General features: G+C 65.1%; 57 protein-coding genes and 1 other RNA gene (2 of these 58 cut by a window edge). 35 read left to right on the top strand and 23 right to left on the bottom strand.

Annotated elements, in window-relative coordinates:
* Positions 1-1,279 carry the 3' portion of a glutamate--cysteine ligase gene (locus AKL02_RS17230; RefSeq protein WP_083078351.1) on the top strand. Its footprint begins 92 nt before the window's first position, so the window shows 1,279 of its 1,371 coding nt (coding positions 93-1,371); the start codon falls outside the window, past its left edge; its stop codon occupies positions 1,277-1,279.
* A 37-nt stretch (positions 1,280-1,316) separates the two neighbouring features.
* Here AKL02_RS17230 and AKL02_RS17225 read toward each other — a convergent pair whose 3' ends face one another.
* Positions 1,317-2,012, bottom strand: a complete 696-nt coding sequence (locus AKL02_RS17225; RefSeq protein ID WP_083078352.1) for an NAD-dependent deacylase — start codon at positions 2,010-2,012, stop codon at positions 1,317-1,319.
* A 28-nt stretch (positions 2,013-2,040) separates the two neighbouring features.
* Here AKL02_RS17225 and AKL02_RS17220 point away from each other — a divergent pair, with 28 nt between their 5' ends.
* A complete protein-coding gene (locus tag AKL02_RS17220; RefSeq protein WP_078542237.1) occupies positions 2,041-2,511 on the top strand; it encodes a low molecular weight protein-tyrosine-phosphatase in 471 nt (156 codons plus the stop codon).
* Positions 2,512-2,534: 23 nt separating this feature from the next.
* On the opposite strand, the gene AKL02_RS17215 is transcribed toward AKL02_RS17220, so the two are convergent.
* Together AKL02_RS17215 and AKL02_RS17210 are read right to left on the bottom strand one after the other, a co-directional pair.
* A complete protein-coding gene (locus tag AKL02_RS17215) occupies positions 2,535-2,843 on the bottom strand; it encodes a hypothetical protein (protein ID WP_078522492.1) in 309 nt (102 codons plus the stop codon).
* A gap of 203 nt (positions 2,844-3,046) precedes the next feature.
* Positions 3,047-3,238, bottom strand: a complete 192-nt coding sequence (locus tag AKL02_RS17210) for a heavy-metal-associated domain-containing protein (protein ID WP_075773932.1) — start codon at positions 3,236-3,238, stop codon at positions 3,047-3,049.
* 119 nt (positions 3,239-3,357) lie between these two features.
* On the opposite strand from AKL02_RS17210, the gene lepA reads away from it, so the two are divergent.
* The 3 genes from lepA to AKL02_RS17195 all read left to right on the top strand — a co-directional run bounded on the left by lepA (position 3,358) and on the right by AKL02_RS17195 (position 5,789).
* Complete coding sequence (gene lepA / locus AKL02_RS17205; RefSeq protein WP_083078353.1) at positions 3,358-5,157, top strand: translation elongation factor 4; 1,800 nt, start codon at positions 3,358-3,360, stop codon at positions 5,155-5,157.
* A gap of 152 nt (positions 5,158-5,309) precedes the next feature.
* Positions 5,310-5,501, top strand: coding sequence for a pyridoxamine 5'-phosphate oxidase family protein (locus AKL02_RS17200; RefSeq protein ID WP_198453210.1), 192 nt, complete (start codon positions 5,310-5,312; stop codon positions 5,499-5,501).
* Positions 5,502-5,510: 9 nt separating this feature from the next.
* Positions 5,511-5,789 (top strand): pyridoxamine 5'-phosphate oxidase family protein, encoded by a 279-nt coding sequence (locus AKL02_RS17195; protein ID WP_198453209.1) that lies wholly within the window; start codon positions 5,511-5,513, stop codon positions 5,787-5,789.
* A gap of 93 nt (positions 5,790-5,882) precedes the next feature.
* On the opposite strand, the gene AKL02_RS17190 is transcribed toward AKL02_RS17195, so the two are convergent.
* Positions 5,883-6,020 (bottom strand): entericidin A/B family lipoprotein, encoded by a 138-nt coding sequence (locus tag AKL02_RS17190; protein WP_108722389.1) that lies wholly within the window; start codon positions 6,018-6,020, stop codon positions 5,883-5,885.
* 115 nt (positions 6,021-6,135) lie between these two features.
* On the opposite strand from AKL02_RS17190, the gene AKL02_RS17185 reads away from it, so the two are divergent.
* The 4 genes from AKL02_RS17185 to AKL02_RS17170 all read left to right on the top strand — a co-directional run bounded on the left by AKL02_RS17185 (position 6,136) and on the right by AKL02_RS17170 (position 7,701).
* A complete protein-coding gene (locus AKL02_RS17185) occupies positions 6,136-6,348 on the top strand; it encodes a hypothetical protein (protein WP_078549035.1) in 213 nt (70 codons plus the stop codon).
* Positions 6,349-6,477: 129 nt separating this feature from the next.
* A complete protein-coding gene (locus tag AKL02_RS17180) occupies positions 6,478-6,795 on the top strand; it encodes a hypothetical protein (RefSeq protein ID WP_083078354.1) in 318 nt (105 codons plus the stop codon).
* A 112-nt stretch (positions 6,796-6,907) separates the two neighbouring features.
* On the top strand, positions 6,908-7,090 hold the full coding sequence (locus AKL02_RS17175; protein WP_078522498.1) for a hypothetical protein: 183 nt from the start codon (positions 6,908-6,910) through the stop codon (positions 7,088-7,090).
* A 119-nt stretch (positions 7,091-7,209) separates the two neighbouring features.
* Complete coding sequence (locus tag AKL02_RS17170) at positions 7,210-7,701, top strand: cytochrome b (RefSeq protein WP_083078355.1); 492 nt, start codon at positions 7,210-7,212, stop codon at positions 7,699-7,701.
* Between the two features lie 19 nt (positions 7,702-7,720).
* On the opposite strand, the gene AKL02_RS17165 is transcribed toward AKL02_RS17170, so the two are convergent.
* A complete protein-coding gene (locus AKL02_RS17165; protein WP_083078356.1) occupies positions 7,721-8,509 on the bottom strand; it encodes an alpha/beta fold hydrolase in 789 nt (262 codons plus the stop codon).
* Between the two features lie 143 nt (positions 8,510-8,652).
* Between AKL02_RS17165 and AKL02_RS17160 the strand changes: the two genes are divergently transcribed.
* The gene (locus tag AKL02_RS17160) at positions 8,653-9,024 is read left to right on the top strand and encodes a hypothetical protein (protein WP_083078357.1); all 372 of its coding nucleotides are present in this window, start codon (positions 8,653-8,655) and stop codon (positions 9,022-9,024) included.
* Positions 9,025-9,095: 71 nt separating this feature from the next.
* Here the strand turns inward: AKL02_RS17160 and glyA are convergent, their stop codons facing one another.
* The gene (gene glyA, locus AKL02_RS17155) at positions 9,096-10,388 is read right to left on the bottom strand and encodes a serine hydroxymethyltransferase (protein WP_078522502.1); all 1,293 of its coding nucleotides are present in this window, start codon (positions 10,386-10,388) and stop codon (positions 9,096-9,098) included.
* A 157-nt stretch (positions 10,389-10,545) separates the two neighbouring features.
* Here glyA and AKL02_RS17150 point away from each other — a divergent pair, with 157 nt between their 5' ends.
* Complete coding sequence (locus AKL02_RS17150; RefSeq protein WP_232621656.1) at positions 10,546-11,310, top strand: NAD kinase; 765 nt, start codon at positions 10,546-10,548, stop codon at positions 11,308-11,310.
* 3 nt (positions 11,311-11,313) lie between these two features.
* Here AKL02_RS17150 and AKL02_RS17145 read toward each other — a convergent pair whose 3' ends face one another.
* From AKL02_RS17145 to AKL02_RS17130, 4 genes are all read right to left on the bottom strand, one after another.
* Positions 11,314-12,774 (bottom strand): sigma-54-dependent transcriptional regulator, encoded by a 1,461-nt coding sequence (locus AKL02_RS17145; RefSeq protein WP_083078359.1) that lies wholly within the window; start codon positions 12,772-12,774, stop codon positions 11,314-11,316.
* Positions 12,764-14,305, bottom strand: coding sequence for a hybrid sensor histidine kinase/response regulator (locus AKL02_RS17140; protein ID WP_133051972.1), 1,542 nt, complete (start codon positions 14,303-14,305; stop codon positions 12,764-12,766). The genes AKL02_RS17145 and AKL02_RS17140 overlap by 11 nt, the downstream gene beginning before the upstream one ends.
* Before the next feature lie 175 nt (positions 14,306-14,480).
* The gene (locus AKL02_RS17135) at positions 14,481-16,373 is read right to left on the bottom strand and encodes a propionyl-CoA synthetase (RefSeq protein ID WP_083078361.1); all 1,893 of its coding nucleotides are present in this window, start codon (positions 16,371-16,373) and stop codon (positions 14,481-14,483) included.
* A gap of 206 nt (positions 16,374-16,579) precedes the next feature.
* Entirely contained in the window at positions 16,580-18,856 is a 2,277-nt protein-coding gene (locus AKL02_RS17130) for an NADP-dependent malic enzyme (RefSeq protein WP_083078362.1), read from the bottom strand.
* 242 nt (positions 18,857-19,098) lie between these two features.
* Between AKL02_RS17130 and AKL02_RS17125 the strand changes: the two genes are divergently transcribed.
* The 5 genes from AKL02_RS17125 (at position 19,099) to AKL02_RS17105 (ending at position 23,630) form a co-directional block, all read left to right on the top strand.
* Complete coding sequence (locus tag AKL02_RS17125) at positions 19,099-19,491, top strand: cytidine deaminase (RefSeq protein WP_075773944.1); 393 nt, start codon at positions 19,099-19,101, stop codon at positions 19,489-19,491.
* Complete coding sequence (locus tag AKL02_RS17120) at positions 19,491-20,813, top strand: thymidine phosphorylase (RefSeq protein ID WP_083078363.1); 1,323 nt, start codon at positions 19,491-19,493, stop codon at positions 20,811-20,813. Before AKL02_RS17125 ends, AKL02_RS17120 begins: the two co-directional genes overlap by 1 nt.
* Positions 20,810-22,027 (top strand): phosphopentomutase, encoded by a 1,218-nt coding sequence (locus AKL02_RS17115; RefSeq protein WP_083078364.1) that lies wholly within the window; start codon positions 20,810-20,812, stop codon positions 22,025-22,027. The genes AKL02_RS17120 and AKL02_RS17115 overlap by 4 nt, the downstream gene beginning before the upstream one ends.
* 11 nt (positions 22,028-22,038) lie before the next feature.
* Complete coding sequence (gene upp, locus AKL02_RS17110) at positions 22,039-22,671, top strand: uracil phosphoribosyltransferase (RefSeq protein WP_078522510.1); 633 nt, start codon at positions 22,039-22,041, stop codon at positions 22,669-22,671.
* A gap of 65 nt (positions 22,672-22,736) precedes the next feature.
* Positions 22,737-23,630 (top strand): SPOR domain-containing protein, encoded by an 894-nt coding sequence (locus AKL02_RS17105; protein WP_083078365.1) that lies wholly within the window; start codon positions 22,737-22,739, stop codon positions 23,628-23,630.
* A gap of 49 nt (positions 23,631-23,679) precedes the next feature.
* Here AKL02_RS17105 and AKL02_RS17100 read toward each other — a convergent pair whose 3' ends face one another.
* A complete protein-coding gene (locus AKL02_RS17100; protein ID WP_083078366.1) occupies positions 23,680-24,699 on the bottom strand; it encodes a hypothetical protein in 1,020 nt (339 codons plus the stop codon).
* A 175-nt stretch (positions 24,700-24,874) separates the two neighbouring features.
* Positions 24,875-25,309 (bottom strand): DsrE family protein, encoded by a 435-nt coding sequence (locus AKL02_RS17095; protein ID WP_078542219.1) that lies wholly within the window; start codon positions 25,307-25,309, stop codon positions 24,875-24,877.
* 186 nt (positions 25,310-25,495) lie between these two features.
* Here AKL02_RS17095 and rnpB point away from each other — a divergent pair.
* The 4 genes from rnpB (at position 25,496) to rpmG (ending at position 27,602) form a co-directional block, all read left to right on the top strand.
* Positions 25,496-25,909, top strand: an RNA gene (rnpB, locus tag AKL02_RS17090) — RNase P RNA component class A.
* A 191-nt stretch (positions 25,910-26,100) separates the two neighbouring features.
* Positions 26,101-26,484 carry a DUF302 domain-containing protein gene (locus AKL02_RS17085; protein WP_078522514.1) on the top strand — a complete coding sequence of 128 codons (384 nt, stop codon included), beginning with the start codon at positions 26,101-26,103 and terminating at the stop codon, positions 26,482-26,484.
* Between the two features lie 80 nt (positions 26,485-26,564).
* Complete coding sequence (locus tag AKL02_RS17080) at positions 26,565-27,275, top strand: tellurite resistance TerB family protein (protein WP_083078367.1); 711 nt, start codon at positions 26,565-26,567, stop codon at positions 27,273-27,275.
* A 159-nt stretch (positions 27,276-27,434) separates the two neighbouring features.
* Positions 27,435-27,602 (top strand): 50S ribosomal protein L33, encoded by a 168-nt coding sequence (gene rpmG, locus AKL02_RS17075; RefSeq protein WP_011750518.1) that lies wholly within the window; start codon positions 27,435-27,437, stop codon positions 27,600-27,602.
* A gap of 337 nt (positions 27,603-27,939) precedes the next feature.
* On the opposite strand, the gene AKL02_RS17070 is transcribed toward rpmG, so the two are convergent.
* Positions 27,940-28,272: a branched-chain amino acid transport AzlD family protein gene (locus AKL02_RS17070; RefSeq protein WP_078548989.1), complete on the bottom strand. Its 333-nt coding sequence runs from the start codon at positions 28,270-28,272 to the stop codon at positions 27,940-27,942.
* Entirely contained in the window at positions 28,269-29,015 is a 747-nt protein-coding gene (locus AKL02_RS17065; protein WP_408648101.1) for an AzlC family ABC transporter permease, read from the bottom strand. The genes AKL02_RS17070 and AKL02_RS17065 overlap by 4 nt, the downstream gene beginning before the upstream one ends.
* Positions 29,016-29,127: 112 nt before the next feature.
* Between AKL02_RS17065 and mobA the strand changes: the two genes are divergently transcribed.
* Together mobA and AKL02_RS17055 are read left to right on the top strand one after the other, a co-directional pair.
* The gene (gene mobA / locus AKL02_RS17060; protein ID WP_083078581.1) at positions 29,128-29,706 is read left to right on the top strand and encodes a molybdenum cofactor guanylyltransferase MobA; all 579 of its coding nucleotides are present in this window, start codon (positions 29,128-29,130) and stop codon (positions 29,704-29,706) included.
* Complete coding sequence (locus AKL02_RS17055) at positions 29,703-30,290, top strand: GNAT family N-acetyltransferase (RefSeq protein WP_232621655.1); 588 nt, start codon at positions 29,703-29,705, stop codon at positions 30,288-30,290. Before mobA ends, AKL02_RS17055 begins: the two co-directional genes overlap by 4 nt.
* Positions 30,291-30,370: 80 nt before the next feature.
* Here AKL02_RS17055 and AKL02_RS17050 read toward each other — a convergent pair whose 3' ends face one another.
* Together AKL02_RS17050 and greA are read right to left on the bottom strand one after the other, a co-directional pair.
* On the bottom strand, positions 30,371-31,417 hold the full coding sequence (locus AKL02_RS17050) for a hypothetical protein (RefSeq protein WP_232621654.1): 1,047 nt from the start codon (positions 31,415-31,417) through the stop codon (positions 30,371-30,373).
* A gap of 64 nt (positions 31,418-31,481) precedes the next feature.
* Positions 31,482-31,952, bottom strand: a complete 471-nt coding sequence (gene greA / locus AKL02_RS17045; RefSeq protein ID WP_078548983.1) for a transcription elongation factor GreA — start codon at positions 31,950-31,952, stop codon at positions 31,482-31,484.
* 237 nt (positions 31,953-32,189) lie between these two features.
* Here greA and AKL02_RS17040 point away from each other — a divergent pair, with 237 nt between their 5' ends.
* From AKL02_RS17040 to AKL02_RS17030, 3 genes are all read left to right on the top strand, one after another.
* Positions 32,190-33,836, top strand: a complete 1,647-nt coding sequence (locus AKL02_RS17040) for an electron transfer flavoprotein-ubiquinone oxidoreductase (RefSeq protein WP_083078368.1) — start codon at positions 32,190-32,192, stop codon at positions 33,834-33,836.
* A 165-nt stretch (positions 33,837-34,001) separates the two neighbouring features.
* Positions 34,002-35,876, top strand: coding sequence for a tetratricopeptide repeat protein (locus AKL02_RS17035; protein ID WP_133051973.1), 1,875 nt, complete (start codon positions 34,002-34,004; stop codon positions 35,874-35,876).
* Positions 35,863-36,744 carry a 4-(cytidine 5'-diphospho)-2-C-methyl-D-erythritol kinase gene (locus AKL02_RS17030; RefSeq protein ID WP_083078370.1) on the top strand — a complete coding sequence of 294 codons (882 nt, stop codon included), beginning with the start codon at positions 35,863-35,865 and terminating at the stop codon, positions 36,742-36,744. The genes AKL02_RS17035 and AKL02_RS17030 overlap by 14 nt, the downstream gene beginning before the upstream one ends.
* 49 nt (positions 36,745-36,793) lie before the next feature.
* Here the strand turns inward: AKL02_RS17030 and AKL02_RS17025 are convergent, their stop codons facing one another.
* Entirely contained in the window at positions 36,794-37,804 is a 1,011-nt protein-coding gene (locus AKL02_RS17025; protein ID WP_083078582.1) for a polyprenyl synthetase family protein, read from the bottom strand.
* A gap of 60 nt (positions 37,805-37,864) precedes the next feature.
* Between AKL02_RS17025 and AKL02_RS17020 the strand changes: the two genes are divergently transcribed.
* From AKL02_RS17020 to AKL02_RS17010, 3 genes are all read left to right on the top strand, one after another.
* Positions 37,865-38,077, top strand: coding sequence for a putative signal transducing protein (locus tag AKL02_RS17020; protein WP_075773958.1), 213 nt, complete (start codon positions 37,865-37,867; stop codon positions 38,075-38,077).
* Between the two features lie 5 nt (positions 38,078-38,082).
* Entirely contained in the window at positions 38,083-38,850 is a 768-nt protein-coding gene (locus tag AKL02_RS17015) for a tRNA1(Val) (adenine(37)-N6)-methyltransferase (protein WP_083078371.1), read from the top strand.
* A 118-nt stretch (positions 38,851-38,968) separates the two neighbouring features.
* The gene (locus AKL02_RS17010; protein ID WP_078522525.1) at positions 38,969-39,136 is read left to right on the top strand and encodes a YdcH family protein; all 168 of its coding nucleotides are present in this window, start codon (positions 38,969-38,971) and stop codon (positions 39,134-39,136) included.
* An 80-nt stretch (positions 39,137-39,216) separates the two neighbouring features.
* On the opposite strand, the gene yddG is transcribed toward AKL02_RS17010, so the two are convergent.
* The 4 genes from yddG to AKL02_RS16990 all read right to left on the bottom strand — a co-directional run bounded on the left by yddG (position 39,217) and on the right by AKL02_RS16990 (position 43,192).
* On the bottom strand, positions 39,217-40,137 hold the full coding sequence (yddG, locus tag AKL02_RS17005; protein WP_083078372.1) for an aromatic amino acid exporter YddG: 921 nt from the start codon (positions 40,135-40,137) through the stop codon (positions 39,217-39,219).
* Between the two features lie 68 nt (positions 40,138-40,205).
* Positions 40,206-40,928 carry a beta-ketoacyl-ACP reductase gene (gene phbB / locus AKL02_RS17000; protein WP_078522527.1) on the bottom strand — a complete coding sequence of 241 codons (723 nt, stop codon included), beginning with the start codon at positions 40,926-40,928 and terminating at the stop codon, positions 40,206-40,208.
* 105 nt (positions 40,929-41,033) lie between these two features.
* Positions 41,034-42,209: an acetyl-CoA C-acetyltransferase gene (locus tag AKL02_RS16995; protein WP_078522528.1), complete on the bottom strand. Its 1,176-nt coding sequence runs from the start codon at positions 42,207-42,209 to the stop codon at positions 41,034-41,036.
* A gap of 110 nt (positions 42,210-42,319) precedes the next feature.
* On the bottom strand, positions 42,320-43,192 hold the full coding sequence (locus AKL02_RS16990) for an EAL domain-containing protein (protein ID WP_232621652.1): 873 nt from the start codon (positions 43,190-43,192) through the stop codon (positions 42,320-42,322).
* A gap of 174 nt (positions 43,193-43,366) precedes the next feature.
* Between AKL02_RS16990 and AKL02_RS16985 the strand changes: the two genes are divergently transcribed.
* Positions 43,367-44,599: a PAS domain-containing protein gene (locus tag AKL02_RS16985; RefSeq protein WP_232621651.1), complete on the top strand. Its 1,233-nt coding sequence runs from the start codon at positions 43,367-43,369 to the stop codon at positions 44,597-44,599.
* Positions 44,600-44,823: 224 nt separating this feature from the next.
* On the opposite strand, the gene AKL02_RS16980 is transcribed toward AKL02_RS16985, so the two are convergent.
* A complete protein-coding gene (locus tag AKL02_RS16980; RefSeq protein WP_078522531.1) occupies positions 44,824-45,372 on the bottom strand; it encodes a TlpA family protein disulfide reductase in 549 nt (182 codons plus the stop codon).
* A gap of 27 nt (positions 45,373-45,399) precedes the next feature.
* On the opposite strand from AKL02_RS16980, the gene argH reads away from it, so the two are divergent.
* The 4 genes from argH (at position 45,400) to AKL02_RS16960 (ending at position 51,154) form a co-directional block, all read left to right on the top strand.
* A complete protein-coding gene (argH, locus tag AKL02_RS16975) occupies positions 45,400-46,806 on the top strand; it encodes an argininosuccinate lyase (protein ID WP_083078374.1) in 1,407 nt (468 codons plus the stop codon).
* Positions 46,803-46,961: a hypothetical protein gene (locus tag AKL02_RS16970; RefSeq protein ID WP_165756994.1), complete on the top strand. Its 159-nt coding sequence runs from the start codon at positions 46,803-46,805 to the stop codon at positions 46,959-46,961. Before argH ends, AKL02_RS16970 begins: the two co-directional genes overlap by 4 nt.
* Positions 46,962-47,080: 119 nt before the next feature.
* The gene (gene lysA, locus AKL02_RS16965) at positions 47,081-48,346 is read left to right on the top strand and encodes a diaminopimelate decarboxylase (RefSeq protein ID WP_083078376.1); all 1,266 of its coding nucleotides are present in this window, start codon (positions 47,081-47,083) and stop codon (positions 48,344-48,346) included.
* Between the two features lie 39 nt (positions 48,347-48,385).
* Positions 48,386-51,154 (top strand): DUF4175 domain-containing protein, encoded by a 2,769-nt coding sequence (locus tag AKL02_RS16960; protein WP_083078378.1) that lies wholly within the window; start codon positions 48,386-48,388, stop codon positions 51,152-51,154.
* 53 nt (positions 51,155-51,207) lie between these two features.
* Here the strand turns inward: AKL02_RS16960 and AKL02_RS16955 are convergent, their stop codons facing one another.
* On the bottom strand, positions 51,208-52,359 hold the full coding sequence (locus tag AKL02_RS16955; protein ID WP_198453208.1) for a zinc-ribbon domain-containing protein: 1,152 nt from the start codon (positions 52,357-52,359) through the stop codon (positions 51,208-51,210).
* Between the two features lie 138 nt (positions 52,360-52,497).
* Here AKL02_RS16955 and AKL02_RS16950 point away from each other — a divergent pair, with 138 nt between their 5' ends.
* Both AKL02_RS16950 and AKL02_RS16945 read left to right on the top strand, forming a co-directional pair.
* The gene (locus AKL02_RS16950) at positions 52,498-53,169 is read left to right on the top strand and encodes a cell division ATP-binding protein FtsE (protein ID WP_078569836.1); all 672 of its coding nucleotides are present in this window, start codon (positions 52,498-52,500) and stop codon (positions 53,167-53,169) included.
* Positions 53,166-53,743, top strand: the 5' portion of a protein-coding gene (locus AKL02_RS16945) for a cell division protein FtsX (RefSeq protein WP_078542196.1). The gene runs 319 nt beyond the window's last position; only the first 578 of its 897 coding nucleotides appear in the window; its start codon is at positions 53,166-53,168; its stop codon lies beyond the right edge, outside the window. Before AKL02_RS16950 ends, AKL02_RS16945 begins: the two co-directional genes overlap by 4 nt.

The raw sequence follows: 53,743 nt of genomic DNA, 5'->3' as shown, positions 1-53,743 counted from the left end.
GCGCATCGGCACCGAGCATGAAAAATTCGGCTATTGCGCGGACAAGCAATTGCCGCTGCCCTATGACGGCCCGCGGTCGATCAAGGCGATGCTGGAAGGTCTGCGCGACCGCTTCGGCTGGAAACCGGTGGAAGAGCAGGGCAAGATCATCGGGCTGGAGCTGAACGGCGCGAATGTCAGCCTCGAGCCGGGTGGTCAGCTGGAACTGTCGGGCGCGCCGCTCGAGACGATCCACCAGACCTGCGACGAGGTGAACGAACACCTGCGCGAAGTGCAGTCGGTCGCCGACGATATCGGTGTGAAGTTCATCGGGCTGGGCGCGGCCCCGATCTGGACTCAGGACCAGATGCACATGATGCCCAAGGGGCGCTATCGGCTGATGACCGATTACATGGGCCGCGTGGGCGAGCTGGGCACGCAGATGATGTATCGCACCTGCACCGTGCAGGTGAATCTCGACTTCGGTTCGGAAGCCGACATGGTGCAGAAGATGCGCGTGGCGCTGGCGCTGCAGCCGGTTGCGACCGCTCTGTTCGCCAATTCGCCCTTCCTCGATGGCAAGCCCAACGGCATGAAATCGTGGCGCAGCCATATCTGGCAGAACCTCGACGATGCGCGCACGGGCATGCTGCCCTTCATGTTCGAAGAGGGTGCGGGCTACGAGGCTTACGTGAACTACGTCCTCGATGTGCCGATGTATTTCGTCTATCGCGACGGCAAATATATCGACGCGCTGGGCCAGTCCTTCCGCGACTTCCTGAAGGGCGAGCTGCCCGCGCTGCCCGGCGAGAAGCCGACGCTGAGCGACTGGGCCGATCACCTGACCACTGTCTTCCCTGAAGCGCGCGCGAAGAAATTCATCGAGATGCGCGGTGCCGATGGCGGGCCGTGGCGGCGTCTGTGTGCGCTCCCGGCGCTCTGGGTCGGCCTGCTTTACGACCAGACCGCGCTGGATGCTGCTTGGGATCTGGTGAAGGGCTTCGATCACGAGACCCGCGAAGGTCTGCGTCGCGCGGCGGCGGTCGATGCGCTGCAGGGCGAGTTCAACGGCGTGAAGCTGCACGACCTCGCACGCGAAACGGTGGCGATCGCGAAATCCGGTCTGGCGGCGCGGGCGCGGCCCGGCGCGGGCGGGATGATCCCCGACGAGACCCATTTCCTCAACGCGCTGGAAGAGAGCGTCGAGACGGGCCGCGTGCCTGCCGACGAGCTTCTGGAGAAATACCACGGCGAGTGGAATGGCGATCTGAGCAAGATCTACGCCGAATACAGCTACTGACGAGAGGGCAGGGCGATCAGCCGCCCTGTAGCTCCTCTCACCGCGACTCCAGCCGCTCGCGCACCCATTGAGGGACCAGCACGCTCGCCGGGCCCTGGCGCGAGATGTCGAACATCTCGCTGCCTGCCGAGCGGTCGAGGTTCAGCTCCAGCGTCTTCACCCCGCACATAGCGGCGTCCTGCACGAAGCCCGCCGCCGGGTAGACATTGCCGCTGGTGCCGATCGAGACGAACAGATCCGCGGCTTCCAGCTCGCGGATGATCCGATCCATCTGATAGGGCATCTCGTTGAACCACACGATGTCGGGTCGCGTGGCTTTGCGCCCGCACTCGGGGCAGGTGTCTTGCGGCTGCATCGCCTCGGGCGCGGACCAGCGATGGTCGCACGCGTGGCACAGCGCACCGAAGAGCGAGCCGTGCATGTGGATCACGTTCTGAGACCCGGCGCGCTCGTGCAGATCATCGACATTCTGCGTCACCACCAGAACCTCGTGGCCCGGATCGGCCTCCAGCTCGGCCAGCGCGACGTGGGCCGGGTTCGGCTGGGCCGCGCGCGCTGCTGCCCGGCGCGCATTGTAGAAGCGATGCACCAGCGCGGGGTCGCGCGCGAAACCCTCGGGCGTCGCCACGTCCATGATGCGGTGTTCTTCCCACAGACCGTCGCTTGCCCGAAACGTGCGGATGCCGCTTTCGGCAGAAATTCCCGCGCCCGTCAGAATCACGACCTTGGCCATCGCTGCGCCCTCCGTTATCACTTCCCCTATGCGTATCCTCTTTCTCTGCCTTGGCAATATCTGCCGCTCGCCCGCCGCCGAAGCGGTGACCCGTCACAAGGCCGCCGCGGCCGGGCTCGATATCGAGTTCGACAGTGCAGGCACCGGCACCTGGCATCTCGGAGAGCCGCCCTACGATCCGATGATCGCGGCGGCGGAAGCGCGAGGCTACGACATGCGGAGCCTGCGCGCACGTCAGATCCAGCCCGCCGATTACGACGGGTTCGATGTGATCCTCGCGATGGATGAGAATAACCTGCGCGATGCGCTCGACGGGGCGCCGCGCGAGATGCGCGCTCAGGTGCAGATGTTCATCGACGGGCCGGAGGGGCCGCGCGATGTGCCCGATCCCTATTTCACCCGCAATTTCGATGGAGCCCTCGATCTGATCGAGGCGGGCGCGGATCAGTTGATCGCCGACCTGCTGGCCGATGAGGAAGAAAAGCGGCGCGGGCAGTAGACCGCGCGCCGCCGATCATCCGCTTATTTGCAGAAGCCTTCCGCCGTCGCGGCGAAATTCTTGTAGCGGTCCCAGAAGTCCGAATCCGACTGGCGGTCGGACATGCGCACTTCCTGCGCGCGGTCGGGATCGTGGAAGAAGCTGGCGGCGCGGCGCTGGTCGCGATGGCTCAACGTCATGTCCGCGACTTGCTGGATGCAGCCGCAGGTGCCGGGATTGCTGGCGCGGCCCGCTTTCTGACACGCGTTGTCGATCGGCCCGGCCGAAGCCATCGAAGCAAGCGCCATGGCGCCCGAGAATGCACAGAGTCCGAGTGTGGTCTTGAAAATCATCTACTGCCCCTTTGTCGTTGCGGCCGGCATGTGTTTGCCGATCCTGCCTGCTCATTTGTCCGCGATTCTAACTCAAATTCAAAAAGCGGGCAACAAAACAGGCAGGATTCCGCCGGTTCGGGGCAGGGGAGGGAACCCGTTTTCTAGCCGTCGCGTTGCGCGTGCACGGGCCCACTACATCTGGATGGCGTCAGCCCTCCGGATTACTCTTCGACCGGGGTGGCCTCGTAGCCTGCGCCTTTCAGGGCGCTGATCACGGTGGATTCGGGCAGCCCTTCCACCTCGACCTCGCGATCTTCCAGATAGACATCGGCCTTGCCGCCGACCTCTTCGATCGCGGCCTCGACCGAGGCTTTGCAGTGCCCGCAGGTCATGTTCGGAACGGAATAGATCATCTTGCGTCTCCCGTGTTTCGTGTCTCAGGGATATGTCGGACGCGACCGGGCCGAGGTCAATGGCAGATGGCGTTCAATCCCTCTTCCCGGCCCGCTTTTTCCCCTGTATACGCGCGCCCATGACTGATCTTGATCGCATCCGCAATTTCTCCATCGTGGCGCATATCGACCACGGTAAATCCACGCTCGCCGACCGGCTGATCCAGCTGACCGGTACCGTGGCCGAACGCGATATGAAGGACCAACTCCTCGACGCGATGGATATCGAGCGAGAGCGCGGCATCACGATCAAGGCCAACTCGGTGCGGATCGACTATCCCGCCAAGGATGGCAAAACCTATGTGCTGAACCTGATCGACACCCCTGGTCACGTGGACTTCGCCTATGAAGTCTCGCGCTCGATGCAGGCGGTCGAGGGCTCGCTGCTGGTCGTCGATGCCTCGCAAGGCGTCGAGGCGCAGACGCTGGCCAACGTCTATCAGGCGATCGACGCGGATCACGAGATCGTCCCGGTCCTGAACAAGATCGACCTGCCCGCGGCAGAGCCCGAGCGCGTGAAGGAGCAGATCGAGGACGTGATCGGGATTGACGCTTCGGATGCCGTCGAGATTTCCGCGAAGACCGGTCTGGGCATTCCCGACGTTCTGGAAGCAATCGTGCATCGTCTACCCGCCCCGCAGGGCGACCGCGACGCGCCGCTGAAAGCGATGCTGGTGGATTCGTGGTATGACCCCTATCTGGGCGTCGTGGTTCTGATCCGCGTCATGGATGGCGTGATCAAGAAGGGCGATCAGATCAAGATGATGAAGACGGGGGCTGCCTACAAGCTCGACCGCCTCGCCGTTCTGAAACCCGCGATGGTCAATATCGACGAGCTGGGCCCCGGCGAGATCGGGGTCTTCACCGCTTCGATCAAACAGGTGCGCGACACCAAGGTCGGCGACACGATCACCCATGAGAAGAAGCCCTGCGCCAAGGCGCTGCCGGGCTTCAAACCCTCGATCCCGGTCGTGTTCTGCGGCCTCTTCCCGGTCGATGCGAATGATTTCGAGGCGCTGCGCGACGCGATCGAGAAACTGCAGCTGAACGATGCGAGCTTCTCGGCGGAGATGGAAACCTCGGCAGCGCTCGGCTTCGGCTTCCGCTGCGGCTTCCTCGGGCTGTTGCACCTCGAAGTGGTGCGCGACCGTCTGGAGCGGGAATACGATCTGGACCTGATCACCACCGCGCCCTCGGTCGTGTTCAAGATCCACATGAAGGACGGGGAGGTGATCGAGCTTCACAACCCCGCCGACATGCCCGACCTGACCTATGTCGATCACATCGAGGAGCCGCGCATCAAGGCGACGATCCTCGTGCCAGACGAATATCTGGGCGACGTGCTCAAGCTCTGTCAGGACCGTCGCGGCATCCAGCAGGACCTGACCTATGTCGGTGGCCGCGCGATGGTCGTCTATGACCTGCCGCTCGCCGAGGTCGTGTTCGACTTCTATGACCGCCTGAAATCGGTCACCAAGGGGTACGCCAGCTTCGATTACCAGATCACCGAATATCGCGAGGATTACCTCGTGAAGATGTCGATTCTGGTGAATGACGAGCCGGTCGATGCGCTCTCGATCATGGTCCACCGCGACCGTGCCGAGGCCCGCGGCCGCGCGATGTGCGAGAAGCTGAAAGACCTGATCCCGCGCCACATGTTCAAGATCCCGATCCAGGCCGCCATCGGTGGCCGCGTGATCGCGCGCGAGACTCTGTCGGCTATGCGCAAGGACGTGACCGCGAAATGCTACGGCGGCGACGCGAGCCGGAAGAAGAAGCTGCTGGAAAAGCAGAAAGCCGGTAAGAAGAAGATGCGCCAGTTCGGGAAGGTCGAAATCCCGCAGAGCGCGTTTATCGCGGCGCTGAAGATGGATGAGTGATCTTCCGCGAAGTTGACGAATATGGCCCGGCGATTGCGCCGGGCCTTTTCGTTTTGAAGCCCGCGCCGGAAGGGCAGGGCTCCAGTCTTTCTGAGGAACATGGCGCGCCACCCCCACGTTCTCCTCCCAGACCTATTTCAGGAGGAAACGACATGACCGACCAAGCCAAGATCGAGAAAGATTTCTGGGATGCGCTCGACTCGGATCGCACCGTGATGCTGGCGCGGGCCGGCGTCGAGACGGCAGCGCCGCGCCCGATGACGGCGATCGTCGAGGAGAAGCCCGGCCCTGTGTGGTTCTTCACCGCGCGCGACACGGAATTGATGGACGGGCTGGCCCCCTGAGCAGGGGCGATGTTCACCTTCTCGGACAAGGGCCACAAGGTCTTCGCGACCGTCACGGGGCGTCTGACCGAGAATACTGACCCCACGGTCGTGGAGCGGCTATGGAACCCCTTCATCGGCGCCTGGTACGAGGGCAAGGACGACCCGAAGCTGGTGCTGCTGCGCTTCGATCCGGATCAGGCCGAGATCTGGGACAGCGGCAACGCGCTGGTCGCGGGCGCGAAGATCCTGCTCTCGTCGGACCCGGGCGAGTCGATGAAAGACCGCGTCGCTCATGTGAATTACTGAGCCAGGCGTGTCCCTGACGTCAGAGGTGAGAAAAAAAGGCCCCGGAAAACTCCGGGGCCTTTGACTTTTTCGTTTGGCTGTCAGGCTTGGAATTTAGCGCGCCTGACGCGCCTCGCCCGCGATCGTGTTGCCTGCAACGGACAGGTCCTGACCTGCGCCTTGCACGGTGTTGCAGGCCGCGAGGCCCAGAAGGATTACGGTCATTGCCGCCATTTGAACCGATTTCGTCATCTCTTTCGCTCTCCTATTAAGCCATCACCGGCCAACGTACGAAAAAATTTACGGTTCCGTGGAACTGGAGGCAAGGAGCGGCGTTTTGCCCTCGAACACATAAGGGAGAGCCCGAATGAAGAAGCCTCTGCGCTTATTCCTCGCCGCCCTCTCGGCCCTCGTCGTGACCGGGGTCGTGGTGATCGCAGCTCTGACTTTCGGCTTTGTCGGATGGCAGGAATTCGCGTTCGCCGTGATCGTCGGGATTGTCTTAGGAATTCCCGCAGGTCTCTGGACCGAGCGGCGGATAAAAAGGAATGACCCGTTCTGGCCGCCCCGCCAGGCATGATCCCTGTCAGAACGGTCTTGCGGCCCCTGCTTTGTCCCTCGCGGGGGCCGCACACTCCGCCCGAGCTGGTTAACTTCTTGTTAATTAAGCTCTGAAAGGCTCCGGGTTGTCCCTCCCCGGAGCCTTTCAATGTCTAAAGCCCCATTTTTCCTTATTCTTGGCCTTCTCGCGGGCTGCGCCTCTCCGGCGCCGCAGTTCTTCGGGGCATCACGGCATACGGTCACGCTCGACGGCATCGAGTTCGTCGTCTTCCTCAAGGGAGAACGGGCGGAGGTGGTGCGCATGGGCTTTCTGCGCCGGGCAGAGCGGGGGCGCGTGCCGCCGCTGATGATCCGCGCGGCAGAGAAGGTCTCGGGCTGTACGGTGGCGGGACCGGCGGGAGGGCTCTACCGATCGCCCTCGCTGCCCGGCGATACGGGGGAGGCGCGCTTCCAGCTCGATTGCTGATGCGACGCCCTGCCGCAGCGGCGACCGCGCGGACTTGATGCGGATCAAGGTCACATCCGCGTGATCGGAGTCAGTCTGACCACCGAAATGCGCCGCTCAATGGAGATCAGACATGCGCCTCTTCGGTATCATCTACGCCCTCGTCGGACCGACCCTCGCGGGTATCCTCATCACTGCCGCGCTGACGATGAACATGTTCACCACCAACGCGATGATCGTCTCCGCGGTAATCGGGTTCCTCGTCGCCGTGCCAGTTGCGTGGTATATCGCCAAAATGATCCGCGAAAACGCCTGACGGCGCGGCGCGGCACAGGCGTCGGGAAAATCCCAACTTCGTGAAGGGCGGAACCTCTGCGCCTTCGCCGCGCTAGTCCGGCGAGGCGCGGCGGCGTTTCGTCAATTCAAAGAGGTAATATGTCCTACGCTCCCGGTTATTCGAAAACCCAGATTTGGCTCCACTGGGCCGTCGTCCTGCTGCTCATCGTCCAGTATCTGTTCAATGACGCGATGGGGCACACCTTCCACGATCTCATGGAGAGCGGATCGGCGAGCGCCGGGGTGCTGACCTATGGTCACATCGTCCTCGGTATCGCGGTGCTCGCGCTTGCGATCTGGCGCCTGATACTGCGCGCGAGCCACGGCACGCCCGAGCCGCCGGAGAACGATCCCGCCATTTTCCGGCGCGGCGCGGCCGCAGTCCACTGGTTGCTCTACGCGCTGCTGTTCCTGATCCCGATTGCGGGCCTCGTAGCCTATTACGGGCAGCTGGGATGGGCGGCCGAGACGCACTCGATCCTGACGACCCTGTTGCTGTGGCTGGCCGGGCTGCATGTGGCAGCCGCGCTCTATCACCAGTACGTCAAGCGTGATCACCTGATCCGGCGGATGATGAAGCCGGGCGCGTGATCGCAGCGGCGCGGTTTCCTCAACTCGTCGAGTCGAGGAAACGCGCCACGTCGGCTTCGAACTCGCGGGGCTTCTCGGCGTGCAGCCAGTGCCCCGCATTGTCGATTTCCTCGAAACGCGCCTGCGGGAAGAAGCCGCGGATACGGTCGTGCATTTCCGGCCGCACGTAATGCGAGTCCGCGCCCGACAAGAACAGCGTCGGGCCGTCGTACTGCTTGCCCTCCAGCGCCTCGGGCCAGCCGAGGATGTCGTCCATATTCGCCTTCAGCGCGGCAAGGTTGAACTTCCAGCGCGGCGGGCCGTCGCGCAGCACCAGCGATTGCAGCAGGAAGGCACGGGTGCCCGGATCGAAGACCTGCTCTCCCAGCCGCTCGTCCGCGGCGGAGCGAGAGGTGAGGTCGCTGATATCCATCCCCTGCATCGCCTCGATCAGCGCGCTGTGGTTGTCGCCATGATCGTAGTTTTCGGGCGCGATATCCGCGACGATGAGATGCGCGACGAGTTGCGGCTGCGTCAGGGCGAGGGTCATCGCCGCCTTGCCGCCCATCGAATGGCCCAGCACATCCGCGACCCCGCCATTCGCCTCGATCACCTCGGCGATATCGCCTGCCATCGCCTGATAGCTGTGATCGTCGTCCCAGAAGCTGTCGCCATGATTGCGCATATCGAGCGCGATGACGGGGCGGTCCGCGCTCAGCCGCTTGGCGATCGCGTTCCAGTTCCGGGCCGATCCGAAAAGACCGGGGGCGATGATCAGCGGTCGCGCGCCGGGATTGCTGTCGGAGGTGTAGGGGGTCGTGTTCAACATGGCGCCTAAGCTAGATCGCCTCCCGGGGCGCTTCCAGAGCGGATGCGAAAAAATCTGCGGCCATGCGCGCAGTTGCGCTGATCGCGCGCGGCGGATAGCGTCCGGTGCGGTATTGCTGAACGCGGCGTAAGGGAGAGGGCCGGATGGGGCCGGAGAAGATCAATCAGATGGTGGGGCAGGTCTCGAGGCTTCTGGCGCAGCGGCTGGGGGCGAAGGGGCCGACGCTCGAGGCGCGGGTCGCCTCGCGGGCCCGGGCGCTGCCGCGCAAGGTGCGCAAGGCGGCGCTGGTGCTGGTCGATGCCGAGCGCAAAGCGCACGCGCCCAAGATCGCCCGGCAACTGGATGCCCGAAGGGTGGAGGGCGCTTTCGCGACCTGTCGCGACTATCTCGAACCGCTGGGTGCGGCGGAGCGGCTGCGCGCTGCGGTGCTTGGCCTTGCCAGTTCGATCGCCGTGATCGTGGTGATCGTGGGCGGCACCTTGCTGGCCGCGATGGTCTGGACCGGGGCAATCTGATCGGGTCACGATCCTAGACATGAAAAAGGCCCCCGGATCGCGGGGGCCTTCAATTCAATCTCGAAACCGGATCACAGTTCGGGGTAGATCGGGAAGCCGCTAAGCAGGGTCGCGACCTTGGCTTTCACGGCCTCTTCGACCTCGCCATTGCCCTCTTCGCCATTCGCGGCGAGCCCGTCGACCACTTCGACGATCAGGCGTGCGATCTCGCGGAACTCTTCCTCGCCGAAGCCACGGGTGGTGCCCGCCGGGGTGCCCAGACGGATGCCCGAGGTGACCATCGGCTTTTCCGGGTCGAACGGGATGCCGTTCTTGTTGCAGGTGATATGCGCGCGGCCCAGAGCCTTCTCGGTCGCGTTGCCCTTCACGCCTTTCGGACGCAGGTCGACCAGCATCACGTGGGTGTCCGTGCCGCCGGTGACGATATCGAGGCCACCCTTCATCAGCTCGTCGGCCAGCGCCTGAGCGTTCTTCACGACCTGAGCGGCGTAGTCCTTGAACCCGGGGCGCAGCGCCTCGCCGAAGGCCACGGCCTTGCCGGCGATGACATGCATCAGCGGACCGCCCTGGATGCCCGGGAAGATCGCCGAGTTCACCTTCTTCGCGATCTCCTCGTTGTTGGTGAGGATCATGCCGCCACGCGGACCGCGCAGGGTCTTGTGCGTCGTGGTGGTCGCGACATCGGCATAGGGGAAGGGCGAGGGGTGCTGACCGCCCGCCACGAGACCCGCGAAGTGGGCCATGTCGACCATCAGATACGCGCCGATCTCATCCGCGATCTCGCGGAACTTGGCGAAGTCGATCTGACGCGGAATGGCCGAGCCGCCCGCGATGATCAGCTTCGGCTTGTGTGCGAGCGCCAGTTCGCGGACCTGATCGTAGTCCAGCAGGCTGTCTTGCTTGCGCACGCCGTATTGCACCGCGTTGAACCACTTGCCCGACTGGTTCGGCTTGGCGCCGTGGGTCAGGTGGCCGCCCGCATCGAGGCTCATGCCGAGGATGGTGTCGCCCGGCTTCACGAGCGCGGTGAACACGCCCTGGTTCGCCTGCGAGCCCGAGTTCGGCTGGACGTTGGCGAATTCGCAGCCGAACAGCTCCTTGGCGCGATCGATCGCGAGGTTCTCCGCGACGTCGACATATTGGCAGCCGCCATAGTAGCGCTTGCCCGGGTACCCTTCGGCGTATTTGTTCGTCATCACCGAACCCTGCGCCTCCATCACCGCCTTCGAGACGATGTTTTCCGAGGCGATCAGTTCGATCTCGTCGCGCTGGCGACCGAGTTCATCGGTGATCGACTTGAAGAGTTCGGGGTCACGGCTGGAGAGGCTTTCGGTGAAGAAGCCCGCATCGCGTTGGTCTTTCATGGCCATTCCTCGCAAAGATCCGGTCGCCGACCGTTTAGCGCAGATTTCACAGGGCTGAAAGCAGACAAACGACCAAATCGGTCATTTCCGCGCCGGATTGACGCTTGTCTTTCGTCCAAGCCCTTGCAACACCTTGGACATGCAGGAGGAACGCGCCGTGGCGAACCAGTATACCCATATCCATTTCGCGGCCTCCCACGCCGAGACGGCGCAGGCGGCGCAGGCCGATCTGGTCGCGCGCTACGGGCAGGTGCCGCGCTATGCGGCCGATGTGATCGTGGCGCTTGGCGGTGACGGGTTCATGCTGCAATGCCTGCACGAGGGCACGGGGCTGCCGGTTTACGGGATGAATCGTGGCTCGGTCGGCTTCCTGATGAACGACTATGTCGCGGACGATCTGCCCGCGCGACTTGAGGCGGCGGAGCAGGCGGTGATCAATCCGCTGTCGATGAAGGCCGAGACGCAGGACGGGTTGCTGCATGAGGCGCTCGCCATCAACGAGGTCTCGCTGCTGCGCGCAGGTCCGCAGGCGGCGAAACTGAAGATCTCGATCAACGGCAAGGTGCGGATGCAGGAGCTGGTCTGCGACGGCGCGATCGTCTCCACCCCCGCCGGATCGACCGCCTATAACTTCTCCGCGCACGGGCCGATCCTGCCGATCGGCTCGGACGTGCTGGCACTGACCGGCATCGCGAGCTTCCGGCCGCGGCGGTGGCAGGGCGCGATCCTGCCATCCTCCGCGCTGGTGCGCTTCGATATTCTCGAACCCGACAAGCGCCCGGTCATGGCCGATGCGGACAGTCGCTCGGTCAAGCCGGTCAAATGGGTCGAGGTCCGCTCCGAGCCGGAGATCGAGCATTGCATCCTCTTCGACCCCGGTCACGGGCTCGAAGAGCGGTTGATGCGCGAACAGTTCGCCTGAAGCTCAGCCCTTCGACAGCCACGCGTCGCGCTTGCGATAGATCGTAGAGGGCGCGACCCCCAGTTCCAGCGCAGCGCGCGGGATCGATCCGTCATGCCGATTGATCGCGGCCTCTATCGCCGCACGTTCGATCTCGGCCAGGGTGCGGTCCACGAAAGGATCGACCGCCGGGGCGGTAGTGGGCGCGGCACGGCTCGTCGTCGGATCGAATTCCGGCAGCATATGAGTGCGCAGCACCGGCCCGTCATGCATCACGATCGCCGCGCGGATGACGTTCATCAGTTGGCGGACGTTGCCGGGCCACGGCCGGTCCTCCAGGCGGGTGATGGCCTCAGGTTCGATCTCGCTGAAGTCGCGCTGCTCCTCGGAGGCGAACCGCTCCAGCGCCATCCGCGCCAGAGGGCCGATATCCTCGCGGTGCATCCGCAGCGGCGGCATCTCGATCGTGAGCACCATCAGCCGGTAATAGAGATCCTCGCGGAGCACAGCGTTTTGCAGCATGACGCTAGGCGAGCTCTTGGCCGCGCAGACGATCCGCACATTGACGTCGACCGGTTGGCTGGCGCCGAGCGGTTTGACTTGGCCGCTCTGTAGGAACCGGAGCAGCTTGATCTGCGCGGTGGGGGCAAGTTCGCAGATATTGTCGAGCAGAAGCGTGCCACCATCGGCGGCGAGAAGTGCACCGTCCTTGTCCTCCAAAGCGCCCGGGAAGGCCCCGCGGTTATGGCCGAAGAGTTCGCTGTCGACGCGTTCGGCGGCCAGTGCGCCGCAATCGAGCGCAATGAAGGGACCATCGGCGCGGGGGCTCGTGGCGTGAACCGCCTGGGCGCAAAGCTCCTTCCCGGTGCCGCTCTCGCCCCAGATATAGACAGGCGCGGTCGAGCGGGCGGCAGCTCGGGTCCGGGCGTAGAGCGCCCGCATCTGCGGCGCGTTACCGACGAAATCCCCGACCGTCTCCTCGCTGGCGCTCGCGTCGTCGAAGTCCGAACGCAGCGACAGGCTGCGCGCGCTCTCAATGGCGCTTCTGAGGCGAGGTTCGTCGATCGGTTTGACGAGGAAGTCGATCGCGCCCTCCTGCATCGCCCGCACCGCGCGATCGATCGAGCGGTCGGCAGTGACCGCGATGATCGCCGCATAGGGGCGCAGGGCCAGCATTTCGGCGATCAGCGTGTCGCCGTCGCGATCGGGCAGCATCAGGTCCAACAGCACCATACGGATTGGGTTGTCGCGGAAGATTCGCATCCCTTCCTCGGCGCTTGCCGCGAGATGGGTGATGAAGCCGGCGTTGCGCAGATAGGCGTCATAGATCGCCCGGAGCGATCCCACATCTTCGATCAATAGAAAATGTTCGGTCTCGGTGTCGACGCTGTTCCGCCCGTTTCGACTGAGGCCGTATTGCGGACTATCCGTCTTGGAGCTGGTATCCCTGTCCGGGGTGGTCGTATCGGAGTCACTAGTTCTCATGCTGTAAATCAGTCTTCGCGTTCAAATTATTTCGGGTGGTGGCTATCAGCCGGTCGATGAAAATGAGGGCGACCCGGCCAAGGTCTTGAATGTCTTCATAAGTCCCATGTCGGGTTGCACTGTCAAGCGCGCGTGCGTGCCGCGAAAGGGGGTGATCCCCCGCCACTCCGGCCACCGCACTGAGCTTGTGGCTCAGCAATTGCAGGGCGCAGAGGTCGAAAGGGGGCAGGGCGAGCGACAGCCCGTGACGTACCGTCTCGAGATCGGCGATCAGTTCCTGCCCGAGCCCCGCTGGCAATGCCTTCTCGGCAAGACGCAGATGGGCGAGCAAACCGCGCGGCGGCGTAGTTACGCGTGGCACGGTCGTCATGCAACCAGCCTCTTCCAAGGCGCGCAGGATCGGCTGCAGGCCCAATACGGGCTTGATCAGGCAGGCATCGGCCGCGCCTTTCTCGACGTCGCGATAGCCGCTGCACTGGATGATCGGCAGGTCCGCCCAAGGCAGACCGGAGCGGCGAATGCTGGCGATCACCTCTGGGCCGCGGCAGCCGGGCATCTCGACATCCAGCACCGCGAGATCGAAGCGTTCGGCCCGCAGTTGCGCGGCCGCACTGTCGCCACGACGCAGCCCGGTCACCTGCGCGCCCATCGCGCTCAGGAATTGTTCGAGCACGGCGCGGCTCATCTCGCTGTCATCGGCAACGAGCACGTTCCACCCGCTCAGATCGGGCAGGGGGGCATCGCGCATCGTGGAGCTGATATCGACGGGGCGGGCCGGGAGCGACACGCGGATTTCGGCCCCGCCTTCGGGCGCGTTGGCGAGGTCTATCTTGCCGCCGGCCTCTGCCACCAGCGCGTGACAGATCGCGAGGCCCAGGCCTTGCCCCTCGGGGTTGCGGAATGTCGCGGGCTCGCTGCGCTGCCCTGCGCGGGCGGGCGCGCGCAGGCGATCCTCGGGGAAGCCATCGCCCTCGTCGCGCACGGTCAGCAGCAGCCCCTCGGTCGGGTCGAAGTCGAGCGACAGGTGGATCGTGCCGCGCTGGGCATAACACAGCGCGTTGCGCATCAGATTGGCGAAGATGCGGTTGAGCGGCACGCGATCGATCGCCAGAACGGGCGGCAGATCGGGGGCCATGTGGATCGCGAGTGACATGCCCCGAACATGGGCCGCGCTTGTCCAGCGGCGGCGCACCCGTTCGAGCGCGTCGGCAATGACCAAATGCGGAGGGGCGGGGCTTGCCTCGGACGCGTCGGAAAACTTGCTTGCCGCGTCATCGCTCGGCGCGGCGGGCGCAAATTCCTTCGCCCCGTCCAGATCGAGCAGCTGGGCCAGATCGCTCGCCGCTTCGCGCGCGCGCTCCAATTGTCCATGCGTGCTTTGACCGCCCGGATCGGCGAGCGCCGCATCCAGACCGCACATCACATCTGCAAGCGCGGCGCGCAGATCGTGCTGCCATAAAGGACCGAGATCGCATCGCAACGATGCGAATGGCTCCTGCGCAGCGGGATCGGGCAACTTTCGGTTCGTCAAAATAACCCCTCGATGGATGGTTCCGGGGTACGGTTCTCAAATTAACCTTCGATAACATAAACAATAGCATAAAGCCGCACCCATTGTGGATGCGGCTTCTTAACTCGGGCGTAAACTTTTGATGTGGTGCCTATCTGCGTCGCTCACAATGAGCTCTGCTTATGATAAGCTCGGCTTATTTCTTCGGATAGCCAAGCCCCTTCAGCGCCTCGGTGATTTCGTCGAGGATCGCGGGATCGTCGATCGTCGCGGGCATTTTCCAGTCCTGCCCGTCCGCGATCTTCACCATCGTGGCCCGCAGGATCTTGCCCGAGCGGGTCTTCGGCAGACGGTCCACCACGGTGGCGAGCTTGAAGGCCGCGACCGGGCCGATCTGCTCGCGCACCCGGCTCACGCATTCCTTGATCACCTCGCCATGCGGGCGGTTGCAGCCCGAATTGAGGCACAGGAAGCCCATCGGCGTCTGGCCCTTCAGGTCGTCGGCCACACCGATCACCGCGCATTCGGCGACATCGCTATGCCCGGCAAGGACCTCTTCCATCGCTCCGGTCGAGAGGCGGTGACCCGCGACGTTGATGACGTCATCGGTGCGCGCCATGATGTAGAGATAGCCGTCCTCGTCGACATAGCCCGCGTCGCCCGTCTCGTAATAGCCGGGGAATTGCTCGAGGTAGCTTTTCTTGAAACGCGCCTCGGCGTTCCACAGCGTCGGCAGCGTGCCCGGAGGCAGCGGCAGCTTGATCGCGATGGCGCCAAGCTGGCCCGTCTCGACCGGGTGGCCGCCCTCGTCGAGCACCTGAATGTCGTAGCCCGGCATCGGCACCGAGGGGCTGCCTACCTTGGTCGGCAGCTCTTCGATCCCGATCGGGTTCGCGGCGATCGCCCAGCCGGTCTCGGTCTGCCACCAGTGGTCGACCACCGGCACGCCGAGATGTTTCTGCGCCCATTCGACGGTCGCGGGATCGGCCCGCTCGCCTGCAAGGAACAGCGCCTGCAGATCGTGCAGCGCGTAGCGTTTGATCCACTCGCCGTTCGGGTCTTCGCGCTTGATCGCCCGCAGCGCCGTGGGGGCGGTGAAGAAGCTCTTGATGCGGTTGTTCTGAATGATCCGCCAGAACACGCCCGGATGCGGGGTGCCGATCGGCTTGCCCTCGAACACCACTGTGGTCGCGCCTGCGATCAGCGGGCCGTAGCAGATGTAGGAGTGGCCCACGACCCAGCCGACATCCGAGGCCGCCCAGAACCGGTCGCCCGCCTCGATATTGTAGATGTTCTTCATCGACCATTGCAGCGCGACGAGATGGCCGCCGGTATGACGCACGACGCCTTTGGGTTGGCCGGTCGTGCCGGAGGTGTAGAGGATGTAGACCGGGTGGTTGCCCTCGACCGGAACGCAGTCCGCGGGTTTCACGCCATATTGGAAGCCGTGCCACGAGAAGTCGCGCCCCTCGATCAGCTTCGCCACTTCCTGTTCGCGCTGGAAGATGACGCAGAATTCCGGCTTGTGCTCGGCCTGTTCGATCGCCTCGTCCAGAAGCGGTTTGTAATGCACGGTGCGCCCGGGCTCGAGGCCGCAGCTTGCCGCGATGATCGCCTTGGGGGTGCAGTCGTCGATCCGCACCGCGAGCTCGTGCGCCGCGAAGCCGCCGAACACGACCGAATGGACCGCGCCGATCCGGGCGCAAGCGAGCATCGCCTCCAGCGCCTCGGGGATCATCGGCATGTAGATGATGACGCGGTCGCCCTTTTCGACGCCGCGCATCTTCAGCGCGCCCGCGAGCGAGGCCACACGGGTCTGCAATTCCTTGTAGGTGATGCCCTTTGTCGAGTGGGTGATCGGGCTTTCATGCATGATCGCGATCTGATCGCCGCGCCCTTGCTCGACATGGCGGTCGACCGCGTTCCAGCAGGTGTTGACCATCCCGTCTGAGAACCATTCGTAGAGCGGCGCGTTTCCGTCAAACAGGGCCTTCGAGGGCTTCTCGTCCCAGTCGATCTTCTCGGCGGCGTCCATCCAGAATTTCTCGGGATCGGCCTGCCAGGCGGAATAGACCTCTTTGTAGCCCATGCGAACATCTCCTCCTCAGGAATTTGGAGATGTGTTACGAAGCGCAACGCGTTGGCGCAAGAATGTTACCGCGCACAATCGGGTGCGACGCCAAAAAATTTGCAGAAAGCGCGACAAATCGCCCGCAAACTTTTGCAAACTGCGGGCGAGTATTCAGCTTCTTTGCAGCCCGGGAGGGGTTTGCAAATTTCGCAGGTGCACGCGACTCAGCTGTAGTGTGCGACCGGCGTGCCCGCGATGGCCGACATGTTCAGCAACCCGCGCGAGGTGATCGAGGGCGTCACGATATGCGCCTTGTTGCCCATCCCCATCAGGATCGGCCCGACTTCGAGGCCGCCTGCTTTCATCTTGAGGATGTTGCGCACGCCCGAGGCCGCGTCGGTATTGGCGAAGACCAGCACGTTCGCCGCCCCCTCGAAGCGCGAATTCGGCATCAGCCGGGCGCGGGTCTCGGGATCTAGGGCCGCGTCGACATGCATCTCGCCCTCAAAGTCGAAATTGACCTCGCGCCGGATCAGCAGGTTCATCGCGGCGCGCATCCGCTCGCCCGAGTCGCTGTCGAGATTGCCGAACTGGCTATGCGAGCACAGCGCGATCTTCGGCTTCAGACCGAAGCGCGAGACGTGGCGCGCGGCGCCGCAGACCGTCTCCATGATCTGCTCGGGCGTGGGCGCGTGATGGACATGGGTGTCGGCCACAAAAAGCGGGCCATCCTCGAGGATCATCAGGCTCAGCGCGCCTTGGGCATGCAGCCCGTCGCGGGCGAGGATTTCGCGCACGTATTTCAGGTGCCAGAGATATTGCCCGAACGTGCCGCAGATCATCGAATCCGCTTCTTCGCGATGAACCATGACCCCGGCAATCGCGGTGGAGTTGGTGCGCATGATCGCGCGCGCCAGATCGGGGGTGACGCCGCGCCGGGCCATCAACTCGTGATAGGTGCCCCAATAGTCGCGATAGCGCGGGTCGTTTTCCGGGTTCACGATCTCGACCGCGCCTAGATCGAGCGGCAGGCCCGCCCGTTCGCAGCGCATCTCGATCACGTCGGGACGACCGATCAGGATCGGCGTGTCGGTGGTCTCCTCGATCATCGCGTTGGCGGCGCGCAGCACGCGCTCATCCTCGCCTTCGGCGAAGACGATGCGACGTCTTGCGGTCGCGGCGGCATCGAAGACCGGGCGCATCAGCAGCGCGGATTTGAACACCGAGCCGTCGAGCTGAACCTTGTAGCTGTCGAGATTTTCCAGCGGGCGGGCCGCCACGCCGGTCTCCATCGCGGCTTTCGCCACGGCAGATGCGACGATGCCGATCAGGCGTGGATCGAAGGGTTTCGGGATCAGGTAATCCGCGCCGAAGGTGAGCTTTTCGCCGCGATAGGCGGCAGCGGCCTCGGCGGAGGTCGTTTGCCGCGCGAGCTTGGCGATCCCCTCGACGCAGGCGATCTGCATCTCGTCGTTGATCGTGGTCGCGCCCACGTCCAGTGCGCCCCGGAAGATGAAGGGGAAGCACAGCACGTTGTTGACCTGGTTCGGGAAATCGCTGCGCCCGGTCGCGATGATCGCATCGGGCGCGACCTCGCGGGCCACGTCGGGCAGGATTTCCGGGTTTGGGTTCGCCAGCGCGAAAATGATCGGCTGCTTGGCCATCTTCTGCACCATCTCGGGCTTCAGTACGCCGGGGCCGGAGAGGCCGAGGAACATATCCGCGCCCTCGATCACCTCGTCGAGCGTCCGCAGATCGCTGTCCTGCGCATAGTCCGCCTTTTGCGGCGTCATGTCAGCTTCGCGGCCCTTGTAGACCAGCCCCTCGATGTCGCAGAGCCAGACATTCTCGCGCTTCACGCCCAGTTTCAGCAGCATGTTGAGGCAGGCGATGCCCGCCGCGCCGCCGCCGGTCGAGACGATCTTGATGTCCTCGAAGTTCTTCTTCGCGATGCGCAGCGCGTTGGTCGCAGCCGCGCCCACCACGATCGCGGTGCCGTGCTGGTCGTCGTGAAAGACCGGGATGTTCATCTTCTCGCGGCAGATCTTCTCCACGATGAAACAGTCGGGCGCCTTGATGTCTTCGAGGTTGATCGCGCCGAAGGAGGGCTCGAGCGCGCAGACGATCTCGGCCAGCTTCTCGGGGTCTTTCTCGGCGACTTCGATATCGAAACAGTCGATATCGGCGAATTTCTTGAACAGGACCGCCTTGCCTTCCATCACCGGCTTCGCGGCGAGCGGGCCGATATTGCCAAGGCCCAGCACGGCCGAGCCGTTGGTGACGACGGCGACCAGATTGCCTCGCGCGGTGTAGTCGCGTGCGGTGTCGGGATCTTCCTTGATGGCAAGGCTCGCCTCCGCCACGCCCGGCGAATAGGCGCGGGCCAGATCGCGCCCGTTGGCGAGCGGCTTCGTCGCGCGGATTTCCAGTTTTCCCGGTTTCGGCTTGGCGTGATAGTCCAGTGCCGACTGACGCAGGTTGTCCTGACGCAGCTCTTCCATGAGATCCTCCCGAAACTGGTTTAGCGCTAAACTAATTTTTCGCGCGCGACTCTCCCGTCGTTCTAGATAGCACGAAGGGGGTGATTGCAACCCCATGAAATTACGCTGCGGCATGAACTCCACGCGAGGCGGTGGGGTGGCGCGAGGTGAGCGCTTGCATCCGACGCAGGCGCGGCGCAGGATCGGGAGAACTCAACCGGCTGGACAAATTTTACGCTCCGGCCATGGCCCGGAGACCGCCGATGTCGTTGCTCGATTCTGCCCGTCAGGTGCGCGAAAACGCCTATGCGCCCTATTCGAAATTCAAGGTCGGTGCGGCGGTGCGCGGGGCGTCCGGCACCATCTATAGCGGCGTGAATGTCGAGAACGTGGCCTATCCCGAAGGCACCTGTGCCGAGGCTGGCGCGATCGCCGCGATGGTCGCAGCCGGCGAGACCGAGATCACCGAGGTCGCCGTGATCGCCGACAGCCCGACGCCCGTGCCGCCCTGTGGCGGCTGCCGTCAGAAGCTGGCGGAATTCGCGCGCCACGACACGCCGGTGACGCTGGCCACGACCGAGGGCGAGCGGCTCGACACGACGGTGGGCGATCTGCTGCCCGGTCGCTTCGACATGAGCCATATGGAAAACACCTGATGGACGCCCGCAGCATTATCCAATCGGTGCGCGACGGCAAAAGCCTGAGCGCAGATCAAGCCCAATGGTTCGCGTGCGGTCTTGCCGATGGCTCGGTCTCGGATGCGCAGGCGGGGGCCTTTGCGATGGCCGTTCTGCTGAAAGGCATCGGCACCGAGGGGCGCGTCGCGCTGACGCAAGCGATGCGCAATTCCGGCGAGGTTCTGCGCTGGGACATGCCCGGCCCGGTGATCGACAAGCATTCGACTGGTGGGGTGGGGGATTCCGTCTCGCTGCTGCTTGCTCCCGCGCTGGCGGCCTGTGGCTGCTACGTTCCGATGATTTCGGGGCGGGGTCTGGGCCATACCGGCGGCACGCTCGACAAGATGGAAGCGATCCCCGGCTATGACGCGACGCCCGGCATCGGCGCTTTGCGCAAGGTCGTGGGCGAGGTCGGTTGCGCCATCGTCGGCGCCACGGGCGAAATCGCCCCCGCCGACAAGCGGCTCTACGGAATCCGCGACATCTCGGGCACGGTCGAGAGCATCGACCTGATCACCGCCTCCATCCTGTCGAAAAAGCTGGCCGCCGGGCTGGAAGGCTTAATCCTCGATGTGAAGGTCGGCTCGGGCGCGTTCATGGCGCGGCCCGAGGATGCGAAGGCGCTGGCGCAGAGCCTTGTCGCCACGGCGAATGGCGCGGGCTGCAAGACCTCGGCGTTGATCACCGACATGGATCAGCCGCTGGGCCATTCGGCGGGCAATGCGCTGGAAGTGATCGAAGTGATGGAGACGCTGACCGGCACCGGCGTGAACGAGGCGCTGTGGGACGTGACCGCGGCGCTGGGCGGCGAGGCGTTGGTGCTCGCGGGGTTGGCCAAGGACGCGGTCGAGGGCACGGCGCGGATCGACGAGGTGCTCAGCAACGGACGCGCGGTCGAGGTCTTCGGCAAGATGGTCGCGGCATTGGGTGGCCCGAGCGATTTCGTCGAACGCTTCCCCGACCGTCTGCCATCGGCCCCGGTGATCCGGGCGGTGGAGGCCCCGCGTGCGGGCTTCGTCAGCCGCATCGACACCCGCGCGGTGGGCGAGGCGGTGGTGCATCTGGGCGGCGGGCGTCTCGTCGGCACCGACAAGATCAACCCCTCGGTCGGTCTGTGGGAGATCGTGGCGCTGGGCGAGGACATGGCCGCGGGCGAGCCGCTGGTGACGATCCATGCCGCGAATGACCGCGACGCCGATGCCGCCGAAGCCGCCCTTCTGGCCGCGATCGAGCTGAGCGACGAGGCCCCCGAAGAGCCGCCCCTGATCCACGAACGGATCGGCCCGGAGGATGTGCAATGAGCCGCGCCTTTCTGATCGTGATGGACAGCGTCGGGATCGGCGGTGCGCCCGATGCGGATCGCTTCTTCAACGACGGCGCGCCGGATACGGGCGCGAATACCGTCGGCCATATCGCGCAGGCCTGTGCGGAAGGGCGCGCTGAGGAAGGCCGTTCGGGTCCGCTGAATATGCCCACACTGGCAGGGCTTGGTCTGGGCGCGGGCGTGAAGCTCGCCTCGGGTGAGGACGCGCCGGGGCTGATGGCTGACCCTGCCGGGCTCTGGGGTGCGGCCACCGAAATCTCTCCCGGCAAGGACACGCCCTCGGGGCACTGGGAACTGGCCGGTGTGCCTGTGCCGTGGGAATGGCATTACTTCCCCGATCAGAAGAACAGCTTCCCGCCCAAAATCGTCGCGAAAGCCTGCGAGATCGCGGGGACCGAGGGCATTCTGGGCAATTGCCATGCCTCGGGCACCAATATCATCGAAGAACTGGGCGACGAGCACATCCGCACCGGCTGGCCGATCTGCTACACCTCCGCCGACAGCGTATTCCAGATCGCCGCCCATGAAGAGCATTTCGGCCTCGACCGCCTTTTGAAGCTCTGCGAGGGGCTCGCGCCGACGCTCCATGCGATGAAGGTGGGGCGTGTGATCGCGCGACCGTTCATCGGCGAGAACGGGCAGTTCACCCGCACGCCGAACCGCCGCGATTACGCGATCCCGGCGCCGTCTCCGACGCTTCTGGACTGGGCTTATGATGCGGGCCGCGTGACCCATGCGATCGGCAAGATCGGGGATATCTTCTCGCATCGTGGCATCACCCATCTGCACAAGGGCAAGGGCGATGCCGATCTGGCCGATCATCTGATCCGGCTGGCAAACGAGGCCGGGGAGGGCTCGCTTACCTTCGCCAATTTCGTGGAATTCGACAGCCTCTACGGCCATCGCCGCGACATCTCGGGCTATGCCCGCGCGCTGGAATGGTTCGACACGGTGGCGGCCAAATTCCTCGACCGCCTGCAACCGGGCGATCTGGCGATCTTCACCGCCGATCACGGCAACGATCCAAGCTGGCGCGGCACCGATCACACCCGCGAACGCGTGCCGGTTCTGGGCGCGGGCCCCGGTATCGGGTCGCGCAGCGTGGGCAATGTGGGGTATGTCGACTTAGCGGCCTCGCTCGCCACGCATCTGAACATTCCGGCGCAAGGGCCGGGCAAAAGCTTTCTGTGAGGGACAACCCAATGAGTGACCATCTGACCGTCGTCAAACACCCGCTGGTGCAGCACAAACTGACCCTGATGCGCGAGAAGGACACCTCGACCGCGTCCTTCCGTCGTCTGCTGCGCGAGATCAGCCTGCTGCTGGCCTATGAGATCACCTCGGAGCTGGAACTGACCTCGAAGAATATCGAGACGCCGCTTCAGGAGATGGACGCGCCGATCCTCGCAGGCAAGAAACTCGCGCTGGTCTCGATCCTTCGGGCGGGCAACGGGCTGCTGGATGGCGTGCTGGAGCTGATCCCGGCGGCGCGCGTGGGCTTCGTCGGCCTCTACCGCGACCCCGAGACGCTGAAGCCGGTCGAATACTATTGCAAGCTGCCGAGCGAGCTCGAAGATCGTCTGACCATCGTGGTCGATCCGATGCTGGCCACCGGCAATTCCTCGGTCGCGGCAATCGACCTGATCAAGGAAAAGGGCGCGAAGAACATCCGCTTCATGTGCCTGTTGGCCGCCCCCGAGGGTGTCGCGCGCATGAAAGAGGCGCATCCGGATGTGCCGATCGTGACCGCAGCGCTTGATGAGAGGCTCGACGATCACGCCTATATCGTGCCGGGTCTGGGCGATGCGGGCGACCGGATGTTCGGCACGAAGTAAGGCCAACACCCTTTACTCAAAGGCAAACCCGTCTATCCTCCCCTTGGAAACATCAGGGGGTGGATATGCGACTGAAAGCAGGGGCGGCGGCTGGTCTGGGCGCGATTCTCACGCTGGGGCTGGGAGGCTTCGCATCGGAGTCGCGGGCGCAGCAATATGCGCCTGCCGAAATGCCCCCGGCGAGCTATACCGATCCGCAATATGTCGACAGTCAGGGCTGCGTGTTCGTGCGCGCGGATTATGGCGGGGCCGTGCGCTGGGTGCCGCAGATGAATAGCGACCGCGGCATCGTCTGCGGCCATACGCCCAGCCTGGCGCCCACCGTGCCGGTTGCGTCGGTAACCGTGGCTGCGAACCCTGCGGCCCGCGCCACTGCCGCGATGCGCTCGCCCTATTCGCCGACCCCGACCTCTCCACCTGTGCCGCGCGATCCGTCGCGCTTGTCTCACAGCGTGAGCGTCGGTGGGCTTGCCCCGGTTGTGACCCGCGCGCCCAAGCCGGAGAACGGCTGGACGACTGCGTTCGACGATGGGCGGCTTAACCCCTATCGCGGCCCGCGCACCGTCCACGGCAACGCACAGATGCGCGCGCGCTGGACCGAAGAGACGCCGATGCAGCTTCGCCCCACCGCGACGCCGGATCAGGTCTATGTCGAGGGCTCTCATCCGCCGGTGCCGAAGCCCCGGGTCGTGGTGGTGCCGACCGTCACCGTGTCGAGCAAATCGGTCGCCCCGGTCGGTTCGAACGGCAAGCAATATGTGCAGGTCGGCAGCTTCGGAAATGTCGCGAATGTCGCCGCCGCGACGAAGCGTCTGCAGGCGCTGGGCCTTCCGGTCGCGACCTCCAAGACGCAGAAGCTGACGGTGGTCTATGCCGGGCCGTTCTACGATACCGCGAAGCTGAACTCGGCGTTGAGCCGCGCCCGTCGGGCGGGCTTCCCGGATGCGCTCGTGCGCTGACGCGGCGTGAAATTTCGGGAGAGATCAAACGGCCCTTCGGGGCCGTTTTTCATTGCGCCGAGCAGATGTCCTGCAGCGCCACCCATTGCGCATCTTCCAGAACCGGCTTCGGCGCAGGCTGGCCCTTGAACGGGTCGGCCTCGATCAGGCCCAGCACCGACTCTCCGGTCGGGTCGAGCGCGTAGGCATAGGGCGTCGCGCTGACCCCGGCATCGCGGAAGGCGCGCAGCAGCGTGTCGCCATCGGCCCGCGCCGGGGGGTGCTGCAGCAGGTCCTGCGCATATTCGGCAAGCCCGCTCTCGGGCAGGTCGCCCGTCGTCAGCAGCCGCAGCGCTGCCGCGGGGCCGAGGCGGTCGAGCATCCGATGCAACGGGCGCCCTCCGGCGGCGCTGTTCTGCGCGGCGATGATGTAGCCCGCGACGACCTCGGGCGTGTCGGGCCCGTCGATCGTGTCGCGGCCAACCACGGTCATCCCGCCCGGCAGCAGTCGCGCGCCTTCGAGCGCCTGCGGCAGGACCGCGATGACCGATTGTCCGGGCAGCCGTTCCGCCAGCGCGGAGAGGGCGCGATCGCCGCCGGGGCTGTGACAGGCCGAGCCGGTCATTTTCACCATCTCGGAGAGCAGCTTGCGGCCGATCTCGACGCGTTTGGCCTGGGGGGCGACGCGCGCGGCATGATCGACCAGCGCCGAGGGCAACCAGAACAGCGCCACGGCGCCGACTGCCAGCAGCACCGCCCCGATGAGCACACCGCGCAGCCGCCCCGGATGCGGGCGCTTTGCCTCGATCATCGCATGGACCTTCTCGATCGCGGCGATCATCGTCTCGTCTTCGATCTCGAGCTCTTCGCCCGGCTCCTCGGAGGGGGCGAAGATCGCGGGGCGTTTGCCGGGATTGCGGCGATGCATGGCAGGCAGCGACCAATGCGCGAGCGCCGTGCCGGAGCGCGCCTCCGACAGCACAAGCGTCGCGTCGCCCAGCGAGAGGATCACCTCGCGGCGCTGCGCGTCCGCATCGGGACGCCATATACCGATCGCCTCGAGGCGTTCATATTCGGAGAGGGCGGTCATGCGGGCCCGTTTCTGCTCTTGTTTGTCAAGAGGATAGCCGATCCTGCCGGGGGGTCAATCAAACAGCCCTGCCTGTAACGTAAGCCGCCCCGCGCGGAAAGCCGAGCGGGGCGAGATGGGTCGCAATTCAAATCGGAGCGCGCGGAAAGCGAGGGGCCACCCGCGCGGACGTTCGTCAGGGCCGCAGATAGGCGTAGCCGTCGCGTTGCAGATCGACGAGATAGGCCGCGCCGGAGGGGACGATTTCCGCCTCTTCGACCATCGGAGGCTCCTTCCCGAGCTTCTTGGTCATCGCCGCGAGCGTATTGGCGCAGGCGCGGAAGTGGATCGGCTGACCCAGCATCGCCATTTCCTCGACGCGGGCTTTCACCGGCGAGGTGTCGGCGCGCAGCATGTTGAGACCCGGCCCGTAGGTGACCATTTCGATCTGGACCTCTTCGCCTTTGTCTTTGTAATATTTGATCATGTTGAGCGCGTTGTTCAGCGCCATGTTCATCACTTGTGGATCGGCGCTGTTGACCTGAATGGCGATTTTCTCATTCGCCATAGCGGGCAATGCCCAAACCATCGCCGCGAGCGCAAGCCCGAGGCGGAGTCCTCCCTTTACCATCGTGATCTCCCTTTCACTTCATGGACGACCAGCGTCAACGTGCCGCACCTGAAAAGCAAGTGGTTGCACGGACTGCTCCCGAAATTTCACGGCCTCGTGATGCGGGGACGGCGTTTCTTGGCGACGGAACATGCGTGCGCGGGGGCGATTGACCGCGCGGGGGCGAGTGTCTATCTGCTGCCTTGCGCGGATGGCTGGATGGCCGCGAGTTCCCGTAGCCCCGTGAATGCGGGTAGCCGGGGGCCCGAGGAAAGTCCGGACTCCATGAAGCAACGGTGCCGGGTAACGCCCGGGCGGGGAAACCCGACGGAAAGCGCCACAGAAAACAGACCGCCTCGGTTTCGGCCGGGGTCAGGGTGAAACGGTGGGGTAAGAGCCCACCGCGGGACTGGTAACAGGACCGGCACGGCAAGCCCCACCGGGAGCAACGCCGAATAGGGATCGCGTGCTGCGCCGCTTGCGGTGACGGCAGGGGAGCTTCGCCCCGAGCGATCCGGGTTGGCAGCTGGACCCTGTGAGCAATCGCAGGGCGAGAGGAATGGTCATCCATGGGGGTGCAAGCCCCCGGGACAAAATCCGGCTTACAGGCCGTCCGCGCAAATTCTTCTTACGCTTCAAGAACGAGAGCAAGGAACTAGCCCCCGCCCGCACGGGTTCCCGCCACTGCGGCACAGTGAGCGCGCAGTGAAGCACAGGCCTCTCCATGATCGTGACTTGCGTTTCGCATCGAATTGGCCACGCTCGACGCAAAGGCGCGAACAGCCAAGACCAACTAGGGGAGAGAGATTGCCATGGGCTATACGATCGACAAGGTGATGACCGGGGCATTCGACGAGGTCGAGGCGAAAGTGCGCGAGGCTTTGGCCGAGGCGGGCTTCGGCGTGCTGACCGAGATCAACGTGTCCGCCACGATGAAGGCCAAGCTCGACAAGGACATGCCGCGCTACAAGATCCTCGGCGCCTGCAACCCCAAGCTTGCCTATGAGGCGATCGGCGTCGCGCCGCGGATCGGGGCGATGCTGCCCTGTAACGTGGTGCTGCGCGAGGTGGAGGACGGGATCGAGGTCAGCGCCGTCGATCCCGTGGCCTCGATGCTCGCGGTCGAGAATGACGACCTCACCGAAGTCGCGAGCCAGGTGCGCCAGATGCTCGCCGACGTGGTTGCCAAGCTGTAAATCGCGTGAGTTTTTTCTAGCCAAGCGCGCCCCTGCGCGCGAAGCTGTCTCAACAGGAATCCGCATTTCGGGGGAATGATATGAGCTTCGTGAAGACATTGGCCACGCTCGCGGTGGGCTTCGCCGCCGCCAAGGGCGTGGAGCGTTTCAACAAGATGGGCGGTCTCGACGGTATGAAGGACGCGCTCGGCAAGGCCGGCGAGCCCGGCGGTATGGGCGACCAGATGGGTGAATGGGCCGAGAAGATGGGCATGCCCGGCGGCAAGGAGACTGTGCGCGGTCTCTTCGGCCAGTTCGGCTCTCAGGCAGCCTCCGCGACGGCGGCGACCGAGGCAGGGCTTGGCGCGCTGATCGGAGCCATGACTGGCGCTGCGAAAACGGGCGCGGGCAATATCTCGGAGATGCTTGGCGCTGTGACTTCCGGCACGCCGGTCAACGCGATGATGGAAGATCAGGCCAAGCTGATGATCCGCGCGATGATCCAGGCCTCGAAGGCCGATGGCGAGATCGACGAGACCGAGCGCCAGACCATCCTCGATCACCTGTCCGACGCCTCCGACGAAGAGATCGCCTTCGTGAAATCCGAGCTCGACCGCCCGATCGACATCACCGCTCTGGCCAACGCCACCTCGGACCACATGAAGTCGCAGGTCTATTCGTCTGCGCTTCTGCCGATCACCGTCGATACCGAGGCAGAGAAGCAATATCTGGCGAATCTCGCCGCGGCGCTGGGCCTCGAGACGGAGAAAGTCGCCCAGATTCACGAGACGATGGGCAAGCCGCTGATCTGAGCGGAAAAGGGCGTCACCGCTTTATGAGCCGTGGGCGAAGAATTTTCAGCCTGCGGCCCGGTTTGCCGGTTGACTCCGCATCGCGCATCGCTAAAAGGCGGGCTTCAAGGATTCCGCGGGTGCGTAGTTTTTTCGATGCCCGGAGCTAGGAGATAAACAATGGCGAAGCCGACGACGATCAAGATCCGTCTGAACTCGACGGCGGGCACCGGGCACTTCTATGTGACCAAGAAGAACGCCCGCACCATGACCGAAAAAATGACCGTGAACAAATACGATCCGGTCGTGCGCAAGCACGTCGAATACAAGGAAGGCAAGATCAAGTAAGATCGCCTGACCTTGACGGTTAGAATGCCGTGCCTCCGGGCACGGCCTTTTTCTTTTTGTATTGGAAACTCGCTGCCCGGATCAGCCGCGAAGCGGCCCGGGCCGCACCCGACCTCCCTCCGGGGAGGGCGCATTGGCGGTGTCAGTGCAGGCACGTGCGTCTTTCGGGCTTGCGAGATAAAGCACCCAGCCACCGAGCGCTGCAAAGCGCCCACCCGAGGTCGGGCGCCGCCCTCTGGAGGCTCAAGACGGAGTTAGCGGGTTTCCCCGGCGCATTGCTTGCGCAATCCGCGTTCGCCGCTTCGGTGGCTCCACTGGAAGCCCTCCGAGACGCGGCTCACCCCACCAGCCACAGCGACAGGTAAAGCGCGGCGAGCCCGCTGAGAATCGCCCACAGCGTGTTGCGCGTCGCGATCCCCACCCCCAGCGTTGCGAAGGCTGCGATCATCCGTGCAGGGTCGGTCTCACCGCCCGTGGCCGCAGGCCACAGCACCAGCGGCGCCACCAGCCCCGGCAGAACCGCGACCGGCGTATAGCGCAGGTAGCGCAAGGCCCATTCCGGCAATTGCCGGTCGCCGAGAAAGCCCATGAAAGAGAAGCGCAGGAAGAACGTGCCGATCCCCAGCGCAATGATGATTCCCCAGATCAGGGCGTCCGAATAGCCGTTCATTCCCGCACCGCCTTTCTACGCGCGACCCAAAGCTCGACCTGCGCGCCCGTCACCATCGCGGCGACCGCGGCGATCATCAGCCCCACACCCGAGGGCAGGAAGCTCAGCGCCAGCGCGCCGACGACCGAGACCGCCGCCGCCGCGACATGGGCGAGCGTGCGCAGCGCCGGCCCGATCATCGCGAGGAAGGTGATCGGTACCGCGAAATCGAGCGCGAATTCCGGCGGGATTTTCGCGCCCACCAGCGCGCCGAGCAGCGTCGCCACATACCAGTTCGGGCAGATCGGCGTGCAGACGCCCGCGTAATAGGCCAGCTTCTCGGCGCGGCTCATTTCCGGCTCGGCCTCGTATTCGTTCGCCGCCATCGCATAGGACTGATCGACCATGAAATAGGCCACCAGCGCCTTCTGCCATGTCTTCGCCTTGCCGAAATGCGGCGTCAGCGCCGCCGAATACATGGCCATGCGCAGGTTGACAGCAAGCGAGGCCGCGAGGATCAGCAGGACCGGCGCGTGATCGCCCATCAGCTGCAGCGCTGTGAATTGCGCAGCGCCCGCGATGACCATCACCGAGAAGCCCATGACCTGCGCCAGATCGAGCCCCGCACTGGTCGCCGCCACCCCGAACAACAGCCCGAAGGGCATGATTACCAGAAGGAACGGCAGGCCATGCCGAAATCCGCGCCAATAGGCGGCTCGGATCGCGCCTTTCGGGGTCGTCCCGTTCGCGGTCATGTCCGACATGATGCTTGTCTCCCGTTCTCAGTTGCGGGACAGATAGGGAAGGATGCGGGCAAAGGCAAAGCGCGCGATTGTATTGGAGGCAATCATCTTGACCGCTGGCGAAGATGTCGGGCTGCGTGTGGTCGCGGTGATCCTTGCGGGCGGGCAGGGGCGGCGCATGGGCGGCGTCGACAAGGCGACGGTGATGCTCGCCGGACGTCCGCTGTTTGCCCATGTCGCGGCGCGGATCGGCCCGCAGGTGGCCAGGCTCGCGATCTCGGCCAATGGCGCCGCGCTGCGATTCGCCCCGATCCCTGTGCTGCCCGATCCGCCCCAGCGGCGCGGCGAGGGGCCTCTGGCGGGGCTCCTGAGCGCGCTCGACTGGGCGGCGGAGCAGGGCGCGGAGCGGCTGCTATGCGTGCCTGTCGATACGCCCTTCCTGCCCCATGATCTGGTCGCGCGGCTAAGCGGCGCTGGCGCTGCGGCCTATGCTGCTTCGGGTGGCCGTGACCATCCGAGCGTGGCGCTATGCCCGGTCGACGACCGCGCGCGCATCGCAGAGCTGTTCGCCTCGGGCGAGCGGCGCTTGCGCGCGGCTTTCCCGGACGCGGCGCCGGTGGAATTCGAGGGCAGCCCCGACCCGTTCACCAATCTCAACACGCCGGAAGATCTCGCAGCGGCGGCCGCGCATCTGGCGGAGGCGACACGGTGACTCAGGTGTCGATCCGGCACGGGCTCGCACGCGAGCATCGCACGGCTGCGGCGGGGCTCTACTGGCAGGCCTTCGGCGGCAAGCTCGGGCGGGTGATGGGGCCAGAGCCGCGCGCCCTGGGCTTCATCGCCGACGTGATCGACCCCAGCCACGCGCTCTCGGCGCTCGACGGCAACGGCACGCTCGTCGGGGTGGTCGGGTTTCGCACCCATCGCGGCTCCTTCGTCGGCGGAAGCTGGTCCGATCTGCGCAGCCATTACGGGCGCAGCGGCGGGCTCTGGCGTGGCGCCTGCCTGCATCTTCTGGCGCATGATCTGCCCGCGGGCGGGATGATGGTCGACGGGATCGCGGTGCGGCCCGAGCTGCGCGGGGCGGGCATCGGGCGCGCGCTGATCGAGGCGCTGTCCCATGAGGCGCGCAGGCGCGGCTATCAAGCGCTCTGCCTCGACGTGATCGACGAGAACCTGCGCGCACGCGCCCTGTATCAGCGGCTGGGCTTCGAGGTCACGGGGCGGCGCACGTCACGGCTGACGCGGCTCGTCTTCGATTTCCGTTCGGTGCAACTGATGCGCCGCGCGCTGTGAAGGCTCTGCCTCCGCCGCGCCCATTCGTATTGGCAAAAATATCCCGGGGGTGAGGGCGAAGCCCGAGGGGGCTGGCCCTCTTAGTCAAAACTGCCGGTGACGCGCCCCAGCAGCATGAAGGCGCGCGCGGTGCGGGTCTCGGCCATCTCGGCGATGTCCTGATCCGACGCATTCTTCTCGAATTCTGCGAAGGTGCGGTCGAACTGGCGCAGGAAATGATGCGCCACGTCGCGGAAGATCGTGTCGCCGCGCATCCGGCCCGCGCTGAGCGCCAGAGACGAGCGGTCGCGGATGCCGCCGAGGCTGGTGATCTCGCGCCCACGCTCGCCTTGTGCGAAGCGACGCCACAGCTCGGGCCGGGCGCGGTCGGGCTTGAGGTCGTCCATATAGATGCCGTCCTGCGCGAGCAGGTTCAGCACATCCTGCGCCGAGCGCAGCAGCTTCGCCGTCGAACGGTCTTCGAGCGCACGGCGCAGCGCGCGGAAGCCTTCGGTATCGTCGGGCGAATCCGGGAAGTTCAGCGCGCGGACGAAATCGGCGACCGAGAGCGGCGCGCGCAATTCCTCGGCAGGGGTGCCGAGCGCCAGCATCGGTTCGCTGTCATCGGGCCGTGGCGGGGGCGGGGCCACCAGCGCCGCCTTACGATCGGCCGAGGGTTGGCTCGCCTGCACATCGCGGCGCGACGCAAAGGTCGCGATGGTGGTCTCGGCCTGCCGGGCGACGGCGGCGATCTCGTCGAGCTTCTTCTCGACATTCTGATCGGTGCGCAGCGCCTGCTGATTGAGCCAGGCCGTGCGCATCGCCTCGATGGATTGCTTGAGAGCGGCGGTCTCGGCGCGCATCTCGCGAGTTGCGCGGGCCGTTACGGCGGCGACCCAGATCATCACGATCGGCACTGCCATCCCGACGACGAGGCTGACGGTGGCGAACAGCGATGCGGCGCGCGCGATCCCCGGGGCGAAGAACCAGAAGGCCACGACCATGAAGACCCACAGGAGGCTCAGCCCCAGCGCGATCCATTCCGGCGCGCCGGGATATCGCGTCTTGAGGCGTGGACGACCGGCAGGCGATTGCGGTCCGCCGGGCATGGCGAACCGGTCCTTGTCCTGCTCTGCGGGTCCTTCCATTCAGGCTCTCCGTCAGTGGCGCGCGGTCAAATGCTCAGGGGCAACCGCGCAGGGGACGACCGCGTCAGGCGAAAACGATCTTGAGGATTTCGTACGCCTTGTCGCCGCCCGGGGTGCGAACCTCGACCGAGTCGCCCTCGTCCTTGCCGATCAGCGCGCGCGCCAACGGCGATTTCATGTTGAGCTTGCCCTTCTCCAGATCGGCCTCGGGCTCGCCGACGATCTGGTAGGTCTTCTCTTCGTCGGTGTCCTCGTCGACGATGGTGACGGTCGCGCCGAATTTCACGGCGCCCGTCATCTTCGACGGGTCAATCACCTCGGCCCGGCCCAGAAGCCCTTCGAGCTCCTTGATCCGGCCTTCGATAAAGCCCTGCTTCTCGCGTGCCGAATGGTATTCGGCATTCTCCGAGAGGTCGCCCAATTCCCGCGCTTCCGCGATCGCAGCAATGATCGCGGGCCGCTCTTCGGACTTGAGCTTTTTCAATTCTGTATTGAGCGCGTCGAAACCCGCGCGCGTCATCGGTTGTTTGTCCATGGAAGGCTCCCGAATTCGGAACTGTCCCCAATTCAGGGCATCTAAATCTGCTCTCACCCCCGGAAGTCAAGTGGACAGCGCGATTTTCGCGGCGAATTGCCGATCTCCTCAGTCTGGGAAGGGATCGTAATTTGGCGCAAGATTGTTGCGCGGCATCGCAGCGTAACAATTGCCTCGTTACGCGAGGTAGGCTAGGCAGGACGCCAGCTAGGACGACCAGCAAGGGGTTCGACAGACATGACCGAAGTGACGCGCGAGTCGATGGAATATGATGTGGTGATCGTGGGCGCGGGGCCTGCGGGGCTTTCGGCGGCGATCCGTCTCAAGCAGATCGACCCGGAGCTCGAGGTCGTCGTGCTCGAGAAGGGCTCGGAAGTGGGCGCGCATATCCTGTCGGGCGCGGTGCTCGACACCAGCGGTCTGGATCAACTGATCCCCGACTGGAAGGACAAGGGCGCGCCGATCACCGTGCCTGTCAAGAAAGACAATTTCTACATGCTGGGCGAGGCCGGGGCGATGCGCATCCCGAACTGGCCGATGCCGCCCTTGATGTCGAACCACGGCAAATACATCGTCTCGATGGGCAATGTCTGCCGCTGGATGGCCGAGCAGGCCGAAGGTCTGGGCGTCGAGATCTTCCCCGGTATGGCCGCCTCGGAAATCGTTTGGGACGGTGACCGCGTCGCCGGTGTCGTTGCGGGCGAATTCGGCAAGAACCCCGATGGCACCGAGGGTCCGGGCTACGAGCCGGGCATGGAGCTGCGCGGCAAATACGTGATGATCGCCGAAGGCGTGCGCGGCTCGCTCGCCAAGGTGATGATGGAGAAGCACAACCTCTCCGACGGTCACTGCCCGCAGAAATTCGGCCTCGGTATGAAGGAAATCTGGGAGATCGACCCGGAGAAGCACCGCGAAGGCACCGTGACCCACACGATGGGCTGGCCGCTGGGCGGCAATGCGGGCGGCGGGTCGTTCATCTACCACCTTGAGAACAATCAGGTCTATGTCGGCTTCGTGGTGCACCTGAACTACGAGAATCCGCACCTCTACCCCTACATGGAGTTCCAGCGCTTCAAGCATCACCCGATGGTCGCGGAACTGCTCGAAGGCGGCAAGCGCGTGGCCTACGGCGCGCGGGCGATTTCGGAAGGCGGCTGGCAGTCGATCCCGAAACTGACCGTGCCGGGCGCGGTTCTGCTGGGCTGTTCGGCGGGGCTCGTGAACGTGCCGCGCATCAAGGGCAACCACAACGCGATGCTGTCGGGCATCGCGGCGGCGGAAGCTGCGGCGGAGGCCATCAAGGGCGGGCGTTCGGGCGATGAGCTGACTGAATACGAAGCCGATCTGCGCTCGGGTCCGATCGCGAACGACCTCAAGAAGGTCCGCAACGTGAAGCCGATGTGGTCGAAATGGGGGATGATCCCCTCGCTGATCTTCGGCGGGCTCGACATGTGGACCAACGACCTCTTCGGCTTCTCGCTGTTCGGCACGCTCAAGCATGGCAAATCGGATGCGAAAGCGACCGGCGAGGCGAGCAAGTTCAAGCCGATCGATTATCCCAAACCCGATGGCAAGCTGAGCTTCGACCGCCTGACCAATGTCAGCTTCTCCTTCACCAACCATGAAGAGAGCCAGCCCTGCCACCTGCAGCTGAAGGATCCGTCGGTCCCGATCTCGGTGAACCTGCCGAAATATGACGAGCCCGCGCAGCGCTACTGCCCGGCCGGCGTCTACGAGGTGGTCGGCGAGGGCGACGACGCGAAGTTCCAGATCAACTTCCAGAACTGCGTCCACTGCAAGACCTGCGACATCAAGGACCCGAGCCAGAACATCAACTGGACCACCCCGCAGGGCGGCGACGGGCCAAACTACCCGAACATGTGATCGCGAAAGGGGCCTGCGGGCCCCTTTTCCTTATCCAGCCCTCTTCCGCGCCCATCACAACGCCGTGTCTGCGCAGGCGGCTTCCCGCGTGCGGTGGTACGGCTCATTGTAATGCCCGCAGCGCGCCGTTACGCTCGATTTCAACCCGAATGAGAGGACCGTTTCGTGTCGAGTTTGAAGACCCCGCTGCGCCTTGCGCTCTTCGCCCTCTTGATGGGCTCCACCGCGCCGATGCCGCTGCTGGCTCAGGATGCGCCGAAGGCTGGCAGCGCCGAAGATGCGGCGCAGGCTGCCGATGCTGCCGAGGCCAAAGGCGATGCTGCCGACACCGCGAATGACCCGAGCCCCGCAGAGGCGGGGGCTTATCTCGCCGCGCGCATCGCGTCGCAGCAATTCGATTTCGCCGAGGCCGCGCATTACTACCGTCAGCTGATGGCAAGCGGCGATACCAGCGGCGCGACCGCGGAAGCGACGCTCGTGTCCGAGATCGCGATCGCCGATTTCGACCGCGCCACGCCGCTTGCGCAGCAGATGGTGGAGGCTGGAACCGGCAGCCAGATCGCGGCGCTCACGGCGCTGGCGGCCGATGCGCATGAAAAGAACTGGACCGGGGCGCTCGCGCTTCTCGACAGCGGTGCCGATCCCGGGCCGCTCGTGGGCGGTCTGACCAAGGCCTGGGCGCTGGCGGGCGACGGCAAGATGTCCGACGCCTCCGCCGCTTTCGACGAGGTCGGCAAGCAGCAGGGCCTTGCGGCCTTCGCGGGCTTCCACAAGGCACTCGCGCTGGCGCTGGTCGGTGATTACGAAGGTGCCGATGCGATCCTGAGCGGCGAGCATGGCGAGAAGATCACCTCGACCCGGCGCGGTGTGCTCGCCCATGTCGAAGTGCTCTCGCAGCTCGAGAAGAACAAAGAGGCGCTGAAACTGATCGAGGATCGCTTCGGCAAGGATCTCGACCCGCAGCTGAAGGACATTCGCACCAAGCTGGAGGCGGGCGACACGCTGCCCTTCGACGTCGTGCGCAACGCGTCCGACGGCGTGGCGGAGGTCTATTACTCGGTCGCTCAGGCGCTGATCGGGGATGCGCCCGACACGTTCACGTTGGTGCATTCGCGGCTGGCGAACATGATCCGGCCCGACATGGATGACGCGACGCTGCTGACCGCGTCGATGCTCGACCAGCAGGGCCAATACGATCTGGCCATCGAAGCCTATGCCGACATCAAGCCCGACAGCCCGATCTACCACGCCGCCGAGATCGGACGCGCGGAATCGATGGTGCGCGCGGGCCGCAACGATGCGGCGATCGAAGTGCTCGAGAACCTGTCGCGCAGCCGTCCCAAGCTCGTGGGCGTCTGGACTGCGCTCGGCGATACGCTGCGCCGCGAGAGCCGCTTTGCCGAGGCCGCAAAGGCCTATGACAAGGCGATCGACCTGCTTGGCCAGCCCGAGCCGAAGGACTGGTTCGTCTGGTATTCGCGCGCCATTGCGCAGGAACGCTCGGGCAATTGGGACGAGGCCGAGAAAGGCTTCCGCGAGGCGCTGCGCCTCTCGCCCGATCAGCCTTCGGTGCTGAACTATCTGGGCTATTCCTACGTGGACAAGGGCGAGAATCTCGACGAGGCGCTCGACATGATCCGCAAGGCCGCCGCCGAGCGTCCGGATGCGGGATTCATCATCGACAGCCTCGGCTGGGCGCTGTTCAAGCTTGGCCATTATCAGGAGGCGGCCGAGAAGATGGAGCGCGCCGTGGAGCTCGAGCCGCGCGATCCGCTGCTCAACGACCACCTCGGCGATGTGCTCTGGGCCGTGGGCCGCCAGCGCGAGGCGAAGTTCCAGTGGCGCCGCGCGTTGTCCTTCGCGACCGACGATGCGGAGACCACCGAGGAGCTCGATCCCGACGCGATCCGCCGCAAGATCAAGGTGGGTTTGGACCAGCTGCGCAAGGAGCAGGGTCTGCCGCCGCTCGAGGATAAGGGCCCGAGCAAGGATACCGCTCAGGCTGCCCCCGAAACTCCCGCGAGCGATGCGAATAATTGACGCCTTCGCGCCGGCGAAGATCAACCTGACGCTGCATGTCATCGGCCAGCGGGCCGATGGCTATCACCTGCTCGACAGCCTCGTGGCCTTCGGGCCGATGGGCGACCGGCTGGTGCTGCGCGAGAGCGACGCGCTGTCGCTCAGCGTCGCGGGGCCGGAGGCGGCAGGCGTACCCGCCGACCCATCGAACCTCGTGCTGAAGGCCGCGTCCCTCCTGTCGCGCCCGGCGGGGCAGGGGGCCGAGATCCATCTCGACAAATATCTGCCGCCCGCCTCGGGCATCGGCGGTGGATCGTCAGACGCGGCGGCTGCGCTGCGCGGGCTGGCTGCGCTTTGGGACCAGCTGCTCCCGTCAGAGACCGCGCAACTTGGGGCAGACGTGCCGATGTGCCTGACGCCGCAGCCCCAGCGCGTGCGCGGCATCGGCGAGACGCTGGACCCCGTGACCCTGCCGCCGCTGCCCGCGCTTCTGGTCAATCCGCGCGTGGAAGTGCCGACGCCTGCGATCTTCAAAGGGCTCGATTCGAAGGACAATCCCCCGATGCCGGAAGCGCTTCCGACCTTCAGCGGCGCGCCCGATTGCATCGACTGGCTCGCGACCCAGCGCAACGACCTGCAGGCCCCCGCCATCGCCTCCGCCCCGGTGATCGGGGAGGTTCTGGACGGGCTTATGACGCTGCCCGGCTGCCGCCTCGCGCGGATGTCGGGCTCGGGCGCCACCTGTTTCGCGCTGTTCGAGACGCTGGACGGAGCGCAGGCCGCCGAGGCGATGCTGGCCCAACGTCGCCCCGACTGGTGGCGCGCGTCTGGCATGCTCGGCGATCAGACGCAAAAGGCGCAGCCCCAAAGCCGCGCCTCTTCCTCTTGACCCAAATATCCCCGGGGGAGCCCGCAGGGCGGGGGGGCAGAGCCCCCCCTCAGCGCAACCGCGCCACCACGTAATCCGCCAGATCGTCCAGCATCTGCCGCAGATCGCTCTCGGGCAGCACCTTGAGCCGCTCGCGCCCGCGATCGGCCCATTCGAGGGCCGCCGCGCGGGTCTCTTCCAGCGCGCCGGTCGCGTGCAGCAGCTCCATCGCATGCTCCAGATCGCCGTCGCGCTGGTCGCCCTTGTCGATGGTGCGGGTCCAGAAAGCGCGTGCCTCGCCGTCGGCTTTCGCCAGCGCCTTGATCAGCGGCAGGGTCAGCTTGCGCTCGCGGAAATCGTCGCCCACGTTCTTGCCCATCGTCTCGGCATCGCTGAGATAGTCCAGCAGATCGTCGACCACTTGGAACGCGATCCCGAGGCTTTCGCCGTAATCGTGCAGAGCCGCGATCTGATCCTCCGGTGCACCGGCCAGAACCGCGCCCGCCTCGGTCGCCGCCGAGAACAGCGCCGCGGTCTTGCCACGCACCACCTTGTAATAGGTGTCCTCGGTCGTGTTCAGGTCTTCCGCGGCCGACAGCTGCAGCACCTCGCCCTCGGTGATGACGGCGGAGGCGTTCGACAGGATCGACAGAACCCGCAGGTTGTCGGTGTCGGTCATCAGCTGGAAGGACCGCGCAAACAGGTAATCACCAACGAGCACGCTCGACTTGTTGTCCCAGAGCAGGTTCGCGGTCGGGCGGCCCCGGCGCTGCTTGCTCTCGTCGACCACATCGTCATGCAGCAGCGTCGCGGTATGGATGAACTCGACCGCTGCCGCGAGGTTGTGATGCAGGCTGCCCTCGTAGCCGCACAGCCGCGCCGCCGCGACGGTCAGCATCGGCCGCAGCCGTTTGCCGCCCGCGCCGACCAGATGCGCGGTCACTTCGGGGATGCGCGGCGCGTTTTCCGAGGCCATGCGCTCGGCGATCAGCGCATCCACCGCCGCCATGTCGTTGGCCAAGGCTTCCGCGAGCCGGTCATGCGGTTTTGCCGTGTTGTCGGGCTTGTCGTCGAGGCTCATGTTCATCCCTTCGATCTGCCTCATCTCGACAGCCCTCGCAAGGGGCCGTAAGTGAGGGATATGAAAGAGCTACTGCGCAGCACGGACCCGGTGAAACTGGCCATGGCGACCGCCCTTCTCGAGGGCGAGGGTATAAGCACGTTTCAACTCGACGTCCATACGAGCGTGCTGGAAGGCTCGCTCGGAATCCTTCCGCGCCGCCTGATGGTGCGCGACAGCGACATGTTCATGGCGCAGGCGGTTCTGCGCGATAACGAGATAAAATCGGATTGACGCCCATGGATCGGTTCGGGCCCGAGGATCTGACAGTCGATGGCTTTCTCGGCGGGCGGTTGCGCATCGCCCAGCCGCGCGCGGGCTACCGCGCGGCGATGGACCCGGTCCTGCTCGCGGCGGCCTGTCCGGCGCAGACGGGCCAGTCGGTTCTGGAGCTCGGCTGCGGGGCCGGGGTGGCGAGCCTGTGCCTTGGCTGGCGGGTGCCGGGACTTGCGCAAAGCGGGGTGGAGTTGCAGCCCGCCTATGCCGATTTGGCCCGGCGCAACGCGGCGGATAACGGGATCGCGCTCGAGGTGATCGAGGGCGATCTGGCGCAGATGCCCGCCGATCTGCGGGCGCTCAGCTTCGATCACGTCATCGCCAACCCGCCCTATTTCGGGCCCGAGGATGGCACGCCGGCCGCCGATCCCGGCCGCGAGCGTGCGCAGCGCGAGGCGACGCCGATCAGCGCATGGCTCGACGCGGGGCTGCGGCGGCTCAAGCCCGAGGGGCGGATCACGCTGATCCAGCAGGCCGACCGTCTGGCGGATCTGCTGGTGGGGCTGCACGGGCGGACCGGCGCGATCTCCGTTCTGCCGATCGCGCCCCGAGTCGGTCGCCCGGCGCGGCGGGTGATCGTCACCGCCCGCAAAGGTGCGCGGACCCCGCTGCAGCTTCTGGCGCCGCTGATCCTGCATTCGGCGCCGATGCACTCACGCGATGCAGAGGATTTGACGGAAATTGCGCGCGAAATCCTGCGCGAAGGTCAAAAATTGCCGATTCCGCGTTAACGCTTTCGCAAGATTTCGCGAAAATGCTGGGGATAACCCGTCGCTATACGACATTTCCGTGACACGACTCAAAACCTGTGCTGCAATCGACGGGCTGACAACTGGAGAGGAGACTGCCATGTCGCTTGGTTCGCATATCACCGAACTTCGCAAAAAACATGAGGCTCTGTCGATGGAGGTCGAGCGCGCTTCGCGCAGACCCGGCATCGACGATCTCGAAATCGCTCAGATGAAAAGGCAAAAACTTAGGCTGAAAGAGGAAATCCACCGCCTCGAAACGGCCTGAGGGCCCTCCCACGAGTTTAATCGGGCCGTCCTTCGGGGCGGCCCGTGTCGTTTGAAAGGGGCCTGTTAGCGCGCGGCGACTCAGGCCGAACCCTTCCGCGGTATCTCCTGCCCAGTCACGTCGGGTGGAGGTGGCGCGCTGCGCCGTCGCCGACCGCCAAGCGCCGCCAGCCCGGCCCCTCCGGCGATCATCGCCGCCGCTATCAGCAGGGTAGGCCGCGCGTCCGCAATCCCGACTGCGACCAGCACCAGCGTCGAGACCAGAGGGGCTGCGTAGGAGGCCGTGCCCAGCAGCTGGATATCGCCGCGCTTCACGCCAAGATCCCATGTGTAGAAGGCAAGCCCGACAGGCCCCAACCCCAAGCCGATCACCGAGGCCCAGCCGATCGCGCCCGCAGGCCAGATCGTCGGCTCCAGTGCCAGATGGGCGACGGCCGACAGGGCCGCGCTCGCGAGGCAATAGACCGCGACCGCCGCCGTCGGCACCGCGCCGAAGCGCCGCGACAGCAGCGAATAGCTCGACCATGTCAGCGCGCAGATCAGCGCCAGCCCATAGCCGGGCAGCGCCGCCGGATCGGCGGAAATCCCGCCCCCGAAGATCAGCGCGGCTCCGCCAAACGCAAGCACCGCCCCCGCGACATGCCAAAGCGTCAGCCGCTCGCCGGGCAGCAACCCGGAAAACAGCACGATCAGCAGCGGCCAGAGATAGGCGATCAGCCCGGCCTCGGCCGGGGGCGCGAGGCGCAGCGCCGAGAAATAAAGGAAATGATAACCAAACAGCCCCGCGGTCCCGGCGAGATAGACCTTCCACGACACGTGCCGCAGCTGCCCCAGCGCACCGGTCGCCACCAGCCAGATCACGCCCACCGCGCCGCCCAAAGCGAAACACAGCGCATTCAGCATCAGAGGCGGCACCGGGGCCGACCCCACGGTGAACAGCGCCAGAAGCGCCCACAGCAGAACCGCTGTGAACCCGATCGAAGTGGCCTTGCCGCGTGTCATGCTGTCCCCGCCAAAACTAAAGAGGCCCGCAAAATGCGGGCCTCCGTCGAGAATGCCAAGAGGCGAAATCAGATGAAGTACTGACCGCCATTCGCGGTGATGGTCGAGCCGGTGATGAAGCCCGCATCGTCGGAGGCGAGGAACACCACGCAGCGCGCGATTTCTTCGGGCTCGCCCAGACGACCGACCGGGATCTGGCCGATGATCGACTCGCGCACCTTCTCCGGCACCGCCATGACCATCTCGGTCGCGATATAGCCGGGGCAGATCGCGTTGACCGTGATGCCTGCGCGCGCGCCTTCCTGCGCCAGCGCCTTGGTGAAGCCCAGATCGCCCGCCTTTGCCGCCGAGTAGTTCGCCTGAGCGAACTGACCCTTCTGGCCGTTGATCGAGGAGATGTTCACGACCCGGCCGAACTTGCGCTCGCGCATCTTCGTCCAGAGCGGGTGGGTCATGTTGAAAATGCCGCTGAGATTGGTGTCGATCACCTGGTTCCACTGCTCGCGGGTCATCTTGTGGAAGGGCGCGTCGCGGGTAATGCCCGCGTTGTTCACCAGAACGTCGATCGGGCCGACCTCGGATTCGATCTGCTCGATCCCCGCCGCGCAGGCGTCGTAATCGGCGACCGACCATTTGTAGGTCTTGATCCCCGTCTCCTCGGTGAACTTGGCCGCAGCCTCCTCATTGCCGGCATAGTTCGCGACGACCGTGTAGCCCGCCGCCTGCAGCGCCTTCGAGATCGCCGCGCCAATGCCGCGCGATCCGCCGGTGACCAATGCAACTCTCGCCATGATTCCTCCTCCAAATGGAATGCCCTTGAAATGCTGTTACCGAAAATGACAAGAGCGCGCAACAAAGTTGCGCGCTCTTTTTGCAGATGCAGCATTTTTTTGCCGCTAGAGGCCTTCAATACACATCGCGACGCCCATGCCGCCACCGATGCAGAGCGTGGCGAGGCCTTTTTTCGCGCCCTGACGCTTCATCTCGAACAGAAGGGTGTTGAGGATTCGCGCGCCGCTGGCGCCGATCGGGTGGCCGATGGCGATGGCGCCGCCATTGACGTTCACCTTGCTGACGTCCCAACCCATGTCCTTGTTCACCGCGCAGGCCTGCGCCGCGAAGGCTTCGTTGGCTTCGATCAGGTCGAGATCGGAGGCTTTCCAGCCCGCCTTCTCCAGCGCCTTGCGCGAGGACGGGATCGGGCCGCAGCCCATGATCGACGGGTCGAGCCCGGCGGTCGCATAGGAGGCAATGCGGGCCAGCGGCGTGAGCCCGCGCTTCTCGGCTTCTTCCTCCGACATCAGCAGCACCGCGGCCGCACCGTCATTGATGCCGCTGGCGTTGCCCGCGGTCACCGAGCCATCCTTGGCGAAGGCCGGGCGCAGCTTCTGCATGTTCTCGATCGTCGCGCCGTGGCGGATATATTCGTCCTGATCCACGACCGTGTCGCCCTTGCGCGTCTTCACGGTGAAGGCGGCGATCTCGTCGGCGAATTTGCCAGCCTTCTGCGCGGCCTCGGCCTTGTTCTGCGAAGCCAGCGCGAATTCGTCCTGCATCTCGCGCGAAATCTGCCACTGGGTCGCGACATTCTCGGCGGTCTGGCCCATGTGATAACCGTTGAATGCGTCCCACAGACCGTCCTTGATCATCGAGTCGATCATCTTCATGTCGCCCATCTTCTGACCCGCGCGCAGATGCGCGACATGGGGGCTGAGCGACATGCTTTCCTGACCGCCCGCGACGACGATATCGGCATCGCCGCACATGATGTGCTGGGCGCCGAGCGCGACCGTGCGCAGGCCCGAACCGCAGACCTGGTTGATCGACCAGGCGGCGCTTTCGATCGGCAGGCCTGCGTTGATATGGGCTTGGCGGGCGGGGTTCTGGCCTTGGCCCGCGGTCAGTACCTGACCGAGGATCGTCTCGGACACATCGGACTTCTCGATCCCCGCGCGGGCGACGACGGCCTCGATCACGGCGGCGCCGAGGTCATGTGCGGGCGTATTGGCAAACGCGCCCAAAAACGAGCCGACGGGCGTGCGCGCGGCCGAGACGATGACGACATTGGTCATGGGATCCTCCTCATCACTTAAGCGGGCGCGACAGCGCGTCCGTTCTGCTGCTGCGCAGCATGGCGGAAGGGAACGAGAGGTCAAGCTTAATCCCGTCGCTCTGGAAATTGTTAACGCAAGTTTATTGCGCTCTGGCTGGGGTCATGCACGCCTCCGCTGCGGTTCGGAAGACTGGCTCCCGGGGGGTGGATCGTCGGTGCGCCGAAGTAATAACCCTGCATGCAATCGACGCCGAGGCTTGCCACATATTCGGCATCCTCCAGCGACTCGACCGCTTCGGCGATTGTGAACATCTCGAAATGGCGCGCCACGTCGAGCAGCGATTTCGTCAGCGCCTGATTGTCCGGATCGTGCGAGATGCCGCGGATGAACTGCCCATCGACCTTGATGATGTCGAAGTAGAAATCTCGCAGATAGCGGAAAGACGTGTAACCCGCCCCGAAATCGTCGAGCGCGAAACTGACGCCGCGCGCCTGCAAATCCTCCATGAAGACGCTGACCAGTTCGGGAATTTCCATCGCCGAGCTTTCGGTAATCTCCAGGATGAGACGCTCGCCGACGGTTTCATCGACCGCGAGGCCGCGATTGAGAACCTTGGTCCAGGGCGCGTAGCCGATCGAGCGCGCCGACATATTGATCGCCAGGCGCAGATCCGGCTGGCCAAGGAGCGCTTTCAGACCCAGTTCGAGCGAGAGGCAATCGAGTTTCCGCCCGACCTCCGTCCGTTCGATCGCGTTGATGAACTCCTTCGCGGGGATGATGCGCCCGCGATCGTCGAGAACCCGGATCAGACCCTCGTAAAACGCGGGTCGGTCGGGGCGGCAGGTCTGGATCACGGGCTGATAGGCCAGCATGACGTCGTGCCGGTCGATCGCCGCGCGCACCATGGCCAAGGCCTGCCGGCTTTGCTCGGCAGCCGCAAAGCTCAGCGGGCTATCTTCGTCACGATGCACCGGCATGGCCCTCGCGTCTCGATTCTTCATCTGCCCCTCCTTCGCCTTCGAGCCAAGCATCCGCGCAAGCGCCTAAGAAGGGGTAAAGACCGGGAAATAGGCCGGACTCGTGGTTAACGGGAAATTCGCATCCGGCGTTAAGTCGATGGTAACCGGCAGGTGCCTAGGGTGGACCTCAATGGAACAGAATGGGCGATGACGAAAATGGGGCAGCCGGCACTGCGCGGTACCAACGAGGTGCCTTTCGCGCTGGAAGAATTGTTCTACTCGCGCACCGATACGCGTGGGGTGATCCAATCGGGCAACGAGATTTTTCGGCGCACCGCGGGGTTCGAGTGGTCCGAGATGATCGGGGCGCCGCATAAGATCGTTCGCCACCCCGATACGCCGCGAGCGGTGTTCAGGGTGCTTTGGGATGCGCTGAAAAAAGGCTATCCCATGGGCGCCTATGTGAAGAACAAGGCGAAAGGCGGCGGGTGGTATTGGGTCTTCGCGGTCGTCATGCCGATCGAGGGGGGCTACCTCTCGGTCCGGCTGAAACCGACGAGCGAGCTGTCCGATGAAATCCACCAGCTCTACCGTGATCTCTCTGCGCGCGAGCGGGCGGAGTCGCTCGACCCGGAGGAGAGCGCGACGCTGCTGCGTGATTTCGCGGAGCGTGGCGGCTATTCCAGCTACACCGCCTTCATGGCCTATGCGCTGGCGCTTGAGCTTACCGAACGGGATCGCCGCCTCAATCGAAATGCCGATGAGAATACGCGGATGCTGGCCGAATTGAACACCGCGATGGGGCGCCTCACGAAGGAGCAATTCGGACTTCTACGCAGTTTCGAAGCATTGCAATCCGTGCCTAACAACATGCGGATCGTTGCCTCGCGGCTAGAGCCGTCCGGAGGGCCGGTGTCCGCGATCTCGGAAAATTACAAAGCCTCGTCTGCTGTCATCTCGGAGCGGCTGCGCAAATTCGTTGCCGGTCGCGGCAATCTCTGCGGTCAGATGGCCTTTCAGGTCGCGCGCGCCGTGTTCCAACTGGGCTGCGCGCGCGTCCTAAACGAAATGAGCACCAATTTTATGGGCGAAGAGGTGCAGAATGATCAGCCCCGAGAGGAAGAACGCGCATTGCTTCAGTCGCTCGTCACCAAAGGCACCGCCGATGCAAATGCCGCGATGCGTCAAGCGGCCGAACTCGCCGACGATATGATGAACCAAAGCCGAGACATTCGTCGCCAGTTGCTCGGGCTCGACACGATCCGCGTTCTCGGGCGCGTCGAGTGTGGGCGCATGCGGGATGCGAATGGCGGCCTCGCGGCTACGATCGACCAGCTCGACAGTTTCCATGACGATATCAAAGGGCGGCTGGAGGCCATCCTGGCCCTGTCGGAAGAGATCGAACATTGGCTAGGGCGCTATCTGCGCGCAGGGAGAAGCGCGGCGTGAGTCTCGGCGGACCGAAGCGCCAAAGGAAACATTCAGCGTAGAACTGCGAAGAACAAGTTCGCGCGGGCAGAGGCGTGGCTGGCAGTTCAGATGCAGCCCAGACGCCGGACTCTGCAAAATGTTGCGACACGCGGACCGGGTTGCTCGGGATGCGATCGAAAATCGGGCCGCAACGGAAGACCGGTCCGGCGGCAAAGTGCCTGCTGCCGCCACACTACCCTCCCTTACTTCTCGTCGATCAGCGCCTCGATGACCTTCTTCGCGTCGGGCGAATCCCATTCCGCGCCGCCGATCATCCGGCCAACCTCGTGGCCGTTCTTGTCGACCAGCACGGAGACCGGCAGTCCGAGAACGCCCATTGCGCGGGCGGCGAAATTGGCATCGTCGTGGAACCGGGGCAGGGCGTCGATGCCCTCCTTGTCGAAGAAGGCGGCGACTTTCTCGGGCGAGTTCGAACCGCCCGTGGCAATCGTCATCACCTGAAACCCATTCTCGCCGTAGGCTTTTTGCAGCGCATTCAGCGAGGGCATTTCCTCGCGGCAGGGCGGGCACCACGTCGCCCAGAAATTGATCAGCACCACTTTGCCTTCGAAGTCTTTCATCGAATGCTCGTCGCCGCTTTCGTCGGTCACCGTGAAAGGCGGCAGCGGCAGCGGTTCGTCATAGGTGACGAGGGATTCCATCTGTCCCGATTTCACCGCATCTAGATCCGCGGCCTGCGCAACATTTGCACCCAGCGCCAGCGCCGTATAAAGGACGAGAAACCGTAACATATAGCCTCCTAGCAAGGGCCTCAGACCATGACCGATCAGACCGACGAGAACAAGTCCTCCAACGCGATGTGGGGCGGGCGTTTCGCCGCGGGACCTGACGCGATCATGGAGGCGATCAACGCCTCGATCGGGTATGATCAGCGGCTCTACGCGCAGGATATCCGCGGCAGCCGGGCCCACGCCGCGATGCTCGCCGCGCAAGGCATCATTAGTGATAAGGACGCCGAGGCGATCGGAGAAGGTTTGCTCACGGTTTTGTCAGAAATCGAAGCGGGCGGTTTTCCCTTCTCGACCGCGCTCGAGGACATCCACATGAATGTCGAGGCGCGGCTGAAGGAGGTCATCGGCGAACCGGCGGGGCGGCTGCACACGGCGCGGTCGCGCAACGATCAGGTCGCGACCGATTTTCGCCTCTGGGTGCGCGAGCAATGCGACGCCGCGATCTCGGGTCTCGACACGCTGATCCGCGCCGCGCTGACCCGGGCCGAGGACGGCGCGGATTGGGTCATGCCCGGCTTTACCCATCTGCAGACCGCGCAGCCGGTGACCTTCGGCCATCACATGATGGCATATGTCGAGATGTTCGCGCGCGACAAATCCCGATTCATTGATGCGCGCAAACGGATGAACGAATGCCCGCTGGGGGCGGCGGCGCTTGCCGGCACCGGCTTCCCGATCGACCGCCATGCGACGGCCGAGGCGCTGGGCTTCGACCGGCCGATGGCGAACTCGCTCGATGCGGTGTCGGATCGCGATTTCGCGCTGGAATTCCTGTCGGCCTCGTCGATCTGCGCGGTCCACATGTCGCGCCTCGCCGAAGAGCTGGTGATCTGGTCCTCGGCGCAGTTCCGCTTCGTCGCGATGTCGGACAAGTGGTCGACGGGCTCTTCGATCATGCCGCAGAAGCGCAACCCGGACGCGGCAGAGCTGATCCGCGCCAAGATCGGGCGCATCCTCGGGGCCTCGGTCGCGCTGTTCACGGTTATGAAGGGGCTGCCGCTCGCCTATTCCAAGGACATGCAGGAGGACAAGGAACAGGTCTTCGACGCCGCCGATAACCTGATGCTCGCGCTTGCCGCGATGGCGGGGATGATCGGCGATATGACGGTGAACGCGGACAAGCTGGAGGCCGCGGCCTCGGGCGGGTTCTCGACCGCGACCGATCTGGCCGACTGGCTGGTGCGCGAGGCGGAGCTGCCCTTCCGCGACGCCCACCACGTCACCGGCTCGCTGGTGGCCATGGCCGAGGAAAAAGGCTGCGATCTGCCCGATCTGAGCCTCGAACAGATGCAGTCGATCAATCCGGCGATCACGGAGAGCGTCTTCGACGTGCTCGGGGTTCACAACTCGGTCGCCTCGCGCCAGTCTTACGGCGGAACCGCGCCCGATCAGGTGCGCGCGCAGATCGCTCGCTGGAAGGAACGGCTTGGATGAAATTCGCGGCACCGTTCCTGCTGATCGGTCTGCTTGGCGCCTGTGCCGCCGATCCGGAGCTGCACACACATGTCGGCATCAACCGTGACGGCATCAAAGTTTATCCCGCCGCCACGGCGCGCGTTGGCATCATGACCCTTTCGGTGACCCCATGACCAAGACCCTGACCCTCGCCCTGACGCTTCTTCTCTCGCTCGCCGCCTGCGGTGTCGACGGCCCGCCCGTCCCGCCGTCCGAGGCGGATGGTAGCCAGTCCCAGTAATCGAGACCTCTCATGGATCATTTCCTCTATCGCGACGGCGTCCTTCATGCAGAGGATGTGCCGATCCCCGAGATCGCGGCCGCTGTTGGCACGCCGTTCTACGTCTATTCGACCGCCACGCTGGAGCGCCATTTCAAGCTGTTCGAAGAGGCGCTCGGCTGGACGGATCACCTGATCTGCTTCGCGATCAAGTCGAACTCGAACCTCGCGGTGCTGAAGGTTCTGGGCGATATGGGCGCGGGCATGGATGTGGTCTCGGGTGGCGAATATCGCCGGGCGCGGGCGGCTGGTGTGCCGGGCGACCGGGTGGTGTTCTCGGGCGTGGGCAAGACCCGCGAGGAGATCGCTTACGTCCTCGAGAACGGCATCCGCCAGTTCAATGTCGAGTCCGAGCCGGAACTGCTCGCGATCTCGGAAATCGCTGCGTCGATGGGCGTCACCGCGCCGATCGCGCTGCGGGTGAACCCGGATGTGGACGCGAAGACCCATGAGAAAATCGCGACCGGCAAATCCGAGAACAAGTTCGGCATTCCGATCGCCAAGTCCCGCGCGGTCTATGCCGAGGCCGCCCAGCTGCCCGGCATCGATGTCGTGGGCATCGACGTGCATATCGGCTCGCAGCTGACCGATCTGGAGCCGTTCGAGGCCGCCTTCCTCAAGGTCCGCGAACTGACCGAGGCGCTGCGCGCAGATGGCCACGATATCCGCCGTCTCGACCTCGGCGGCGGTCTGGGCATTCCCTATGAGCGGTCGAATTCCGCGCCGCCGCTGCCCATTGAATACGGGCAGGTGATCCAGCGCACCGTGGGCGATCTGGGCTGCGAGATCGAGATCGAACCGGGTCGCCTGATTTCGGGTAATGCCGGGCTGCTGGTCACCTCGGTGATCTGGCTGAAAGAGGGCGAGGGGCGCGATTTCCTCATTCTCGACGCGGCGATGAACGACCTCGTGCGGCCCTCGATGTATGGCGCCTATCACGACATCGTCCCGGTGATCGAAGCCGCGCCGGGCACCGAATCCGCGCCTTTCGACATCGTGGGCCCGGTTTGCGAGACCGGCGACACCTTCGCCAAGGCGCGCAATCTGACGCCGCTCGGCCCGGGCGATCTGGTCGCCTTCCGTTCGGCGGGGGCTTACGGCGCGGTCATGTCGTCGGAATACAATTCGCGCCCGCTGATCCCCGAGGTTCTGGTGCGCGGCGGCGAATTCGCTCTCATTCGGGCAAGACCGAGCTTTGAGGAAATGCTCTCCCGCGATACGATCCCGGAGTGGCTCTGATCCGTAGGAAGGGAATCGGGGCCGACGGATAGGGAGAGTATGCCGGTCAGGAACTGGTTCAGCAAAGCTTCGCGCGATACCGCGACGAAGGAGGACGGGCAGGCCGCTCTGGCCCCGCTCGCCCGGCCTATTTTGCTGACTCATGCCGGGATGATCGTCGAGCGGGGGCTGCGCGCGTTCTGGCCGCTTCTGTCCGTCTTTGCGTTGATCGCCACCGCTATCGCCTTCGCGCTGCCCGCCTATTTGGGGCCGGGCGGGCGTTGGTTCTGGCTGGTCGCGCTGATCGCGTCGCTCGTCGCACTGGCATGGGGCGCATGGCGGATGCGCTGGCCGCGCCGCACGGATGCGATTGCGCGGCTCGATGCGACGCTGCCGGGCCGCCCGCTTTCCGCGCTGACCGACGAGATGGCGCTGGGGCAGGACGATCCCGCCGCCCGCGCGCTTTGGATGGCGCATCTGCGGCGCATGGCCAAGGCCGCGCAGGCCGCCCGCGCGCCGCGCCCGAAACCTGATCTTGCTCGCCGCGATCCCTATGCGCTGCGTCTGACCGCGCTGACGGCCTTGGTCGTCGCGGTGATCTTCGGCGTGCCGCAGCGGTTTTTGCACCCGACCGAGGGGCTGCCGACGCCTGCGGGCTCTGCCGAGGCCGCGATGGGGCCAAGCTGGGAAGGCTGGGCCGCGCCGCCGCGCTATACCGGCAAGCCGGGGCTCTATCTGAACAAGGTCGAGGGCGACGAGCTGATCGTGCCCGAAGGCACCCGCTTCTCGATCCGGCTGTATGGCGCGTCCGGCGCGATCGGTTTTTCCGAGAGCGTCTCGAACCCCGCTGCGCTGCCCGAACAGGGGGCGGCGCAGACCGCCAGCGGCATCGAGACTCACGAATTCGAAGCCGTCCGCGACGGGCTTCTGGAGTTCAAGGGCCCCGCCGCGCGCCGCTTCAACGTGGTGGTGCGCCCCGACGAGGCGCCCTCTGTCGCGCTGGCCGGAACGCCGGATCGCCGCGCCGATGGTAAGCTGAGTCTGCCCTTCACCGCGCAGGACGATTACGCGGTGACCAAGGGCCACGCGGTGATCTCGCTCGATCTGGCGAAGGTCGATCGCCGTTACGGTCTGCAGATCCCGCCCGAACCGCGCGACGATCTGATCTATGATCTGCCGCTGCCGATTTCCGGCTCGCGGGCCGATTTCACCGAGAGCCTCGTCGAGGATGCCGCGAAGCATCCTTGGGCGAACCTGCCGGTGAAACTGACGCTCGATGTTGAGGACGGGCGCGGCCAGACCGGCACTTCCGGTACGCAGGAGATCATCCTGCCCGGCAAGCGCTTCTTCGACCCGCTCGCCTCCGCCCTGATCGAAGTGCGCCGCGATCTGCTGTGGTCGCGCGACAACCGCGGCTATGCCGATCAGCTGCTGCGCGCGATCTCGAACCGGCACGAGGGCTTCATCAAGCGCGAGGAGGTGTATCTGATGATCCGCCTCGTGGTCGGGCGGCTCGACGATCCCGACCTGTCCCCCGAAGCCCGCGATGAGATCGCAGAGGCGCTGTGGAAGATGGCGGAGCTGGTCGAGGATGGCGGGCTCGCCGATGCGCTGGCTGCGATGCAGAAGGCGCAGGAAAAGCTCTCCGAGGCGATCCGCAACGGGGCGTCCAAGGACGAGATCGCCAAGCTCATGCAGGAGCTGAAAGAGGCGACCGACAATTACATCCGCATGCTTGCCGAGCGCTCGCAGCAGCAGGAACAGGGGCCGCAATTCGGTCAGCAGCCGCAGCAGGGTCAACAGATCACCGGCGACCAGATCCAGCAGATGATGGACCAGATCCAGAAGCTGATGGAGGAAGGCCGGATGGCCGAGGCGCAGGAACTGCTCGACCAGCTCGCGCGGATGATGGAGAACCTCAAGGTCCAGCAAGGGCAGGGCGGTCAGGGCGACATGCCCGGCGGTCAGGCGATGCGCGACATGCAGGATACGCTGCGCAAGCAGCAGGAGCTGTCCGACGATGCGTTCCGCGATCTGCAGGACCAGTTCATGACCCCGGAGGAGCGCCAGCAGCAGGCCGAGAACGGTCAGCAGGGCCAGCAAGGACAACAGGGCCAGCAGCAAGGTCAGCAGGGTCAACAAGGCCAGCAGGGCGAGCAAGGCCAACAAGGTCAGGGCCAGCAGCCCGGCGACCAGCCCGGTCAGGGCCAAGGCCAGGACGGGCAGGCGCAGCGCGACGGTCAGGGGCAGGGCGATCAGCCCGGCCTGAACGGCGGGCAGGGCGGTGTCGATGGCCAAAGCCTCGCGGATCGCCAGCGCGCGCTGCGCCGCGAACTCGACCGCCAGCGCGGGCTGCTGCCGGGCTTCGGCAACGAGGCGGGCCAGCAGGCCGAGAAGCGCTTCGACGATGCTGGGCGCGCAATGGATCAGGCCGAGGAGGCGCTGCGCGAGGGCGACAATTCGGCGGCGATCGACCGTCAGGCCGACGCGATCGAGGCGCTGCGCGAAGGGATGCGCGCGTTGGGCGAGGCGATGCGCAACGAACAGGCGCGCCGCGACGGTCAGCAGCCCGGCCAGCAGGGAAATCAGCAGGCGGGCCAACCCGGACAACAGGGCGGGCGAGAAATGCCGCGTGATCCGCTCGGCCGCGCGCGGGGTGAGGGCAACCAGCTTGGCACGGATCGTCAGATGCTCAATGGCGAGGATGTCTATCGCCGGGCGCAGGACCTGCTCGATGAAATCCGCCGCCGCTCGGCCGATCGTCTGCGCCCCGAGGAAGAGCTGGACTACCTCAAGCGGCTGCTCGACCAGTTCTCGAACGCGGGCTGACGCCGCGCGCCCATAAGTTCAACTTATGCGCGGCGGCAGATTATTAGGAAAACTTATTCGGTGAAGCCGTCCGAGGTCGCCTCGGGCGAGAGGCGATGCGTCAGGATCTGCAACTGGTCGTCGAGCCAGATGCGGCCCTCGTCCACCGCCACGACATATCGCGTCAGCGGCGATTTGAGCGCCGGGACCTTCGCGGCAATGTCCGGCGCGAAGGCATAGAGCAGCGCCAGGATCGCGGTGATCGCCATCACGAAGATGAAGCCGCGGCTGAAGCCCGAGCGGCGGCGGCGCGCCATTTCCGGCGAGAATTCGGCCACGCTGTCGCCCTCGCGATCCGAGGTCGCGGTGAGGGTCGAATTGATCTCGTCGATGTCGGGCAGCCGTTCGCGTCCGCGGATCGCGCGCATGTCTTCGTCGTCCTCGCCGAGCAGGTCGGCCACGCGATCCTCTTCGCGTTCAGCGTCGGGCTCGTTGAGATCGGAAAAGTCCTGCGCGGTTTTGCGGCGGCGCGCCAGATCAGCGGCGGCGGCCTCGGCGGCGCGTTCCGCGTCTTCGCTAGTCTCGCGCTCTTCGAGGTTCAATTCGTCTTGCGTCTCAAGCTCGCTCGAGCCTTCGGCGCGGCGCTGCGCGGCTTCGCGCTCGGCTTCTTCGCGCAGGATCGACAGCAGCCCGTCATCGAGCGGTTTGCGCGGGGTGGCGCCGACGCGCGGGGCGGGGCCGAGGCCCGGCTCTTCCTCGTCGTCGTCCTGATCCTCGGGCTCCGGCGTCGAGACCATCGCCGCAATGGCGGCATCCGTGTCGTCCGTGCTTTGCGTCGTCACGACTGGCTCAGGCTCGGGCAGGGGCGTTGCCGCCTCGGGCTCTGGTTGTTGCTCGGGTTCGGGCAGCGGCTCAGGCTCGGAAACTTGTTCGGGCTCGGAGGATTGCTCGGGTTCGGAAAGGGCCTCGGATTCGGTGGGCGTCTCCGCCGTCACCTCAGCCTCATTTTCCTCGGGTGCAGCCTCTGCCTCCACCTCGGCGTCGAGATCCCAACCTTCGGGCGGGGGCGCTGCGGTGGTGGTGTCAGGTTCGGCGGAGAGCATATCCTTGCTCGGCTGGAACCAGCCGTGCCCGCAATTGGAGCATTGCACATCCCGTCCGCCATCTGGGATGACAGCGTCATCCACTTCGTATTGCGCACCGCAATTGGGGCAAACCAACCGCATATTGTCCCATCCCTGCCCGTGTTGGCGTTTTGCCGTTCTGGCCAACCACTTTCTTATGTTGTAGCAAGCGCGGGCGGAATGTCCAAATGATTTGGACCACTTAATTCGCGAAGCGCGCACCAAGTAGAGGGGCTGGCAGTGATCGAGCTGCAAAATGTGGCGATGAGCTATAGCGGGGCGGAGCTCCTTAGCGATATGTCCCTGACGCTTGCCCCTGGGTCATTCCATTTTCTGACCGGACCGTCGGGGGCCGGGAAGACCACTTTTCTCAAATTATGCTACGCGGAATTGCTGCCGACGGCGGGGCATTTGTCGCTGTTCGGCAAGGATGTGCGCGGGATGGACCGCGACGAAATCGCCGGGCTGCGCCAGCGCATCGGCGTCGTGCATCAGGACTGCCAGTTCCTCGATCACCTCTCGGTGGAGGAGAACGTGGCGCTGCCGATGACGGTCAATCGCCGCACGCCGGACATGACCCAGCTGCGCGAATTGCTGGCCTGGGTCGGGCTGAAGCGGCAGGCGAATGCGCTGCCGCCGCAGCTGTCGGGCGGGGAACGGCAACGCGTGGCGCTGGCCCGCGCGGTGATCATGTCGCCGGACGTGATCCTGGCTGACGAGCCGACGGGCAACCTCGATTGGGAGATGTCGCTGCGGCTGCTGTCGCTGCTGGTCGAGCTGAACAAGATGGGCAAGACGGTGGTGATCGCGACCCACGATCTGAACCTGATCCGGCAGGCGAAGCCGCAGGTCTCGGCACGGGTTCTGCGCATCGCGAAGCGCCATCTGCATACGGCGGGGGCCGATCTGTGAAGCTGACCTTGCTGACATTCGCCTCCGAGACGACCGGGCCGGATCGGGTCGTGCCGCCGACCGGGTTCACCGCGCGGCTGACGCTGTTCACCGCGGCCGCGATGGCCTTCCTTGCGGTCTTTGCGCTGGCGCTGTCGCTGGCGACGGGGCGGCTTGCGGATCGCTGGGCCGACAGCCTCGCGCGCTCGGCCACGATCCGCATCTCTGCCCCGCCCGAGCAGATGGATGCGCAGGTCGCCGCCGTGCAGGAAGTGTTGAAGACGACGCCGGGTGTCGCCTCTTCGCGGGTGATGGGCGATGACGAGATGAAGGGGCTGCTGAAGCCGTGGTTCGGTCCCGATCTGCCGGTGGATGCGCTGCCGCTGCCGAAGCTGATCGCGGTGACCGAGACCGGCGCGGGCGTCGATGCCGAAGGGCTGCGGCTGCGGCTGCAGGCCGAAGCGCCTGGCGCGATCTTCGACGACCATACCCGCTGGCGGCGTCCGCTGGTGGCGGCGGCGGAGCGGATCCGCACGCTCGGCCTGCTGTCGCTGCTGCTGATCTTCGGTGCGATGGCGGGGATGATCACGCTGGC

Origin of the sequence: Thioclava electrotropha (assembly GCF_002085925.2) — a bacterium.
GTDB lineage: Bacteria > Pseudomonadota > Alphaproteobacteria > Rhodobacterales > Rhodobacteraceae > Thioclava > Thioclava electrotropha.
The sequence above is the reverse complement of the archived record's forward strand: the minus strand, read 5'-3'. Positions and strand labels throughout refer to the sequence as shown.

What these genes read in the sequence shown, in the direction of transcription:
- AKL02_RS17225 (WP_083078352.1), bottom strand. Translation starts at nt 2,012, where the DNA reads ATGGCCAAGGTCGTGATTCTGACGGGCGCGGGAATTTCTGCCGAAAGC.
- AKL02_RS17220 (WP_078542237.1), top strand. Translation starts at nt 2,041, where the DNA reads ATGCGTATCCTCTTTCTCTGCCTTGGCAATATCTGCCGCTCGCCCGCC.
- AKL02_RS17215 (WP_078522492.1), bottom strand. Translation starts at nt 2,843, where the DNA reads ATGATTTTCAAGACCACACTCGGACTCTGTGCATTCTCGGGCGCCATG.
- AKL02_RS17210 (WP_075773932.1), bottom strand. Translation starts at nt 3,238, where the DNA reads ATGATCTATTCCGTTCCGAACATGACCTGCGGGCACTGCAAAGCCTCG.
- lepA (WP_083078353.1), top strand. Translation starts at nt 3,358, where the DNA reads ATGACTGATCTTGATCGCATCCGCAATTTCTCCATCGTGGCGCATATC.
- AKL02_RS17200 (WP_198453210.1), top strand. Translation starts at nt 5,310, where the DNA reads ATGACCGACCAAGCCAAGATCGAGAAAGATTTCTGGGATGCGCTCGAC.
- AKL02_RS17195 (WP_198453209.1), top strand. Translation starts at nt 5,511, where the DNA reads ATGTTCACCTTCTCGGACAAGGGCCACAAGGTCTTCGCGACCGTCACG.
- AKL02_RS17190 (WP_108722389.1), bottom strand. Translation starts at nt 6,020, where the DNA reads ATGACGAAATCGGTTCAAATGGCGGCAATGACCGTAATCCTTCTGGGC.
- AKL02_RS17185 (WP_078549035.1), top strand. Translation starts at nt 6,136, where the DNA reads ATGAAGAAGCCTCTGCGCTTATTCCTCGCCGCCCTCTCGGCCCTCGTC.
- AKL02_RS17180 (WP_083078354.1), top strand. Translation starts at nt 6,478, where the DNA reads ATGTCTAAAGCCCCATTTTTCCTTATTCTTGGCCTTCTCGCGGGCTGC.
- AKL02_RS17175 (WP_078522498.1), top strand. Translation starts at nt 6,908, where the DNA reads ATGCGCCTCTTCGGTATCATCTACGCCCTCGTCGGACCGACCCTCGCG.
- AKL02_RS17170 (WP_083078355.1), top strand. Translation starts at nt 7,210, where the DNA reads ATGTCCTACGCTCCCGGTTATTCGAAAACCCAGATTTGGCTCCACTGG.
- AKL02_RS17165 (WP_083078356.1), bottom strand. Translation starts at nt 8,509, where the DNA reads ATGTTGAACACGACCCCCTACACCTCCGACAGCAATCCCGGCGCGCGA.
- AKL02_RS17160 (WP_083078357.1), top strand. Translation starts at nt 8,653, where the DNA reads ATGGGGCCGGAGAAGATCAATCAGATGGTGGGGCAGGTCTCGAGGCTT.
- glyA (WP_078522502.1), bottom strand. Translation starts at nt 10,388, where the DNA reads ATGAAAGACCAACGCGATGCGGGCTTCTTCACCGAAAGCCTCTCCAGC.
- AKL02_RS17145 (WP_083078359.1), bottom strand. Translation starts at nt 12,774, where the DNA reads ATGAGAACTAGTGACTCCGATACGACCACCCCGGACAGGGATACCAGC.
- AKL02_RS17135 (WP_083078361.1), bottom strand. Translation starts at nt 16,373, where the DNA reads ATGGGCTACAAAGAGGTCTATTCCGCCTGGCAGGCCGATCCCGAGAAA.
- AKL02_RS17130 (WP_083078362.1), bottom strand. Translation starts at nt 18,856, where the DNA reads ATGGAAGAGCTGCGTCAGGACAACCTGCGTCAGTCGGCACTGGACTAT.
- AKL02_RS17125 (WP_075773944.1), top strand. Translation starts at nt 19,099, where the DNA reads ATGTCGTTGCTCGATTCTGCCCGTCAGGTGCGCGAAAACGCCTATGCG.
- AKL02_RS17120 (WP_083078363.1), top strand. Translation starts at nt 19,491, where the DNA reads ATGGACGCCCGCAGCATTATCCAATCGGTGCGCGACGGCAAAAGCCTG.
- AKL02_RS17115 (WP_083078364.1), top strand. Translation starts at nt 20,810, where the DNA reads ATGAGCCGCGCCTTTCTGATCGTGATGGACAGCGTCGGGATCGGCGGT.
- upp (WP_078522510.1), top strand. Translation starts at nt 22,039, where the DNA reads ATGAGTGACCATCTGACCGTCGTCAAACACCCGCTGGTGCAGCACAAA.
- AKL02_RS17105 (WP_083078365.1), top strand. Translation starts at nt 22,737, where the DNA reads ATGCGACTGAAAGCAGGGGCGGCGGCTGGTCTGGGCGCGATTCTCACG.
- AKL02_RS17100 (WP_083078366.1), bottom strand. Translation starts at nt 24,699, where the DNA reads ATGACCGCCCTCTCCGAATATGAACGCCTCGAGGCGATCGGTATATGG.
- AKL02_RS17095 (WP_078542219.1), bottom strand. Translation starts at nt 25,309, where the DNA reads ATGGTAAAGGGAGGACTCCGCCTCGGGCTTGCGCTCGCGGCGATGGTT.
- AKL02_RS17085 (WP_078522514.1), top strand. Translation starts at nt 26,101, where the DNA reads ATGGGCTATACGATCGACAAGGTGATGACCGGGGCATTCGACGAGGTC.
- AKL02_RS17080 (WP_083078367.1), top strand. Translation starts at nt 26,565, where the DNA reads ATGAGCTTCGTGAAGACATTGGCCACGCTCGCGGTGGGCTTCGCCGCC.
- rpmG (WP_011750518.1), top strand. Translation starts at nt 27,435, where the DNA reads ATGGCGAAGCCGACGACGATCAAGATCCGTCTGAACTCGACGGCGGGC.
- AKL02_RS17070 (WP_078548989.1), bottom strand. Translation starts at nt 28,272, where the DNA reads ATGAACGGCTATTCGGACGCCCTGATCTGGGGAATCATCATTGCGCTG.
- AKL02_RS17065 (WP_408648101.1), bottom strand. Translation starts at nt 29,015, where the DNA reads ATGTCGGACATGACCGCGAACGGGACGACCCCGAAAGGCGCGATCCGA.
- AKL02_RS17050 (WP_232621654.1), bottom strand. Translation starts at nt 31,417, where the DNA reads ATGGAAGGACCCGCAGAGCAGGACAAGGACCGGTTCGCCATGCCCGGC.
- greA (WP_078548983.1), bottom strand. Translation starts at nt 31,952, where the DNA reads ATGGACAAACAACCGATGACGCGCGCGGGTTTCGACGCGCTCAATACA.
- AKL02_RS17040 (WP_083078368.1), top strand. Translation starts at nt 32,190, where the DNA reads ATGACCGAAGTGACGCGCGAGTCGATGGAATATGATGTGGTGATCGTG.
- AKL02_RS17030 (WP_083078370.1), top strand. Translation starts at nt 35,863, where the DNA reads ATGCGAATAATTGACGCCTTCGCGCCGGCGAAGATCAACCTGACGCTG.
- AKL02_RS17025 (WP_083078582.1), bottom strand. Translation starts at nt 37,804, where the DNA reads ATGAGCCTCGACGACAAGCCCGACAACACGGCAAAACCGCATGACCGG.
- AKL02_RS17020 (WP_075773958.1), top strand. Translation starts at nt 37,865, where the DNA reads ATGAAAGAGCTACTGCGCAGCACGGACCCGGTGAAACTGGCCATGGCG.
- AKL02_RS17015 (WP_083078371.1), top strand. Translation starts at nt 38,083, where the DNA reads ATGGATCGGTTCGGGCCCGAGGATCTGACAGTCGATGGCTTTCTCGGC.
- AKL02_RS17010 (WP_078522525.1), top strand. Translation starts at nt 38,969, where the DNA reads ATGTCGCTTGGTTCGCATATCACCGAACTTCGCAAAAAACATGAGGCT.
- yddG (WP_083078372.1), bottom strand. Translation starts at nt 40,137, where the DNA reads ATGACACGCGGCAAGGCCACTTCGATCGGGTTCACAGCGGTTCTGCTG.
- phbB (WP_078522527.1), bottom strand. Translation starts at nt 40,928, where the DNA reads ATGGCGAGAGTTGCATTGGTCACCGGCGGATCGCGCGGCATTGGCGCG.
- AKL02_RS16995 (WP_078522528.1), bottom strand. Translation starts at nt 42,209, where the DNA reads ATGACCAATGTCGTCATCGTCTCGGCCGCGCGCACGCCCGTCGGCTCG.
- AKL02_RS16990 (WP_232621652.1), bottom strand. Translation starts at nt 43,192, where the DNA reads ATGAAGAATCGAGACGCGAGGGCCATGCCGGTGCATCGTGACGAAGAT.
- AKL02_RS16985 (WP_232621651.1), top strand. Translation starts at nt 43,367, where the DNA reads ATGGGGCAGCCGGCACTGCGCGGTACCAACGAGGTGCCTTTCGCGCTG.
- AKL02_RS16980 (WP_078522531.1), bottom strand. Translation starts at nt 45,372, where the DNA reads ATGTTACGGTTTCTCGTCCTTTATACGGCGCTGGCGCTGGGTGCAAAT.
- argH (WP_083078374.1), top strand. Translation starts at nt 45,400, where the DNA reads ATGACCGATCAGACCGACGAGAACAAGTCCTCCAACGCGATGTGGGGC.
- AKL02_RS16970 (WP_165756994.1), top strand. Translation starts at nt 46,803, where the DNA reads ATGAAATTCGCGGCACCGTTCCTGCTGATCGGTCTGCTTGGCGCCTGT.
- lysA (WP_083078376.1), top strand. Translation starts at nt 47,081, where the DNA reads ATGGATCATTTCCTCTATCGCGACGGCGTCCTTCATGCAGAGGATGTG.
- AKL02_RS16960 (WP_083078378.1), top strand. Translation starts at nt 48,386, where the DNA reads ATGCCGGTCAGGAACTGGTTCAGCAAAGCTTCGCGCGATACCGCGACG.
- AKL02_RS16955 (WP_198453208.1), bottom strand. Translation starts at nt 52,359, where the DNA reads ATGCGGTTGGTTTGCCCCAATTGCGGTGCGCAATACGAAGTGGATGAC.